Here is a 57,671-nt window from a genome sequence, read left to right as displayed (position 1 = left end):
ATACCGGGCAACGGCTATGATCTCGCGCTGCACTTCATGGCGCTCCATTGGGCCAATGATCCTGTTGGACAGATAATCCAATCCGCCCGCGCATTGCGGCCCGATGGCTTGTTTCAGGCCGTCTGCCTTGGCGGACAGACCCTGCATGAGCTGCGCACAAGCCTTGCACAGGCGGAAAGCGATGTCACAGGTGGCTTGTCCCCACGCATTGCGCCAATGGGTGAAGTCCGCGATCTCGGCGCGCTACTGCAACGTGCCGGTCTTGCCCTACCTGTCGCCGATAGCGTCACAGTGCGCACAAGCTATGCCAGCGCGCAGCATCTGATGCGAGATCTACGCGCATTTGGCGAAACCAATGCACTTGCTGCACGCCTACGGCGCCCCACGCGGCGCGCGGTGTTCGAACGGTGCGCCGAGATTTATGCCAGAACCTTCGCAGAGGATGGAAAGATCATCGCTACATTTGAGTTCCTCTTTCTCTCGGGCTGGGCACCGTCCGCAGATCAACCCAAGCCCTTGCGACCCGGTTCTGCTACAGCACGCCTCGCCGATGCACTCAAAACCACAGAAAAGCCTCTAGGTGATTGACCAAACGCTCAAATCCCCTATCTCGCCATAGAACCGACCACTCGGAGAATCGACATGTTTGACGCCAACGTCCCCGCCACCTGCCCAGCGCATGCACCCAAAGATCACCCGAAGATTCCAGCTGCCAAGGTTGGCATACTGCTGTCAAATCTCGGAACGCCCGATAACACAGATTACTGGTCCATGCGCCGCTATCTGAGCGAATTTCTTTCGGATCGCCGCGTCATCGATTACGCCCCGTGGAAATGGCAGCCATTATTGCAACTGATTATCCTGTCCAAACGCCCCTTCACATCGGGTGCTGCCTATCGTTCCATCTGGAACAACGAGGCGGACGAAAGTCCCCTGATGACCATCACCAAACAGCAAACCGAAAAAATGACCACGGCGATGCAGACCCGTTATGGCGATAACGTCATGGTTGATTTTTGCATGCGCTACGGCAACCCGTCCACCAAAAGCAAAGTAAGGGCGATGATAAAAGCGGGCTGTACCAAGATCCTCTTTGTGCCCCTTTATCCCCACTACGCTGGCGCCACCTCTGCAACGGCCAACGACCAGTTCTTCCGCGTCCTTATGGAAGAAAAATGGCAACCCGCAGCGCGCACGATCGAACCCTACTTCGAACATCCGCTTTATATCGACGCACTCGCCCAATCCGTCGAACGCGCCTATGCCGCTGCAGAAAACAAGCCTGACATTCTGGTCTGTTCCTATCACGGCGTGCCGCAACGTTATTTGATGGAGGGCGACCCGTATCACTGCCAATGCCAGAAAACGACGCGTCTTCTAAAAGAACGCCTTGGCTGGGCCGACACCGAAATCACAACGACATTCCAATCCAAATTCGGTCCGGAAGAATGGCTTCAGCCCTATACCGTCGAAGAAGTCGCAAGACTGGCGAAGGAAGATGGCAAAAAGAACATCGCCGTAATCGCCCCTGCCTTTTCCGCTGATTGCATCGAAACGCTCGAAGAGATCAACGAAGAGATCAAAGAAAGCTTTGAAGAAGGTGGCGGCGAACATTTCACCTATATCCCTTGCCTCAATGATGATGCGGCACATATCACAGCGCTCTCGGCGGTGATCGAGGACAATCTAAAAGGCTGGCTCGAATAAACAGCCTGCCTTCCTCTCTCTCAAAATATCCTGGGGTTTGGGGCAAAGCCCCAAGCTGCATGACCCCAAGGTCATGCTCAACAAGCGCGCGCGTTAGCGCGCTCAATCAGAAAACCTGATCCTGAAATAAGAAAAGGCAGCGCCGAAGCACTGCCCTTCCAAATCAGTTTTCTAAGCGTGAGCTTAGGAAGCTGCGGCCGCGGCTACAACTGCAAGAATGAGCAGTGGAACCAGGATGCCAGAAGAAGAAGAACCGGCAACGGCTTCCTCAACGATGATTGGCGCTTCCATGATAGGAGCGGACATGTTGCCGGCGAATGCTGTAGAAGCAGCGACGGACAGTGCAGCAGCAAGTGCGATTTTTTTCATAGTAGTATCCTCTAGAATTCGCCTAAAGCCCTGTTCATAGGACATTAAGCACCCAAGACTTAAACCTCGTGCCCCGTTCTAACCAGTTATTATCAGGGAATGCAAACCCATCTTTTAACTTAAGGACTCAAGATCGCCATTATGTCGTCAAATTAGCAACACTTGTGTGCCAACCTTTGTCATACTGAACAGCTGAGCGATGTGTTCATTATATAACCCAATACAGCCATTTGATGATCTACGGCCGATTTTCCGCGTATCGTGGGTGCCGTGAATGCGATAATAGGTCCAGCTCAGATACAATGCATGCGTGCCAAGCGGATTATCTGGTCCAGCAGGAACAAAGTCAGGCCATTCCGGGTTGCGCTTTTTCATCGACGGTGTCGGGCGCCATGTTGGACCCTCAACTTTACGAACAACTGTTGTGCGACCTTTTTTCGTCAGGTCCGGCGTCAAAGGCACGGAAGACGGGTACAATTTATATGTAGCGCCATCTGCTGACCAAAAATGCAAAGCGCGACTTGAGATATCAACAAGAACAGCGCCGTTGTTCAGATTATTGAAATAAGGGCGCCAATCTAGCGAACGGAAACTGGAAATGTTTCTGCGAACTGCCTGGCTTATGTCTTTTTCAATTTCGACAGTGCCTGTGCTGGGCTCGTCGGCAACCTGCGCAATTGCCGGGCTTGCCAGTATCGCAGCCCCTGCCGCGCCAATAAAGCTGCGGCGATCCAGTGTTTTCGTCATCTTACCACTCATCCCGTTCTCCGATTCAAACATATCGCGTTTTTCTTACTCTATTATTGCGCGAAAGCCTCACTCGCAATTCAAACGGACGTGAATGTGCAAGATCAGGCCGATTGTGGGTTTGAATCGCAACGCATTGAGGAGTAGTGCTACGCAACTTCAGTTGGGATACGACACTATGATGCGCATTGGTTTTCTTTTGGTTTCGGCCGCACTCGCTCTTTCTGCCTGCGCAGGATCACAACAAAGCACGATCGCTCCCGACGGTAAGCCTCTACCAAAAGTCTATCGAATTGGCTCAGGTGACGCCTCGAAGATCCAGTTCCGCATGCTTGATTCGGTCAACTCCCTGCGACAGGCTTCTGGCGCTGCGCCGTTGCAGCTCGACGCCCAGCTGAACGCGGCGGCGGCAACACACTCGCGCGATATGTCCGTTCAAAACCGCCCTTGGCACTTCGGCTCTGACGGCTCCTCTCCGATCGAACGTGTGCGCCGCGTCGGTTATACGGGTCAGCTAAAAGGCGAAAACATCTCCGAGACCTACGAGACAGAGCTGGAAACACTCGCCGCATGGATGGAAGAGCCAAGCACGCGAATCGTTATTCTTGATAAAACAGCAACCCAAATGGGCTTTTCGTATTTTCAGGAATCAAACGGCAAAATCTGGTGGACATTGGTCACAGGCGCGCAAGCTGGCGGTTCGCTCCAGCTTGCAAGCAACTAATTACGGAAAAATAGAGATCGGCGTGCCGTTTTCGACCATGGCATAAATCCGTTCCATTTCCTTATTGGTCACAGCAATACATCCCGCAGTCCAATCACGACCGCCTTTTGCGTATTTACTGGGGCGACCGTGGATAAAGATATCTCCGCCCGGCTTCACGCCTGCGGCCTTTGCTTTGGCAACGTCCTGTTCATTGGGATAGTTTATCCCGATCGAAAGATGGAATTCTGAATTCGGGTTGCGGCGATCAATGATGTATTCGCCCTCCGGCGTGCGGCCATCGCCCTCTTCGCGCTTGTGTTCGAAAGGTGCGAAACCCAACCCGATATCATATGTACGCAATGCTTCGCCCTTGTGCATCAGATGCATTTTGCGCTGCCCTTTATAGACAATCACACGGGTCACTTCCGGACCATGGTAACGCTTGAACTTGCTCGCACAGGCAGACAGCACAAACGCCGACGCCATAGAAAGTAGAAGAATACGTCTTTTCATCAAACTCGTTGCCTCAAAAAACTGCGCTTTATAATTGTAGTGTGCATAGCCGATCTCATCGCGCACTCAAAAGCTTTTCGCTAGCCTTGGCGCTCTTGCCCGTCACCTTTTTCGCGCAATAGCTCTTCAATGACCCCTAAGCGCTCTAAAACATCATCACGATAGGCATCTGTCCGCTGATGGTCTTCCTCCTGATGCGCATCCTGCATGGAGTTCACAATCAAACCGACCAAAAGGTTCACCACAGCAAAGGTCGTGACCAGAATAAAGGGTACAAAGAAGGCCCACGCATATGGATAGATCTCCATCACTGGGCGCACGATTCCCATGGACCAGCTTTCAAGCGTCATAACCTGAAACAGCGTATATCCGGATTGCCCGAGCGTTCCGAACCATTCGGGGAAGCTACTGCCGAACAGCTTGGTCGCAATGACAGCCCCGATATAGAAAATAATCGACATCAACAGGAAAACACTGCCCATCCCGGGAAGCGCGGTGATGAAACCCTCAACCACGCGGCGCAAGCGCGGTGCCACCGAAACCACGCGAAGAACCCTCAAAATGCGCAATGCACGCAGGACAGAAAATCCGCCTGCCGTTGGCACCAGCGCGATGCCCACGATTACAAAATCAAAAAGGTTCCACCCATCGCGGAAAAACCGCCCGCCACGCGCGATCAGTTTCGCGGCAATCTCGGCAACAAAAACCGCAAGACACGCGGTATCAATCGCTGTGATGGCCACGCCAAACTGCGCCATGATCTGCGGTGATGTCTCCAGCCCCAACACAATCGCGTTGAGAATGATAACCCCGATAATAAAGTTTTGCGTCCATGTCTGCTCTAGCCACGCATTCAGTCTTTTCCGCATCAAAGCCTCTTTGTTTCAGGTCCTAGCGTTGCATATGTGAACGCGAGAACTTGCCCACAAGCTCTACATGCGACGACCAGCGGAATTGATCTACAACTTGCACCCAATCAAGCGAAAAACCCGCCTCGATCAACGCTTTTGCATCGCGCGCAAACGTCACAGGATTGCATGACACATAAGCCACCTGTGCCAATGCGCTTTTGGCTATTTCAGCAATTTGCGCCTGTGCCCCCGCGCGCGGCGGATCAAGAACGGCAAAGTCAAAGTGTTTGAACTCGTCAGGCATAAGCGGGCGACGGAATAAATCTCGCGCCACGGCAGCCACCTTCTTTAGGCCAACCGCCCTGCGCCATCCGGAATCAAGCGCGGCGATCATCGCTTTATCACCCTCGACCCCCAACATTTCCGAACGCGCAGCCAAAGGCAGTGTAAAGGTTCCGCATCCCGCAAAAAGATCAACGCCTCGCGCGCCATCAACCGCCTTCATGACAGCAGAAACCAGCGCATCTTGGCCGTGCCGCGTCGCTTGCAAAAACGCGCCGGGCGGCGGCGCAACTTTGGCTGCACCAAATTGCTGGTGCGGTGGGTTGCGCATGCCAATGACTTCTTCATCCCAGGTCAATCGCGCCAGTTTGTGTTTCTCAACAACGCCCGAAAGGCCAATCGTCAGCGCTTGATCCAGCGGCTTGCCGCCCGTGACAAGCACATCAAGCCCTACCTCCGACAGCGTCACATTCACCGACATTTCCGCCTTTCGCGATCCACCGATACTGGCCAGATCATCCATCAGCGGCGAAATCTGCAACAACTCCGGAACGACCAACTGGCACTCGGGCACTGCGATTACCGTATCAGAGGCGCGCGCATGAAATCCCCAAAGCGCGCCTTTCTTGGTCCGTCGAACCGCAAACGTCGCGCGGCGTCGGCTTTTGGCGGGCGATGTCACAATCGGGAGAAACTCTGTCTCGATCCCGTGCGCGTCTAGCGCGCTTTGCACGATTTGCTGTTTGAACTCCGCAACGAAAGGTTCTGCAGCGTGCTGCAACTGACAGCCACCGCAGTTCTTGTAGTGCTTACAAACAGCCGCGACACGCAAATCGGACGGCTCGATAATCTTTACATCGCTCAGCCGATCGCCATTGCGAATGCCCTGCACGCGCTCCCCCGGCAAAACCCGCGGCACAAACACCGGACCCGCAGCGATCCCGTCGCCCTGATGTCCCAATCGCTCTATTTTATAGTCATCCATGGCTGCTCCTATACCTACTCGGCAGCGGAACGCACGTCGATAAAGCCACCCGACTGTCGATTCCAGTATCGCGCATAGAGCCCATCCCGCGCTAAAAGACTTTCGTGCGTCCCGTCCTCAACAATGCGGCCCGCATCCAGAACGATAATCCGATCCATTTTATCCAACGTAGACAGGCGGTGTGCAATCGCCAGAACGGTCTTGCCTTCCATTGCGCGCTCCAACGCGCTTTGGATTGCCGCCTCGACTTCGCTATCCAGCGCACTTGTTGCCTCATCCAACACAAGGATTGGCGCATCTTTCAAGATTGCACGCGCCAAGGCGATCCTTTGACGTTGCCCTCCAGAAAGCTTGACGCCGCGCTCGCCCAGATGCGCGTCATATCCTGCGCGCCCTTTGCTGTCGCGCAGATCAGCAATGAACTCATGTGCCTCAGCGCGCTTCGCGGCTTCGATCACATCCGCTTCACTTGCAGAATGTCGCCCGTATAAAATGTTGTCGCGCGCCGAGCGGTTGAACATCGCCGTTTCCTGGGTGACCATTCCAATTGATTGACGAAGCGAATTTTGCGTAACGCTTGTCAGGGGCTGCGCGTCGATCAAAATACGCCCTGATTCCGCTTCGTAGAGCCTAAGAAGTAGCGACACCAAAGTTGATTTCCCCGCACCGGACGCCCCGACTATACCAATTTTTTCGCCTGCTTTGATGTGCAGATCCAGATCCTGAACACCGCCAAATGCACCGCCGTACTGGAACTCCACCGTTTCAAAGCGAATTTCGCCTTGTTCGACACTGATATCTGTCGCGTGTTGATCGTCCTCGACGCGCACGGGATTGGCCAGAGTTTTCATCCCATCCTCAATTTCGCCGATGCTGGAGTAAATCGCCATCAAAGTGAACGACACCCATCCTGTCATCTGCGCGATGCGAATAGAAACAGCGCCTGCAGCAACAATATCGCCCGGCGTTGCCTGCCCTTTTTGCCAGAAATAGATGCTCGCCCCCATAAGCAAAACAGGCAGGATGCCCGCGATCACCATCAGGAAAAACCGGAACGTCGCTGCAAGCCACCCGTAATGAAGCGATTGCCTGCGGAACTTACCCATTGCGTCAAGCGCGACCTCATCCTCATGGGCATCATGGGCAAAAAGTTTGACGGTTTTGATGTTGGTAATCGTGTCCACCAACTGCCCCGACACCGCAGCACGCGCATTTGCCCGCGTCGCTGCGCGGGTGCGAATGCGCGGCAGAAACCACCCGATAAGCGCGAAATAGAAAATCAACCAAACCACAAACAGACCAGCGATCCGCCAATCAATCGCACCAAGCAGCGCGAAGCTGCCCAGCAAAGACGCCAGAGCGAACGCGACGACATTGATTGATTCCGAAACAACATCCGTCACGGCGCGCGCAGTTTGCATCTGTTTCTGCGCGATGCGTCCCGCAAAGTCGTCGTCGAAAAAGCTTACCGACTGGCCAAGCGACCAACGATGCAACCGCGATTGCACAAGGGTCGACACGTTCGGCATGACAATGATGTGGTTTGCACCAGAGGACAGTGCAAACATCACGGGCCGTGCAAGAACGAAAAATACGACCGCCAAAAGGACCATCGTTATATTGGCGGGTGTATAAAAATTCTCTGCCCCCGACCCGACGACAGCGTCCACGACCAACCCAAGAATAAGCGCCGTTCCCGCCTCCATCGCGCCCGCACCTGCGGATAACGCAGCTGCGAGAATCAAAACAGGCCAAGCACCAGACAGGCACCAGTTTACAAAAGCACGAAGCGTGTTAGGCGGCGGGCCATCCGCCGGGCGAAAGGCATCAATCCAGGTTTCAATTCGTTTCATACATCCTCGGCATTCAGGAAACCGCCCGACTGGCGCACCCAGAATTCTGAATATAGCCCGCCACTCGCCAAAAGCGCGTCGTGACTGCCGTCTTCGACAATCCTCCCTTCATCGAGCACCAAAATGCGATCCATCTGCGCAATCGTCGACAGGCGGTGCGCAATTGCGATCACACTTTTGCCTGCCATCATCCCATAAAGCGTTTCCTGAATAGCGGCTTCCACCTCGCTATCCAGCGCGCTTGTTGCTTCGTCCAGCAACAGGATCGGCGCATCCTTCAAGATCACCCGCGCAAGCGTGATGCGCTGGCGTTGGCCACCAGACAATTTCACACCGCGCTCACCGACTTGGGCATCATAACCTGTACGCCCCTCGGCGTCGGCCAGCCCCAAGATAAATTCATGCGCTTCAGCTTTCTTCGCCGCCGCGATGACGTCTTCATCACTCGCGCCAGCGCGCCCGTAGCGGATGTTGTCCCGCACAGAGCGATGCAACAGCGAACTATCCTGCTGAACCATCCCGATCTGCGCACGAAGACTGTCTTGTGTCACTTGCGCAATATCCTGACCGTCAATCAAAATACGCCCGCCATCCGCATCATAAAACCGCAAAAGCAGCTTGACCAAGGTACTCTTGCCCGCACCGGAACGACCAATCAGACCAATCTTCTGGCCAGGTTCGATCCGCAACGAAACAGAGTCTAATCCGCCTGTTTGTCTCCCATAGTGATGACTTAGACCCTCAAACTCGATTAGTCCCTCGCGAAACTCCAGCGGCTTTGCATCAACCGCATCTACAAGTTTGATTGGCTGCGCAATTGTCTCCATACCTTCCTTGACGACACCCAACTGCCGGAAGAAACTGGTCAGCGCCCACATGATCCAAGCCGTCATCGCATTCAGCCGAAGCACCAGCGCGGTCGTCGCGGCAACGACGCCAACGGAGGCTTCACCAATGGTCCAAAGCCAGATCGCGCCGCCAACAACACCAAGGATCAGAACGCCATTCAACATAACGAGCGTAACATCCATAATCGTGAAAATCCGCATCTCTGCCTGAAAAGTGACGCGCGACTCTTCAATTGCCTTTTTGGCGTAGTCCATTTCTTGCGGTCCGTGGCTGAACATTTTCACCGAATGAATGTTCGTATAGGCATCCACGACGCGGCCAGTCACCATCGAGCGCGCATTTGACGACGCCTGGGACGCGGGGCTAACGCGCTTGATCGTCCAGTGAACAAGGCACCCGTATAAACCGAGCCAGATAATCAAAGGCACAGCCAAACGAAGATCCGCATTCGCCAAAAGAACGGCAGAGCCGATGACATATGCCAGCGAAAACGTGATCGCATCAAAGACCTGAAACACAGCTTCGCCCGCCGCTGGCGGGGTTTGCATGATGCGGTTTGCGATGCGGCCTGCGAAATCGTTCTCGAACCAGCCGACGGACTGACGCAGTACATGTTTGTGCGCACGCCATCGAATAAGCGTACCGAAGTTCGGCAAGATCGTATTATTCAAAAGCGCCACATCAATCCCTTGCAGGATCGGGCGCGCAAACAGGATCAAAAGGGCGACAATGATAAATTCAGTGCCGTGCGTCTGCCAAACCAATGACGGTTCGCCCTGCAAAATATCCACAACGCGCCCCATGTAGGAGATTAACCAAATCTCAACCACGGCAACAACGACAGACATAATGCCGGTAACCGCAAAAACGTGTTTGAACGGCTGGGAATAGGCCATCATGAACGGCCATAACTTTGTCGGCGGCGTATCCGCTTCTTCGTAGCTTACATAGGGATCAACGAGACGTTCGAAAAAGCGAAACATCGTAAGGCCTGCCTATCAGTTGGTTAGACAAAGACCATGAGCGAAAAAACCACCAAGGCCAAGGCCATGACACGCATGAATAAGCGCCAAGCGAGCTTTGCTTCGAGCAAATAAGCAAGCATCGCCCCCGCCAAGGTCCAAAATAGACAGACGAACAGGTTAATTCCAGAGAACGCCGTGCCGAGCCGCACCGCTTCGCCCAAAGGGCCTATGCCCGCTGGATAGGCAGAGATCGCAGTCAACGCGACGGCCCAGATCTTTGGGTTCACCCATTGAAACAGGATCGCTTGCACAAACGTCATAGGTGCATCGGCACTATCAATATCCCGCGGCTTGGCGTTCCAAAGACCCCAAGCCATCCTGAGAATCCAAAGTGCTGCCAGCACTTTCAACGTCAGCGTTAGATCTGGGTATGCCAATAACAACGCGCCCAAACCGTAGGCCGTCAACGCTGCAATTATCCCAACGCCCAGCGCAACGCCAAGCAAATGCGGCACAGTCCGTTTGAAACCAAAGCGCGCGCCAGAGGCGGTTAGCAAAATGACATTCGGGCCCGGTGAAAACAGACCGAAAAACACGAAAAGGTATAGCGGATCGGCCAGCACGTTCACGCAAGCAACTCTTCACGCGTTAGGGTAAAACTGGACGCAATCCACTTTGCTTCCAGCGCGCGCAGTTTCTCCCCGAGCGCTGGCCCGGAAAAACCAGGAAGGTCTTTTGCCTTGATGGGAAATTCGGCGATATCTCCCTTGTTAGACTCTGCAATTGCGCTGGCAACAACAGGTTGCTCAAACAGCGCCGCGCGTAAAAGAAGCACATCAATGGCAAATGCGGCCCCATGCAGATACCCGAGATGACTGGCGGTTTTCATCGATTCAACCTCGTCCCGCATCATCGCCCATCGTTTGTGATCTGCTCTACTCAATCGCAACGCATCTTTATCAGGCGCGCCGGCGATTACGGCCAGTCTACGGATCGGATCAGGCGAAATACCCAAACTTTGCTCTAGATGAATAAGCGGCGCAAGCGCGCGGTCATCACCGCCTTCCAAGACGACAGCTAACACACCCGAAGATCGCATTGCGGCGACAGCCATCGAAGGATTTTGAGCGCTCATCAGCTTTAGCAGTTCCGCACCGACCCTTTCGCGCGAAAGCCTGGCAAGTCCGTCCAGATTTTCGGCAACAGCCGCCAAACCATCTGCATCTATTCCCAGCGCGGGATTACCATAGTGAGCCGTGAAGCGGAAAAACCGTAAAGAGCGCAAGTAATCTTCATGTATGCGTTGGTTGGCATCGCCAATGAATCGAACGTGCCGATCGTTCAGATCCTGCAAACCACCCAAAGGATCATGGATCGTGCCATCCGCGCCAGCATAAAGCGCGTTCATTGTGAAATCGCGGCGCGCAGCGTCTTCTTCAATGCTTTTTGAGAACGCAACGTCCGCGTGACGACCATCTGTTTCGACGTCACTGCGAAACGTCGTGATCTCATGTGCAATGCCACCGGAAACAACCGTAACTGTTCCGTGCTCGATCCCTGTGGGAATGGCGTTCAACCCCGCCTCTTTGGCGCAGCGCATCGTCTCTTCTGGTAGTGCGTCGGTTGCGATATCTATGTCAGAAACCGCTACGCCGAGCAGTGCATTGCGCACGCAGCCCCCAACAAAAAACACCTGATGACCGTTTTTGCTTAGGGCCGTACAGACGGCTTGTGTCGCTGGTGTCTCGATCCATGCGCCCCGAACAATCATCACCAATCCAACGTATCGGCAAAAGCGCGAAGCATTCGGGCGGTGGCCCCCCAAATGTAATAGGGGCCATATGGAATAGTGTAGTAATGGCGTTGTTTACCGCGCCAGCGGCGTGACTGGACTTTGAAATTTTCGGGCTTGGCAAGAAAATCCAATGGAACATGGAAAACCTCTGCCACTTCGCCCGTTTCGGGACGAATATCAAACGGACCCTTTAGCACACCTACGATAGGGGTAACTGTAAACCCTGTCACCGTCTCATGTGCGCCAAGATCACCAACCACTTCGACGTTGGATTTCGGCAAACCGATCTCTTCTTCCGCTTCTCGAAGGGCGGTCGCAACAAGATCTGCGTCATTGTCATCCTGCTTTCCACCCGGAAAAGCGATTTGTCCCGGGTGGTGCTTTAAGGCGCTGGAACGCATTGTCAAAATAACATGCCAAGCCCCGTCACGTTGAATGAGCGGCAAAAGAACTGCTGCCGCGCGTAGCTTGCGCCCTTCGGGCAATGAAATATCCGGGTTAAGATCATAGTCTGACGAAGGCTCGCGCGCCTTTGTCAGTTGCAAACGAAAGTGATCTATCGTTTCAGGCATTCGCCTCGAAACCCACGCTTGCAGGGTTCAGATCGTAGTGCGCACCGCAGAACTGGCAATCTGCTGTCACACGCCCCGCATCCGTTGTCATCGTTTGGATGTCCTTGGCCGAATATATCGACAGGCTTTGACGAACGCGATCTTCCGAGCACGTACAGCCAAAGCGCACAGGTTGCGCATCAAATACGCGAGGTGCCTCTTCATTGAAAAGACGCAGTAGCAACGCGTCTGGCGTGACGCTTGGGCCAATTAGTTCCAGTTCTTCCACCGTATCCAACAGCACATTTGCGCGCGTCCAGTTCTCTGCATCATCCCCGTCGCCAACAACATCTTTCGGGCTCAACAATCCGCCCTCGCCTGTTGCTTCGATCTTCTTGAGCGGTGACGCTTTGGGCATGTGCTGCAACATTACACCGCCCGCACGCCAATGGGGCGCGCCATCTTCGGTAGACACGCCAAAGCTTAACTCAAACCGCGTCGGGATCTGCTCGGACTGGGCGAAATAGGCCTCTGCGCAAGCCGCCAAGGATCCGCCGGCAATCGGTGAAATTCCCTGGTAGGGCGTCATGCCCTGACCTTGATCGATCATGACAGCAAAATAGCCCTCGCCGATCTGCTCGAACGGGCTCGCGTTGGTTAAGCGTTCCGCATCATAGGTCGCGTACGCGCGCACGCGGGCGGGTTCACCTTCTTTCGTTGGGCCGTAGTAATCCGTCGCAATCATGCGCACCGCGCCCTTCGATTGCACCTGCAAAGACAGCTTCCAGCGCAGCTTGATCGTTTGGCCGATCAAGGCGGTCAACAAGGCCATTTCAGCGACCAACGCCTCGACGAGAGGCGGGTAATTGTGTTGCTCCAAAATACCGTCCAAGACACCGTCAAGCCGCGCAACGCGGCCGCGGATGTCTGATGCATCCAACTGGAAGGGTAGGACTGAGTCGTCCCAAGCGATTTTTTGTCCGAGTGACATGGGCTTTCCTTATGCGCAGGCTCTTGGCATACCGCGCCTATATAGGCGCGGCAAGCGCAGGTCCAAGGGCAAGCTTATGATAAGACGTTTTGACGACCCACCTAAGGCTGGCATCAACTACCGCCTACGGCCTGGTGCCTATGCCATTTTAATGCGGGATCACCGCGTTTTATTAACCTTTCAAGAAGCGCCCAAACCCGAATATCAAATTCCGGGCGGTGGGATTGATCCGGGCGAACATATCATTCCCGCTTTGCGCCGCGAGATCATGGAAGAAACAGGATGGACCATTGGAACGCCGCGACGGCTCGGTGCGTTTCGCCGTTATGTTTACATGCCCGACTATAAGTTTTGGGCGGAAAAGCTCTGCGCGTTGTATGTTGCGCGCCCGGCGATACAGCTTTGCGAACCGACAGAGGCTGGGCATTCCTCTCATTGGGTATCCTATGAAGATGCACTCACACTGACAGAAAATCCCGGAGATCGACATTTTCTAAAGCACGCCCTTCGCACCTTTGGTTAAGGCCTGTACTCATAAAGCGCGGCAGACACATCATCTGGAAAGCCCGCATCGCCCGCATAATCCGACAACATCCAGACGAGCGTTTCCAACAATTGCGGACCACGAGAGTCCTTGAGGTCGTGCATTAAGCGTTCGAACCCTTCCTCGCCCAGCATAACATCGTTGGAGTCAGGGCACTCCGTAATACCATCAGAGGACAGCAAAAGCTGATCGCCCGGCTCAAGCTGGATTTCAAATTCATCAAATTCCACATCGGCGAACAAGCCAACCGGGAGCCCACCGGTTCCGGTCTGCTCAATCGTCCCGTTTCTTCGTCGAACCAGGGGATGCGGATGACCCGCCTGACAAAGCGTTGTTTGCCCCGTTTCCATATCTGCAATCGCCAGAATGACGGTGAAATAGTGATCCGTCTCCATTTCTTCCAGAACAATTCGATTTAGATCACTCACGACATCCGAGGGCGTTCGCGCACATATTTCACCGTCTGTCCCATAATTGAGTGCTATATTCTGTTCGGGCGAGGCGGACGTGAGGTAACCAGCCAATCGCGCAGTCATCAACGCAGAACTGACGCCATGCCCCGAAACATCAATCGCGAAGAAACCGACCTGCGTGTCGGACACGGGAAAGTAGCCGACAAGATCGCCGCCGACATGGCCCGCAGACAGCAATGTGAACGAAAGATTCGCGTTGTCGAAACGCTTGTGTTTCTCCCTGACCAGGGATTGTTGAAGCTTTTTAGCCTCCATCAAGTCCTGATTCAGAGAATCATGAACGGCGCGTAGCTGGTCAAGCGTGTCGGAAACCACCTTAGTTTGACTGATCAATTTTCGTTGCATCTGAATGATCCGCTCGCCAGCTGCCAACCTTGCGCGAAGCTCGACACCGTTCACAGGTTTGGAAAGAAAGTCATCTGCGCCGCTCTCAAGCCCTTGAGCCACGTCATCCTTGGCGCTTTTGGAGGTCAAAAGAATGAAATAGCCATAGCCGTCCCGCGGCATGTCCTTGAAGGCATGGCAAAACTCCAGCCCGTTCATTTCGGGCATCATCCAGTCGCTAAGCACCATATCCGGCGGCCAGCGTTTGCAGATTGCGAGCGCCTCATGGCCCGATTCCGCTTCTCTAACCTCATAACCCATGCGCTTGAGCGAAACAGAGAGTATTTTGCGTTGTAAACGGCTGTCATCGACGATCAGCACCTTGATCTTGTGCGCATCGTGGCAAGCGTCACCCGCCTCTATTTGTTGAATGGCATTCACAGACTTTCCTTTCCAATCTCTCGTTAGACCCAAGGCTTTAAGGAAACGTGAAAGATAAAATTTGAAGTGCATCCCACGCGGAAAACTCGGCTGGAAACCAAATCTTCATTTTTGTTTGCGACCTTCATCCTCACAGGAGGCGTGATGATTGATTGGGCGAGAATATCAGAACTACGCGATGAAATAGGCGCGGAAGACTTTGAAGAGGTGGTCGCGTTATTCCTGAGCGAAGTGGAAGAGCGACTGGAAACGCTATGCGATGAAAAATCACTTCAGGATCTGGAAGAGGAATTGCATTTCTTGAAAGGCAGCGCGCTCAACCTCGGTTTTGAGCAGCTGGCGTCAATTTGCCATAGCGGTGAAAAATGTGCTGGCGCGGGACAATCGGTTGGCAACCTTGAAACGATTCAATCTGTCTATGAAGCTTCGAAAGTCGAGTTTTTTGCAAAACTGGAAGGGAATCAGGCCGCCTAAATCACACGAACTTATACATCTCTCCAAGCTCGCCACTCTCGGATTCGTGCAGGAACTTGCGTCGCAGTGCTTGCATCCCAGATAACCAGTGCGCGTGATCTGTTCCTCGTAGCGCCATGTAGTCGGCGACTTGAGGATGTGGCAGAATGAAGAAATCTTTCGCTGTCATCCCGGCAATGACACAGTCCGCAACCTCGCTCGCGCTGATTAGCGAACCACCAACTTCACTATCATCATCCATGTCCAGAAGGGGCGTTGCAACATACTGCGGACACACAACAGATACATCTATTCCGTCTGCCTTATGGGTAATTGCGAGGGATTCAGCCAGACTTACCGCGGCATGTTTGGTTGCTGAATACGCTGCATCGCCGATCTGATTAAGAAGACCCGCGGCCGATGCAACGTTTACCAAATACCCCTGCCCCCGCTCAATCATCCCCGGCAAAACCGCGCGCGCCGCATAGACATGTGCCATGACATGAACGTCCCAGTTAAGCTGCCAAACCTCTGTCGATGCAGACGCGGCATGACCTGGCTCGCCGCGCGCCAAACCCGCATTGGAAAAGAAGATGTCAATTGGACCAAACGCAGTTTCAACCTTTTTTACCAGATCAACAATCTGCGCTTCGTCGCGAACATCACACGCCATCGCGATCCCGCCGATGGCCGTCGCGACATCTGTTGCGGCGTTCAGGTTTAAATCCGCAACGCAGACCTTCGCACCCTCAACCGCAAAGGCACGCGCGACTGCCGCGCCGATCCCACTGCCACCGCCAGTCACAATGATTGTTTTTCCTGCGAACATTTTGAACCCCTAGATCAGAAACTGCGCCAATACTTCGTCATCGGTGATGTCGGTATAGGCAAAACCGGCGGCCTCGAGATTAGCCAAAAGCACATCAAAATTCCCAGCGGCCTTCGTTTCCAAGCCGATAAGAACGGAACCAAAGTTGCGAGCCGATTTCTTGAGGTATTCAAAGCGGCTGATGTCATCATCCGGCCCCAAAATACCGAGGAATTCCTTAAGCGCGCCCGGGCGCTGTGGCATGCGTAGAACGAAATATTTTTTCAATCCCGCAAACCTCTGCGCGCGCTCTTTGACTTCTGGAAGGCGCTCGAAATCGAAATTGCCGCCCGATGCGACGCACACAATTTGCTTGCCGGCGATCTGATCTCGCAGGTCTTTCAAAGCATCCAAAGCCAATGCCCCCGCGGGCTCAAGAACGATACCTTCAATGTTCAGCATTTCCAGCATGGTGGTGCATACGCGATCCTCGCTGATTTGCAGCGTGTCGGGAAGTGGCACGTCTTTCAGGTGCTCAAACGTACGCACCCCGATTTTCCCGACAGCCGCACCGTCGGCAAAAGTATCTACCTTAGCAAGATCGACGGGCGCTCCGGCTTTCAACGCCGCAAACAAACACGCACCGCCAAGCGGCTCTACAAACGTTAACGCCGCGCGATCACCAATATAGCTACGCACACCGGCAGACAGGCCACCGCCGCCAACAGGCAGAATTATCCGATCGGGCAAACCACCAAGCTGTGCTTCAATTTCAACTGCGACGCTCGCTTGGCCTTCGATCACATCCTCATCATCAAAAGGCGATAGAAAATGACCGCCAACATCGCTGCAATAGGCTTGTGCGGCGCGCAATGTGTCATCAAAATAATCGCCGACCAGCTTAATCTCGATATGCTCCCCACCAAAGATTCGCGTCTTGTCGATCTTTTGCTGTGGCGTCTTCACAGGCATGAAAATCGTGCCCTTCACCGCGAAGTGCTTGCTCATGTAGGCAACGCCCTGCGCATGATTACCCGCACTTGCGCAAACGAAATGGCCCCTGTCCGGATCAGCCGCAAGAACCTTGCGCATTGCGTTGAAGGCCCCGCGCAATTTGTAGGAACGCACCGGCGAAAGGTCTTCGCGTTTCAGCCAAATTTCGGCGCCAAACACCTTTGACAGATGAAGGTTGTGTTGCAATGGCGTCGGCGGCAGCACGCTGCGGATCGCATGTTCGGCGAGGATCGCTCTATCTTGAAAACTTGTCATTTGATGTGTCTGACGCAGCAAAGGCGCGCATTCAAGCCCCTGACACACAGCATCACCTTGCCGAGCCTTGTAAAAAACGATATCGCGCGGTCAAATTCTCCTGAAAGGAACCCGCGATGACTGCGCCTAAAAAAGTCGTTTTGGCCTATTCCGGCGGCCTCGACACCTCGATCATTCTGAAATGGCTAGAGACTGAGTATGGCTGTGAGGTCGTAACGTTCACCGCTGACCTCGGACAGGGCGAAGAGCTGGAACCAGCCCGCGCCAAAGCCGAGTTGATGGGCGTCAAAGACATCTACATCGAAGACGTGCGCGAAGAATTCGTGCGCGATTTCGTTTTCCCGATGTTCCGTGCAAATGCGGTTTATGAAGGGCTGTATCTACTTGGCACATCCATCGCGCGCCCGTTGATTTCCAAGCGTCTTATTGAGATCGCTGAAGAAGTCGGCGCAGATGCCATTGCACACGGCGCAACCGGCAAGGGCAACGATCAGGTTCGTTTCGAACTGGCCGCTTACGCGCTGAACCCGGACATCAAGGTTATCGCACCATGGCGCGAATGGGATTTGACCAGCCGTACCAAGCTGATTGATTTCGCTGAAAAGCATCAGATCCCGATTGCCAAAGACAAGCGCGGCGAGGCACCGTTCTCTGTTGATGCGAACCTGTTGCACACCTCTTCCGAGGGCAAGGTTCTGGAAGATCCAGCCGTGGACGCGCCAGAATATGTCTATCAGCGCACCGTCAGCCCTGAGGATGCACCAAACGAGGCAGAGTTCATCGAGGTTGGTTTCGAAAAGGGCGACGCTGTCTCCATCAATGGCGAGGCAATGAGCCCGGCAACCGTTCTCACCAAGTTGAACGAGCTGGGCGGCAAGCACGGCATCGGGCGTTTGGATTTTGTTGAGAACCGATTCGTCGGCATGAAATCACGCGGCATCTATGAAACGCCCGGCGGCACGGTCCTGCTTGAGGCGCATCGCGGCATCGAACAGATCACCCTTGATAGCGGCGCGGGTCATTTGAAAGACAGCCTGATGCCCCGTTATGCGGAACTGATCTACAATGGTTTCTGGTTCAGCCCAGAGCGTGAAATGCTGCAAGCGGCCATCGACAAGAGCCAGGAGCACGTCACAGGCACGGTGCGTCTGAAGCTCTATAAAGGTTCTGCAACAACTGTTGGTCGTTGGTCCGACCACAGCCTTTATTCCGAAGCGCATGTGACCTTTGAAGATGACGCTGGCGCATACGATCAGAAAGACGCAGCAGGGTTCATTCAATTGAATGCGCTCCGTCTAAAGCTTCTGGCCGCGCGCGATCGTCGCCTGAAAAAGTAGTCGCTACGCAGACAGCTTATGCGCTGCCAGTCTTTCGTAGATTGGCAGCGCTTTTTCGTTCAACCTAGCCAACTCACCGTTGAGCTCTGGCAAAGCACCTTCAGCCCCTGCAAACCCTGTTGAACGATGCACCGCATCATACCAGTGCGACGCCCAGATACCGTCAAATGGTTTGGGACCAACGGGCCAATTTAGCATCGCGGCATCCCACTCCACTTCAATCGCGCGGCACAGCGCGCGCAACATTGCTTCGGGATTGGAACGTATATCGGCGGCGTCGATCACAACAGGGGTTTGGCCCGATGCCACAACGTCCTCAAAAAGCTCTAGCTGTTGAACAAAGCCTATATCGGCAAGCGTCAGTTGTTCGTGTTTATTGCTCCAGCTTGCCAAAACCCGTGCAGGATGACGGATAAGAAAGACGTTCTTGACCTCTTTCAGCCAACCGCGCGGGACGCCTTCGATCATATGTTGCGTCATGTGCTTTTGATAGTGATGCAGCGTTGAAACAGGCTCTAATAAGGATCTTGCGACAGTTTCAGCATCTATGCTTTGCGACGCAATAACCTCCTCACGCATAGGGTGCTCCAGGCCCGTGGCCTGCAAATAGCTTGCGTAAAACGGTTCGTCCACAACGCTGGTATCGGCGCGGCTGGCAAAGCTATACATCATCGCCGTCGAAAGATTTCGTGGCCCCGACCACATCGCTATCTTCATACATTCCCTCACATCAATTTGGTAAACTCACCTCACCATGCCGTGACATTCGATGACAGGCAATTGATTGCGCGCCAATCATGTCGCTAGCTGCAACAAAGGAGACAAACGATGTTCCAGTTCAAGCACATGAAACCCGCCCTGTTGGGTGCGCTTATTGTAATCGGCCTCGCGCTGCATTCAAATCCAGCGAAGGCCGCAGGCACGGAAACGTTGACCGTCGCAGGAGGGTGTTTCTGGTGCGTCGAAAGCGACTTTGAAAGCGTTTCGGGCGTTAAAGAGGTAGTCTCGGGTTACACTGGTGGTAAAACCGCGAACCCGACCTACAAAGATGTCACAAAGGGCAGCACTGGTCATTTCGAAGCGGTTCAGATCAAATTTGATCCCGCAAAAGTTTCCCGCGATCAACTGCTGCATATGTTCTTTCGCTCGATTGACCCGACAGACGCAGGCGGTCAGTTTTGTGATCGGGGTGCCAGCTATCGTTCGGCCGTTTTTGTAGCAAGCAACGCACAAAGCAAATCAGCGACCGCGGCAAAACAGGCCGCGCAAAACGCGCTTGGGAAAAAGATTGTTACCCCGATCCTTCCTGCGGCACAGTTTTACACCGCTGAAGACTATCATCAGGACTACTATAAGGGCTCGAAGCGCGTTCTCACACGCTTTGGCGCGATAAAGCAATCAGATGCATACAAACGCTATCGCCAAGGATGCGGGCGCGATGCGCGCGTTAAACAGCTTTGGGGCGGTGACGCGCCGTTTGTTGGCCACTAAAGTCCCGAAAACGCCTCGACCTCTTTCAGGTCCGGAATAACGTCGGCGGTTCCCATGCGCGTCACCATCAAAGCAGCGGCGCGCATGGCCAAAGAAATCGCTTGGCCCATGGAAAGACCGCGATCAAGCGCGGACAGGACGTAACCCGTGAATGTATCACCTGCACCAGTGGTATCGACGGGGGTCACTTTCAGCGCTTCAAAATGTTGATCCGTACCAGAGGCCGCGTTGATCCATCGCGCGCCCTTACTACCGAGCGTCACGATAATATCCGCAACATCCATATCTTCAATCTGGCGCCCAAGCGCCGCTTCAAGCTGCTGCGCCTCAACTTCGTTCAGGATCAAAAAATCGAGAAACGGCAGAACCGCCTTGACCGCGTCTGCATCGAATGGCGCAGCGGCATAGCAGACACGAAATCCCAATTTAGAGCCTGCTTTCGCGGCAGCTGACTGCGCATTTGTTTCATTCTGCATCACCAGAATGTCACCTGTTTGACCTGCACTTAACGCCTGCCCGATGGCATCCTCAGAAATTTCCTGATTGGCACCTGAAAGCAAAGTTATCGCATTCTCGCCTGCATCATCGACATTGATAATTGCGTGACCCGTCGGCACATCGAGCTGCGCGATATGGCGCGTATCCACGCCATATTCCATCAACCGGTCGCGCGCCCAAAGCCCGTCTTTTCCAACGGCACCAATATGCGCCACATGACTACCCGCACGGGCAGCAGCGACTGACATATTCGCCCCCTTGCCGCCAAGCCCTGTTTGCATCGAGCGCGCGGCCAAGGTTTCCCCCGCCCCCGGCAAGTGCGGGACACGGTAGACGTGATCTGCGTTGATCGAACCGAGATTGAAAATGGTCATGCATAAACTCCCTGGCGGGATCAGCCGACCTTACAGGAAGCCAGCACCGCCATATTCAAAATGTCATTCGCCGTGGCAACAGTCGAGCAAATTTGGATCGACTTGTCGACGCCGCTAAGGATAGGGCCAATCACAGTAGCCCCGGCCATTTCCTGCATCAGCTTGACCGAAATGCTCGCTGAGTGGCGCGCAGGAACAACCAGAATGTTCGCCGGGCCAGTCAGGCGCGAGAACGGATATTGTTCAGCCGATTTAGCGTTCAGCGCAACATCTACGGTCATTTCGCCTTCAAATTCGAAGTCAACGCCGCGCGCTTCCAAGACTGATGGTGCGATGTGCATTTTTTCTGCGCGCTCGGACACGGGATAACCAAACGTCGAGAAGCTGACGAAAGCGACACGTGGCTCTAGGCCAAGGTGGCGGGCCACTGCCGCCGCCCGCTCTGCGATGTTCGCCAGATCTTCCTCGTTCGGCCATTCATGAACCAGTGTATCTGCGATCAAAACGATGCGCCCTTTGTGCAGTAGCGCTGTCACGCCAGCCGCACCATGCGCGGCGTCAGCGTCGAACACATGGTTAATCAACTCAAGCGCATGCGCAGATTTCCGCGTCGCACCCGTCACAAGACCATCGCCGTGCCCGTGCGCCAGCATAAGTGACGCAAACACATGGCGATCACGCGTTGCCAGGCGGTGAACATCTGTGCGGTCCATGCCTTTGCGCTGGAGGCGCTCATAAAGGAAATCTTTATATAGGCTAAGGTGCTGCGTATTCGCAGCATTCACGACCTCAAGCTCGCGGAACGCATCGCCAAGACCAGCTGCTTCCAGTTTTTCCTTCACATCGTTAGAACGACCAACAACCAACGCTTTGCCCAAACCGCCGCGTTGATACATGACCGCCGCACGCAAAACCCGTGGATCGTCACCTTCTGCAAAAATCATACGTGCCTGCGCCGCACGGGCACGCGCATTGATGCCACGCAAAATGCTTGCGGTCGGGTCCATGCGGGTTTTGAGCGAAAGCTCATAAGCATCCATGTCGATGATCGGGCGACGCGCTACACCGGTATCCATCCCCGCCTTTGCAACGGCAGGCGGAATACGGTATATCAAACGCGGATCAAAAGGCGTTGGAATGATGTAGTCGCGGCCGAACGTCAGATTCTTGCCATAGGCCAGCGCCACCTCATCCGGCACATCCTCGCGCGCGAGTTGCGCCAAAGCGTGCGCGCAAGCGATCTTCATTTCATCATTGATTGCACGGGCGTGAATATCCAAAGCCCCGCGGAACAAATACGGGAAGCCAAGTACGTTGTTCACCTGGTTCGGATAATCGCTACGCCCCGTTGCAACAATCGCATCGACACGTACTTCATGCGCGTCTTCAGGTGTAATTTCCGGATCAGGATTCGCCATAGCGAAAATCACAGGGTTATCACCCATGCTTTGCACCATTTCCTGCGTAACAGCGCCCTTAACGGACACGCCAAGGAACACATCTGCGCCCTGCATAGCCTCTTCCAAGGTCCGCAATTCAGTTGTAACAGCATGCGCCGATTTCCACTGGTTCATGCCCTCGGTACGGCCCTGATAGATCACGCCCTTTGTGTCGCAAACGATGCAATTCTCGTGCCGCGCGCCCATGGCTTTCAGCAACTCGATGCAAGCAATCCCAGCTGCGCCTGCGCCGTTCAGAACGATTTTAACATCTTCAATTTTCTTGCCTGAGATATGCAGCGCATTAATCAGGCCTGCCGCGCAGATAACCGCCGTGCCATGCTGGTCATCGTGAAAGACGGGAATATCCATCTCTTCTTTAAGCCGCTGCTCGATGATGAAACACTCAGGTGCCTTGATATCCTCAAGGTTGATGCCGCCAAACGTCGGTCCCATCAAACGTACCGCATTGCAGAACGCGTCGGGGTCTTCGGTGTCCAGCTCGATATCAATCGAATTCACGTCAGCAAAACGTTTGAAAAGAACCGCCTTGCCTTCCATCACCGGCTTGGAGCCAAGCGCGCCAAGATTGCCCAAACCCAAAACAGCGGTACCATTCGAGATAACCGCAACCAGATTGCCTTTATTGGTATAATCATAGGCCAATTCAGGGTTCTCGGCGATTGCCAGACAGGGAACCGCAACGCCCGGTGAATACGCAAGCGACAGATCACGCTGCGTCGTCATCGGGACCGTCGCGGAAATTTCAAACTTGCCGGGCGTCGGCTCAAGGTGGAACGCGAGCGCGTCTTCTTCGGTGATCTTTTGCTTGGACATAGTGCTACGTTCCTTTTGGCGTTTGCGCCTCATATCTTATGCGACCCGCGCGCTCAACTCCCAATGGTTTTCGCCTTTCGTCGCAGTCATTGCGCCGCTAGTCTACGCGCAAGACCAGGGGACACATATGACTGCCACAAAACCCACCGTTACGCCCATGATGGCGCAGTTCTTGAAGATCAAAGAAGACTACCCCGAGGCCCTTCTTTTTTACCGCATGGGGGACTTTTACGAGCTGTTTTTCGACGACGCCGTAGCCGCGTCAGAGGCGCTCGACATCGCGCTTACCAAACGTGGCAAACATGAAGGCACTGAAATTCCGATGTGCGGCGTTCCGTATCACGCCGCCGAAGGGTATTTACTTACGCTCATTCGAAAGGGTTTCCGCGTCGCTGTCTGCGAGCAAATGGAAAGCCCCGCCGAAGCCAAAAAGCGGGGTGGAAAATCCGTGGTCCGCCGCGAGGTGGTGCGCCTTGTCACGCCCGGAACGCTGACTGAAGAAAGCCTGTTAGACGCGCGTCGGCATAACTATCTGGCCGCTTTCGCTGATGTGCGCGGCGACGGCGCGCTTGCCTGGGCGGATATGTCCACGGGGGCCTTTCACGTCATGCCGCTTAGTGCAGTTCGCCTATCCCCCGAACTTGCCCGCCTCGCCCCAAGCGAAGTGATCTTATCTGATGGATCTGATGCCGAAACTCTCAACTTAGTCTCTGAATCTGGCGCTTCGATCTCGCCGCTTTCGCCAGGTGCTTTTGACAGCGCCCAAGGGGAAAAGCGTATTTGCGATGTCTTCCAGATTGCCTCTCTGGATGCCTTCGGCGAATTCACGCGCCCCGAAATTTCCGCCATGAGCGCGCTGATCGAATATCTTGAGATTACACAGAAAGGAAAGCTGCCGCTTCTGCGCCCACCACAGAAGGAAAGCAGCGGTGGCACAATGCAGATCGACGCTGCCACACGTCGAAATCTGGAACTCACCCATAGCCTGAATGGTGGCCGCGCCGGATCATTACTATCTGTGATAGATCGTACCGTTACTGCGGGCGGCGGGCGCCTTTTAGAGCGTCGCCTGTCCAGCCCATCGCGAGATTTGAACACGATCAACGCGCGTTTGGATGCTGTCGGCTGGCTGTTTGAAAACACCCGGGCAACCGAAGACTTGCGTGCTGCACTGCGCAAAGTTCCCGATCTGGATCGCGCCTTGTCCCGCCTTTCCCTTGATCGAGGTGGTCCGCGCGACATTGCTGCCATTCGCAACGGCCTTGAGCAGGCAGAAATGATTGCGACCACAGGTCTGGGAAACGCGCCCGAGCTTTTGAGCATAAGCTTGAACGCCCTCGGCGGTCACAATGAGATTGTAACGCTGCTGGGCGACGCACTTGTCGCCGAACCTCCCCTTCTCGCCCGTGACGGAGGATTCATCGCAAGCGGGTTTGATTCCGAACTCGATGACACACGTGCGCTGCGCGACGAGGGTCGCAGCGTGATCGCTTCTATGCAAAGGAATTACGCAGAAATTTCAGGCGTCAGCTCGTTGAAGATCAAACACAACAATGTGCTTGGCTATTTCATCGAAACGACAGCGACCCATGCGGAGAAAATGCTCGCGCCGCCGCTGAACGAGGTATTCATCCACCGTCAAACCACCGCCAATCAGGTCCGATTTACCACCGTCGATCTATCCGAGATCGAAACCAAAATTCTGAACGCTGGAAATCATGCGCTGGAAATCGAAAAGCGCCACTATCAGGCTCTAACAAAGGCGATATTGGCCAAGGCCGCCGAAATCTCTAACACCGCGCGCGCCCTAGCTGAGATCGATCTGAACGCCGCTCTTGCCGCTCTTGCCCGTTCCGAGGATTGGAGCGCACCCAAAGTAGATGCCAGCCGCACCTTCTTGATTACGGGTGGCCGCCACCCGGTGGTTGAACAGGCGCTTCGCAATCAGGGCGGCGCGCCGTTCATAGCAAACAATTGCGATCTCGCCGATGATGGCGACGGGGCGGCAATCTGGCTTCTCACCGGTCCGAACATGGCGGGTAAATCGACATTTCTGCGCCAGAATGCTCTCATCGCTGTTCTCGCGCAAATGGGTAGTTTTGTCCCCGCCAGCGAAGCGCATATCGGTATCGTCAGCCAATTGTTCAGCCGCGTCGGAGCGTCCGATGATCTCGCGCGGGGGCGCTCTACCTTTATGGTCGAAATGGTCGAAACTGCTGCAATCCTCAATCAGGCCGACGCGCACGCGCTGGTTATTCTCGATGAAATCGGACGCGGCACGGCAACGTATGATGGCCTTTCAATCGCCTGGGCGACGCTTGAACATCTTCACGACGTAAACAAATCCCGCGCTTTGTTCGCCACGCACTATCATGAACTTACCAACCTTACCGCCAAACTTGACGGTGCCGAGAACGCGACAGTCTCAGTGCGCGAATGGGAGGGTGACGTGATTTTTCTACATGAAGTCATCAAGGGTGCGGCAGACCGTAGTTACGGTGTTCAGGTCGCCAAGCTCGCCGGCCTTCCCGCCGCGGTCGTTGAGCGCGCGCGCATTGTCCTTGATGCCCTGGAAAAGGGCGAACGTGAAGGTGGCGGGCAAAAAGCAGTCATCGACGACTTACCTCTGTTTTCGGCCGCCCCACCACCGCCACCAGTTCAGATCAAACCGTCACCTGCAATAGACATGCTCGCGGATATCTATCCTGATGATCTCACCGCGAAAGAGGCGCTCGATCTTCTCTATAAATTGAAAGAGGCTTCGCAAAACTAATCGCAACGCCTCTCTTCATTTTGCCAATAAACTCAAACAAACCGCTTAACCGGGCGTAGAGCTTACCCCAACTTGCGCGGGCCGCAGTAGACGGTCATGCAGCATGAAACCTTCGGCAGCGACCTGAATAATTTCGCCAGCTTTGGTACCCGGAACAGGCGCTTCAAACATTGCCTGATGCACTTGTGGGTCAAACTTGTCGCCGACTTCGGGCGATACAGGAACGATGCCATGCTTGCCAAAGACATTCACCAGTTCGCGCATCGTCAGCTCAACACCTTCGATCAGCGCAGCGGACACTTCGCGCTGCTCGTCTGTCGCCGATTCCAGCGCGCGTTTCATGTTGTCATAAACAGGCAGCAAATCGCGGGCCAATTTGGAGCCGCCATAATTCTCTGCCTCTTTGCGATCACGCTCGGAACGCTTGCGCGAGTTCTCCGCATCGGCAAGTGCGCGCATGAAGCGGTCTTTGAATTCGTCGCGCTCTGCGGTCACTACAGCCAATTGATCTGCGGCCAGCTCTTCCTCTGTGGGTTCAGCCTCTTCCGCTTCATCGAACTCCGCCTCTAGCGCGTCCAGATCATCCAGAAATTCGTTTTCGTTACGCTCAGCCATTTCTCTACCTCTAACTCCGGTCGGAAATCAGCTTCCCAACCAGTTGTGCCGTGTAATCTACAATTGGAACGATCCGTCCATAGTTCAAACGGGTCGGACCTATAACCCCAACAGCACCAATAATTTTTCGATCAGCGTTCATATAAGGAGAAACGACCAAAGAGGAACCCGAAAGTGAGAAAAGTTTGTTCTCAGAGCCAATAAAAATGCGCACACCGTCGCCATCTTGGGTCAACTCAAGAAAGTCGGCGATATCGCGCTTGCGTTCGAGGTCGTCAAACAACGTCCGGATGCGCTCCAGCTCTTCTTCCGGGGCCTCTCCTGCAAGAAGATTCGAACGACCGCGCACGATCAAACGCTCGTGATGTTCGCCTTCATTTTCCCAAACCGCCAGACCGCTATCTATCAGATCGCGGGCCAGAACGTCTATTTCTTGACGCCGCGCCTTAATTTCGCGTCGGATGACGGTTTGCAGCTCGCTTAACGTGCGCCCCTCCATCAGGGCATTCAGAAAATTTGCGGCCTCACGCATGGAACTGGGCGTTTGTCCGGGCGGCGGCGTGAACAATCGGTTTTCAACATGACCGTCCGCAAAAACCAACACGACCAACGCGCGTTCCTTAGAAAGCGATACAAATTCGATGTGCTTGATCGGTGCCTCATGCTTTGGCGTAAGAACCAGCGACGCGCCCCGAGTGACACCCGATAACGCCGAGCCAACGCGATCAAGCAGATCACCCACGTCCGATCCGTTTCCGACGGTAGAGTTGATCTTGTCCCGATCATCATTATTCAAATCGCCCACTTCCAGCAGACCATCGACGAACATCCGCAAACCTTTTTGCGTCGGGACACGTCCCGCGCTGACATGGGGGCTGCCGAGTAAACCAAGAAACTCCAGATCCTGCATCACATTGCGGATCGTCGCAGCGCTGACTTTTTCGGACAGACTGCGCGTCAGTGTCCGTGAACCCACAGGCTCGCCATTCGCGAGATATCCCTCGACAATCTGTCGAAAAACCTCGCGCGAGCGATCATTCATTTCTGCGAGTATTTGCGGTCCGTCCTGCATACCCTAATCCATTCTAGACGCGCTATTAAGACCGTCCAAATCGGCAAAGGTCAATCGGGGTTGCGCATATGTAAGTCACCCCTGTATCCCATTGCCAAACTGAAAGGATATCTTATGCGACCCTCTGGACGTAAATTGGACGAAATGCGCGCTGTTTCGATTGAAACAAATGTGACGAAACATGCTGAAGGCTCTTGCATGATAAAAATGGGTGACACCCATGTGCTTTGCACGGCAACCATCGAAGATCGCGTTCCGCCCTTTATCAAAGGCTCCGGGCTGGGTTGGGTCACTGCTGAATACGGCATGCTACCCCGCTCTACGACGTCGCGCATGCGCCGCGAAGCGACTGCTGGCAAACAGGGCGGTCGAACAGTCGAAATTCAGCGACTAATTGGGCGTTCTTTGCGCGCGGGCGTGGATCGTGTTGCCTTGGGCGAACGTCAGATCACCGTCGATTGCGACGTTATTCAAGCCGATGGCGGGACGCGCTGTGCCTCTATCACAGGCGGATGGGTTGCTTTGAAACTGGCTGTGAACAAGCTTATCAAAGCGGGCGATGTTCTTTCCGACCCGCTTGTTAGCCCCGTCTCTGCGATTTCTTGCGGCATTTATGCGGGTCAGCCCGTGCTTGATCTGGATTATCCAGAGGACGGTGAAGCGGGCGTTGATGGTAACTTCATCATGTTGGCAAACGGCCAGATGATCGAAGTGCAAATGAGCGCCGAAGGCAGCACATATTCACGCGAACAAATGAACAAGCTGATCGATCTAGCCGAAAAGGGCGTTGCAGAACTATCCGCGATGCAGTTGGCCGCGACCGCATGAGCAGAAAGTTCACAGACAGCACGCTTTTGATAGCTACGCACAACGCGGGCAAGCTGGAAGAGATGCGCGAATTGCTTGCCCCTTTCGGGGTGAGCGTCGTTGGCGCAGCGGAGAAGAATCTGCCAGAGCCAATTGAAACCGAAGATAATTTCATTGGTAATGCGCGGATCAAGGCCCACGCCGCCGTGAAAGCGACGGGCTTGCCCGCGCTTTCCGACGACAGCGGTATCGAAGTCGAAGCGTTGAACAATGAACCCGGGGTCTACACCGCTGACTGGGCAGAAACGCCGAACGGGCGCGATTTCGTCATGGCGATGACCAAGACCCACAACAAACTAGAAGCGGTTAACGCCCCGCATCCGCGCAAAGCTCGCTTTTGCTCCACCCTTGTGCTTGCCTGGCCCGATGGACACGACGAGGTCTTTGTTGGAAAGGTGAACGGAACGCTTGTCTGGCCTATGCGCGGGTCTGTTGGGCATGGCTATGATCCAATGTTTATGCCGGACGGCTATGACATCACATTTGGCGAAATGCCGTTCGAACAGAAGAACCAGATAAGCCACCGAGCGGATGCTTTCGCGAAATTGGTGAAGGGTTGCTTTGAGCGCTGATTGGCAAAATGGCGGCTTTGGCATTTATGTGCATTGGCCGTTCTGTCAGGCAAAGTGCCCTTATTGCGATTTCAATTCCCACGTTTCACGTGAAATAGACGAAACCCGCTGGCTGGCTGGTTATCTTGCCGAACTCGATCACGCCGCTGGCCAAATTCCAAACCGTGTCGTCACCTCTGTTTTCTTCGGCGGTGGCACACCTAGCCTAATGCACCCCGATACCGTCGCCGCGATCATCGAGCGCATTCGCAAACATTGGCCGATGTCCAACGATCCGGAGATCACGCTTGAGGCGAACCCCGGCTCTGTAGAAGCAGGGCGGTTTCGCGGATATGCTGACGGTGGCGTCAGCCGCATTTCGATGGGGGTGCAAGCGCTCAACGATCGCGACCTAAAACGGCTGGGGCGCATTCACTCAGTGGAAGAGGCAATTGCCGCCTTCGACATCGCACGCGATGTGTTCGAACGGGTCAGTTTCGATTTGATTTACGCGAGACAGGACCAAACTCTCGAAAGCTGGAAATCAGAGCTGAATGAAGCCCTTTCTTTGGCAATCGATCATCTATCCCTTTATCAGCTAACTATCGAAAAAGGCACGGCTTTTTCGGATAGATACGAAAAAGGCGGCCTCAGAGGGCTTCCTGTCGAGGATCTCGCGGCAGATATGTACGATATCACAAACGAGCTCTGCGAGAGAGCCGGTTTAATCGCCTATGAAGTGTCCAATTATGCGAAGGTCGGAGCAGAATCGCGACATAATCTTATCTACTGGCGCTATGGGGATTACCTTGGCATTGGCCCGGGTGCTCATGGTCGCCTGACAATTGATGGGCAACGCTTTGCAACTGAACACTACAAGATGCCAAACGCATGGCTGGAACGCGCGAAAAATGCTCAGGGCGAAAAATTGCGAAACGGTCTAAGCGATCTCGATCAAGCCAACGAGTATCTGATGATGGGTCTGCGTATCAGCGAAGGCATCTCTGTTTCGCGTGTTGAAGCGTTAGCTGGTCGCCCTCTAGATAGGACAGCACTTGCGACCCTTCTTGAATACGACTTGATTGACCTTCTTAACGATCAATTGCTGACGACCCCAAGGGGTCGCCTGCTTCTTAATTCCGTGATTACTGAGCTCTTGTTCTAGCTAAGGCTCAGGATACGGCAAATTTCATCGAGCTGATCCAAAGATACGTATTTGATTGAAATCTGACCTGCTTCGCCACCTGGCTTATGAGAAATTGTAACCGGCATGCCAATCGCTGCCGAAAGGTCACCCTCAAGTGCCTTGGTGTCCGCATCCTTTTCAGACGCGCCACCCCCAGAATTGGCCTTTTTCGCGTTATCAGTGTCTGGTTTCTTCTTTGTCAGCGCCTCAGTTGCGCGAACGGATAGCCCGCCTGCAACGACCTGTTTCGCCAACGCTGACGGATCGTCGGACGTAATAAGCGCGCGCGCATGGCCAGCAGACAACTTTCCTTCAACCAGAAGATCCTGAACATCGTTTGGCAATTGCAAAAGGCGCATCAAGTTAGCGAGGTAGCTACGGCTTTTGCCCAATTCCTCGGCCAGTTTTTCTTGGGTGTGCCCGAACTTATCCATCAACTGGCGATAGCCCATCGCCTCTTCGACAGGGTTAAGATCAGCGCGCTGGATGTTTTCGATAATCGCGACTTCCAGAACTTCTGTATCTGTGAACTCACGAATAAGGACTGGAATCTCGTGTAGCTGAGCCATCTGCGCGGCGCGCCAGCGGCGTTCGCCGGCAACGATCTCATAATCGCCCTTACCTGAAGATCGTGCGCGCACGATGAGAGGTTGAATAATGCCCTTCGCCTTGATCGATGCAGAGAGTTCTTTCAACTGATCTTCGGTAAAGCTGCGACGCGGCTGATCCGGGTTGGGAAAAACCCGTTCAATAGGAACAATCATATCAGGACGCGAAGGAGTCGATGTCGTGCGCGAAGGCTCTGTTCCAACGTCGGCCATAAGCGCGGACAATCCACGCCCCAAACCACGGTTTTTCTTTACATCGGCCATGTCTTTGTCCTTTTACGCTAAAATCTTTGGGTTCTTTTCGATCACTTCACGCGCCAAATCACGGTAAGCTTGTGCGCCCTTGGACGCCGGATCATAATCAAGCACGGGCATCGCAAACGACGGTGCCTCGCTCACACGCACATTTCGCGGGATCTTTGTCCTGAACACGATTTCCCCAAGGTTCTCGCGCGCGTCGTTCTCAACCTGCTGGGACAGGTTATTACGAGAATCAAACATCGTCAAAACAACACCCTCAATACGCAGGTTGGGGTTAGCCGATTGACGAACCTCTCTTATCGACAGCATCAGCTGCGAAAGACCTTCCAAAGCGAAAAATTCGCTTTGCAAAGGAACCAATACGGAATGCGCGGCAACCATAGCGTTCACAGTAAGCAGGTTCAGCGAGGGCGGGCAATCAATTAGGATAAAGTCGAAATCATAGTCATCCATCAAGGGCTGCCGCAGCGCGTCATGCAAAAGAAAGCTGCGCTTCTCATTAGCCATCAACTCAATATCGGCAGAACTTAGATCAACCGTCGCCGGAACGATCATCAGACCTTCGGTTTGCGTCTTTTGAATAACATCGCCAAGCGCGATTTCCTCGAGCAAAAGTTCGTATGTTGTAAGCTCACGCGCAGCAGCGTCGATACCAAGACCCGTCGATGCATTCCCTTGTGGGTCAAGATCGATAATCAAAACGCGCAAGCCTTCTGCAACCAGTGCAGCCGCCAAGTTAATTGTCGTTGTCGTTTTGCCTACCCCGCCTTTCTGGTTCACGACTGCTACGATTTTGGTGTCGTTTGAACGGGTAGGGTCATGCATGCTCGATCTCGTTTATTCGCAAAATTACGGTATCTTCTTGGGTTTCACTATTAATCGCTTCTGCATCGAACTTCCATAAGCTGCGGGCTGCTTCCACTTCTTTTTCCCAAGTGAGGCCCTTTGGAAACAAGCAGATTCCACTTTCGGATAGATGTCGATCAGCGAACCCCAATAGCGCCGTCAGGTCTGCCAAGGCGCGTGCCGAGAGGACTTCAGCGCTCAACGGGTCAATTTCTTCAATTCGTTTCGCTATTACAGTCGTGTTGCAATTTGTTTCACGTGAAACAGTGCGCAGAAATGCGCATTTCCTTTGATCGCTTTCGACAAGGGTAACATTCAAATCAGGACGAAACTCCTGCGCAAGGATCGCAATGACCAAACCAGGAAAGCCGCCCCCGCTACCAAGATCAACCCATTGCGTCACACCATCAGGTGCAAGAACAAAAAGCTGTGCTGAATCAACGATGTGACGCGTCCACAAATCGCTCAAAGTTGTGCGTGAAACCAAGTTTATCTTGGGATTCCACTTTTCGAGCAATTCAGCGTAGATCGTCAAGCGATCCATTGTTTCACGTGAAACAGTGAGAGAGCCTACATTAAGATCCATCTATGCGCGCTTTCTTTGACGCAGCTTAGCAAGCAGCAACGTTAATGCGGCAGGCGTCATTCCATCAATACGACCAGCCTGAGCGAGATTCTGTGGCCGAATGTGGCTTAGCTTTTGCTTCAACTCGTTAGAAAGGCTGTCGACGTCCGTATAAGAAAAGTCACTGGGGATGATTTGCGCTTCATCACGACGAAGGGCATCAACGTCTTTCTGCTGTCTTTCAATGTAATTCGAATAGAGCGAGTCACGCTCAACTTGTTCGCGTATGCTTTTATCAGTGCTACTCAACTCGGGAAACAAGGGGACGATATCCTCAAACTTTACATCCGGAAACGCCAAGACCTGCACACCATCACGACGATTACCGTCCTGATTGACAGAAACACCACCAGCGTTAATCTCTTTTGGCGTCAACGATTTCGCCTTTAGAACCGAAACGACGTGGTGAATCTTGGCGCTTTTGTCGTTAAAGGCTTCCTGACGCTCAGAACTTACGCAGCCAAGCTCTATTCCCATAGGCGTCAACCGTTGATCCGCGTTGTCCGCACGCAAAGAGAGACGGAACTCCGCCCGCGAGGTGAACATACGATAAGGCTCGGAAACACCACGAGTGGTCAGATCATCAATCATCACCCCGATATAGCTATTTGTACGGCTGAAAATGACCGGCTCTCGTTCTTGAACGCTTAGTGCGGCATTCAACCCGGCAACAAGGCCCTGAGCCGCTGCTTCTTCGTAACCAGTTGTACCATTGATCTGCCCAGCAAGATAAAGACCGGGGACCGACTTTACCATTAGACAGGAATCAAGAGCCCGCGGATCAATATAGTCATACTCGATTGCATATCCAGGCTGAAGAATGACCGCTTCCTCCAAACCCACAATCGAATGAACATAGTCGTGCTGAACGTCTTCGGGCAGACTTGTCGATATTCCGTTTGGATAAACAGTGTGATCCGTCGCGCCCTCCGGCTCCAAAAATATTTGATGGGATGATTTATCCGCAAACCGAACAACCTTGTCTTCGATCGATGGGCAGTAACGCGGACCTATACCGTCAATATGCCCGCCATACATCGCGCTGCGTTTAAGGTTGTCAGCGATAATTCTATGCGTGTTTTCATTGGTATGGGTGATGCCGCAATTCACCTGCTGCGCGGTTATTCCCTTGGAAAGAAAAGAGAATAGCACCGGATCTTCATCACCTGGCTGGCTTTCTAATATGCTCCAGTTGATCGTCCGACCATCAAGGCGTGGGGGCGTACCAGTCTTCAAACGACCAAGAGGCAACTTGAAACTATCAATCCTTTCCGCCAGTTTTATTGACGGTTTGTCACCCATACGCCCACCGGGCTTGGAAACGTCACCGATATGAATCACGCCGCGCAGAAAAGTCCCTGTCGTCAAGATAACCGCACCAGCCGAAAGCTGGGTTCCGTCACCAAGCACAACGCCCGCGACGCGGGTGCCTTCCATCAAGAAATCAGTAGCCTCTCCTACGACGATCTCCAAATTCGGTTGCTTTCTAATCTCATCAAGCATCTCAGCACGATAGATGCCGCGATCAGATTGTGCGCGCGGACCTTGGACAGCGGGGCCTTTTCGTCGATTCAAAAGGCGAAACTGGATACCTGCCTTGTCTGCAACGCGACCCATGACGCCATCTAGTGCGTCAATCTCGCGTACAAGATGACCTTTGCCCAAACCGCCAATCGCGGGATTACATGACATCACGCCGATGCCATCCTCTTTCAAAGTGACCAGCGCAGTCGTCGCGCCCATACGCGCAGCAGCATGAGCCGCATCGCAGCCAGCATGACCACCGCCAATAACGACCACATCAAATCTCGATTGTTTCACGTGAAACATCCTTCACTTACCAAGACAAAAACTGGCAAAGATTTCATCCAACAGATTTTCAACATCTACACGGCCTATCAGGCTGTTCAAAGCACGAATAGCGCTGCGCATATCCTCAGCCACGACGTCATAAAAATCAGGGCCTTGTTCAAGTCCTGACAAAGCAACGCCTAAGTATTGCTCGGAAAGGAGCAACGCCTGACGGTGACGTTCGCGCGTCGCAACTCCGGCGCTCGCCGAGCGGCGCAACAAAGTATCAGAAATCGCTGAGACAAGAGCATCAACCCCCTCACCCGTCTTACCCGACACGCTCAAGCCCGAGGAAATGGGCCTTGCGTCCGCCTTACCCAATACTTCCAAATCGCCCTCGGAAGCGTCAAAAGCCAGCGAATCTTCGGCGTTCTCTTTAAGAAACACACGCATATCCGCATCTTTGGCACGGGCAATCGCCCTATCAATCCCGATACGTTCAACAAAATCCTCTGTTTCGCGCAAGCCAGCCGTATCAAGTAACGTCACCGCAAGGCCATTCAGATCTAGCTTAACCTCGATCACATCACGGGTTGTCCCTGCATATTCTGATGTAATCGCAGCATCCCGACCTGCGATCGCATTCAAAAGCGTAGACTTACCAACATTAGGAGCGCCGATAATCGCCACCTCAAACCCCGAACGAATACGCTCGGCCGTTTTAACGCTTTCAGCTTCTTTGGAAATCTCCATGCGCGTTCTTGTAACAAGATCGCGCACCTCTGGAGTGACATCCATCGGGACATCTTCATCGGCGAAATCAATTGTGGCTTCCAAAAGCGATGCTGCCCGAATGAGGTGACTTCGCCACCCTTCCGCTGTTCGCCCAAGTTCGCCCGCGAGGACACGCAATGCCTGTCGGCGTTGCGCTTCCGTTTCCGCGTCAATCAAATCAGCAAGCCCTTCGACCTGCGCCAAGTCCAGCTTTCCGTTCTCAAGCGCTCGCCGCGTGAATTCGCCCGGCTCCGCAAGGCGCAGACCATTCGACAAGCTCAACAGTTCCATAACACGGGCAACAATAGCGGTGCTTCCATGGAGGTGCAGCTCGACAACGGGTTCACCAGTGAAACTTTTCTCACCTTCAAACGGCAGTACAAGCGCTTGATCGACCAAGACCCCTTCGGAGTCCTTCATATTGCGAACCGCTGCTTTATGACTTTCTGGTAGATCACCGCACAACGCGCGGCCCGCATCCCAAGCAAGCGCGCCAGAAATACGGACAACAGAAACGCCCGCCTTACCATGTGCAGTGGCAAGAGCAAAAATCGTGTCCATGACACATGCCCCGCTAACTAGGTTAGGTATTCATTGAATCGAAGAATTCCGCGTTATTCTTGGTCTGCTTCAGCTTTCCAATCAGGAATTCAACCGCATCCGTCGTGCCCATCGGGTTAAGGATACGGCGCAGAACAAAGGTCTTTTGCAGATCGACCTTATTGATAAGCAGGTCTTCCTTACGCGTCCCGGACTTGAGAATATCAATCGCCGGGAACACGCGTTTGTCAGAGATCTTGCGATCCAGAACGATTTCCGAGTTACCCGTACCTTTGAATTCTTCGAAGATGACCTCGTCCATGCGCGATCCTGTGTCGATCAGCGCGGTTGATATAATTGTAAGCGAACCACCCTCTTCGATATTACGTGCCGCACCAAAGAAACGCTTGGGACGTTGCAAGGCATTCGCGTCGACACCACCTGTTAGAACCTTGCCTGATGAAGGTACCACAGTATTGAAGGCCCTACCAAGTCTAGTGATAGAGTCGAGCAAGATTACAACATCTCGTTTATGTTCGACCAGACGCTTGGCTTTTTCGATTACCATTTCCGCGACAGCGACGTGACGTGTGGCCGGTTCATCAAAGGTAGAGGACACAACCTCGCCCTTAACGGAACGCTGCATGTCTGTGACTTCTTCAGGACGTTCGTCGATCAGTAGAACGATCAGGTAACACTCTGGATGATTAGTTTCGATACTCGCTGCGATGTTCTGCAGCAGAACTGTTTTACCAGTCCGCGGCGGCGCGACGATAAGGCAACGCTGGCCTTTACCAATCGGCGCAACAAGATCAATGATCCGCGCCGAGCGGTCTTTGATGGTCGGATCTGCAATCTCCAGATTGAAACGCTCGTCAGGATACAAAGGCGTCAAGTTATCGAAAGCAATCTTGTGCTTGGCCTTTTCAGGCTCTTCGAAGTTGATCTGCATGGCGTTCACAAGCGCAAAATAGCGCTCCTGCTCGTCAGGTGCCTTAATCACGCCGTCTACTGTATCGCCGGTCCGCAATGAGTACTGACGGATCATATCAGGCGAAACATAGATATCGTCAGGGCCGGGTAGATAGTTTGCCTCTGGCGAGCGCAGAAAACCGAAACCGTCTTGAAGAACCTCAAGAACACCGTCGCCCATGATCTCCCAACCTTCATCTGCGCGTTCGCGCAGGATCTGGAACATCATTTCGCCCTTACGCATGGTAGATGCGTTTTCGATCTCCAGCTCTTCTGCCATCGCCAAAAGGTTCTTTGGGCTTTGTGCTTTCAACTGGGCCAGCGTCAGTGAATTCTGAGACATGGAAAAATCCTTTTGCAGATCGCTTTTTCAGCGCTGCTTATTCTTTGTCATTAGGAAAGGCACGATAGTCCCGAACGGGTGTGCGTTGACAATCAGTTACAGCCCTAGCGCTCTGGAGTCAAATCCGGCCTATCGTTTTCACAAGGAAAGGATCGTTCAGGTACGAACCCATCCTTCCTTATAATAAATATATATATTTATAGGTTGATGATTAAGTAGGCAGCGCCATTTCTGTGGATTACTTTTTTGTCCACATTTTCTAGCCGATTGCTTCGGGTTCGTCCAAACTATCCAAGCCTGTGGACGATCATAAATAATGGTATAAAAACAAATACTTAGTGATATATAGCGTGTGGAAAATCACCGACATATCTTTGAACAATATCAAACGACCCACGCGCTGTTCGCAGAAAACTTATCCTCATCCACAGAGGAAGAAATAGCGTGAAACAATGTGGCGTTTGTCACTCGTCCAATGCTTGCCAACTCTCGCCGAGTTGCTCAGTAATGGTTCTTAACAAATCCTTAACTTGATCCACGGAATTATCCACATGTCTTCCCCTCTTATTTTAGCCTCTGGCTCGCAAACGCGTCGAGAATTGCTCGAAAATGCGGGACTAAGGATCGAGGTTATCGCGCCCCGAGTCGATGAAGACATGATGCGTGATTCGATGCTTGCGGAAAAAGCAACGCCGCGCGATATCGCTGATGCTTTGGCCGAGATGAAGGCGAGACGCGTCAGCGAAAAGCATTTTGGCCGTTTGGTGCTCGGCTGCGATCAGGTGCTTGATCTCAAGGGTACGCTCTTTTCCAAAGCGCGCAGCGTCGAAGAGGCCAAAGAACAGCTCCAAGAACTTCGCGGTAAACGCCATTCGCTCTTGTCGGCTGCGGTTCTATATGAGGATGGCAAACCGATCTGGCGACACGTCGGGCAGGCACGGCTGACGATGCGTGTATTTTCTGATGCCTTTCTTGATGATTACCTGGCGCGCAACTGGGAAGACGTTCGCCATTGCGTTGGCTGTTACAAGTTGGAAGCAGAAGGTGTTCGCCTTTTTGCGCAGGTCGAGGGCAACCATTTTACAGTTCTCGGGCTTCCACTGATCGAACTGGTGAATTATCTCACTCTCAAAGGGGAGTTGCAGCAATGAGCGAAACAAAGGTTCCATTGGCGGCCGTTCTTGGTCACCCGATTGCCCATTCAAAGTCACCGCAACTACACGGTCACTGGTTACGGAAGTACGCAATCAAAGGTCATTATGTTCCGATTGATGTCGCGCCAGAGGATCTGGAGCGCGTTGTTCAGATGTTGCCCACGCTTGGCTTTGTTGGTGTTAACGTCACCATCCCGCATAAAGAGGCGGTTTTGCAGCTTGCTGATCTTGTTACAGAGCGCGCAAAACTTATCGGCGCGGCGAATACATTGGTGTTTCGCAAGGACGGCAAGATTCACGCCGACAACACAGATGGTTATGGTTTTGTGCAAAACCTCGTTCAAAACGCGCCAAAGTGGAACCCGAAAGGCGGACCAGCCCTGGTATTCGGGGCCGGCGGCGCTGCGCGCGCTGTTCTTGCATCTCTTATTGACATTGGCGTTCCCGAAATTCGCCTGACGAACAGAACGCCAGAGCGTGCGGAACAACTGCGCGCCGAGTTTGGAAAAACGATCACTGTGGTTGATTGGGTTCAAGCGGGCAACGCGATGGAGGATGCGACGACTGTGGTGAATACGACATCGCTTGGCATGGTTGGGAAACCGGAAATGCGTGTACCACTTGATGCGCTTAAACCGGGCATGGTTGTAAGCGATCTGGTCTACACCCCATTGCAAACCAAATTACTGCGCGCAGCGACTGACGCGGGCGCAATGCCTGTTGATGGACTTGGCATGCTTTTGCACCAGGCGGTGCCGGCATTTGAACGTTGGTTTGGCTTGCGCCCCGAGGTCGACGAAGAACTGCGCGCGGCGGTTCTGCGATGACTTTCAAGCTAGGCCTGACTGGCTCTATCGGTATGGGCAAATCCACAACGGCGCAGATGTTCGCAGAGGCGGGTTGCGATGTCTGGGACGCGGACGCCGCCGTTCACCGGTTATATGCGATAGGTGGTGCCGCAGTGGCGCCTATGGGCGACGCGTTTCCCGAAGCAATCGTCGAAAATGCCGTTTCCCGTGAAAGGCTACGCGACATCATCGGTCAAGATCCGAACGCTCTGAGGCAGATCGAAACAATCGTACATCCATTGGTTGGCGAAGATCGCTCTCGTTTCATATCAGAGTCTAATAAGGCTATTCTGGTCTTTGATATCCCACTCCTGTTTGAAACCGGTGGAGATAAACGCATGGATGCGGTGGCTTGTGTTTATGTTGATGTAGCAACCCAGCGCCAGCGCGTTCTGGATCGCGGCACCATGAACGAAGCGCAGTTTGAGCAAATACTCGCCAAACAATTGCCCATTGAAGAAAAGCGGCGCAAAGCAGAGTATGAGATCGAAACAGATACGCTAGATCATGCGCGTGCGCAGGTTCTGGCCATCGTTGAAGACATAAAGGCAAAGCTGGCCAATGCGTGAACTTGTACTGGATACCGAAACGACGGGTTTTGACCCCCAGCAAGGTGATCGTATTGTTGAAATCGGTGCGGTTGAGTTAATCAACCAGATGCCGACGGGCCGCACCTACCATCAATACATCAATCCCGAGCGGGCGATGCCGAACGAGGCGTTCGAAGTGCACGGCCTTGGTGATGATTTTCTCCGCGACAAACCCGTGTTCAAGGATATCGCGCAAGAGTTTCTGGACTTTGTGAAGACGGACAAGCTGGTCATCCATAACGCAGCTTTCGATATGAAATTTCTGAACGCGGAACTTGGCTGGCTTAACCTGCCGCAACTGCCATGGGAACAAGCGCTGGATACCCTTGCAATCGCACGAAAGAAGTTTCCCGGCTCGCCAGCGTCATTGGATGCGCTGTGCCGCCGCTTCAACATCGACAACTCGAACCGCACCTTGCACGGCGCTTTGCTCGATTCCGAAATTCTAGCGGAAGTTTATCTGGAACTTTTGGGGGGACGACAGCCCGGGCTTGTTCTGGCGCGTTCTAACAATGCTTCGGGCGGTGGCTCGGAAGAAAACTGGCGCGCGTCGCAGCGCCCTACCCCGCTTGCAGCGCGGATCACCGATGAAGAAGCCAAAGCGCACGCGGCCTTCGTTGAAAAACTTGGCGATGGTGCGCTTTGGCGAAAATTTGATTAATTAGGCTGCGCTTGCGCGGCTGCTTCTGCTTGACGACGACCAATTTCGCTACGGTACAGCGAAACGAAGTCGATGTTCTCAAGGTTCAGCGGCGGGAACCCACCGTCGCGGGTTACGTCAGATACGATGCGACGCACAAACGGGAATGTCATACGCGGGCATTCAATGAGCAAGAACGGATGCAGTTGATCTTCTGGCACGCCTTCGATGTGGAACACGCCTGCATACTCAAGCTCTAGCAAGAACAGCTGCTGGCCTGTGTCTTTCACCTTTGAATTGATCTCGATCTTGGTGATGACATCAAACTGGTGCTCTGCCGCGCGCTTTTTCGCATCAAGGTTCACCTGAACCTGAATGTCTGGGTTCACTTCGCCCTGAATCCCTTTTTGTGCGAGGATATTTTCAAAAGACATATCGCGAATAAACTGCGCGAGGATGTTCATTTTGATTTGCGGTGCTTCTGGCGCTGCCGCTGTTTCGTTCTCAGCCATTGGAAATCTCCGGTTAAAATATTCACTTGGCGCAGTGCTTATCAGCAAGGCGCGCGGGCCTCAATGCTTGGTCCATCCAGAGGGCGGAGCATTTGGATCGCGTGGCACTTCTTCGAATTCGCCGTCAATGATGTCCGGCCCTTGCGATCTTTGATGTGGACTGCCGCCCATTTCAAAGCTTTGTACCTTTACGCGCGCTTTCAGATAGCGAAACACAGCAGAGCGCACTGCGGGGATCAACAAAGCAAACCCGACCGCGTCGGTGAAAAAACCGGGCGTCAGCAAAAGCGCGCCAGACACCAAAATCATTGCGCCATGGGCAAGAGGTTCGGACGGATCAGACAGTGTTCCGAAAGAGCGGCGAAGATTATTCATCGCAAGGGCACCCTGCGTTCGAACCAGATATGTCCCGATTACGGCCGTCAAAATGACAATCCCGAGCGTTGACCACAGCCCAATTGCCCCGCCAACCTGTATGAACAATGCAATTTCTATCAATGGCACAGCCAAAAAGGCTAAAAATAACCACATCTTTCTGGTTCTCCTGTCACTTGGCGGTGTAGTAGACTTGACCGCCGCCCTTGCGTACATAAGTGCCAAGGACACATGTTGCTATGCCCAGAAGGACGACACACACATGAATTCGCCCATTATTCAGCTTTTGGTGCTAGCTGGCATCGCAGTTTTTCTCATTTTACGCCTAAAGAACGTGCTTGGCACACGTGATGGTTTTGAAAAGCCACCGGTTCAGGCGCCAGCCTCTTCGCGCAAGCGTCGTGATTTTGAAGTGATTGAAGGTGGCCCGGACCCGGATATCGCAGATCACACCAAAGGCATGCCCGATGCTGCAGAGGCCTTGGCAAAGATGAAAGCGGCAGAACCGTCATTTGGCGTTTCTGATTTCCTTGGCGGTGCACGCGGCGCTTATGAAATGATCCTCATGGGGTTCGAGCGCGGTGATATGGCAGATATCAAACCATTCCTGGATGACGATGTTTACGCAAGTTTTGCCGAAGTGGTCGAAATGCGTGAAAAGCAGGGCCTGACTGTTGAGGCCCAATTCGTCGGCATTCGCGAGATGGCCCTGGCCGATGCAACGTTTGACGATGCGACAGGTATTGGCGAGGTCACTGTGCGCTTTATCGGTGAAATGACATCTGTCGTGCGCGATAACGCAGGCGAGATCGTTGAAGGCAGCGAAACCAAGGTTAAGCGCCAGAAAGACATCTGGACCTTCGCGCGCAAAATGGGTTCCGATGACCCCAACTGGCAACTTGTTGCCACGGGCGAATGATTCGTGCCTTTTTGGCATTGTTTTTGGCGGGGACTGTCGCAATGACGGCCCCCGCACAGGCGGAAACCGCCTATAGTATTCTAGATTTCAAAGACCTCGATGGCTGGGAAGACGACGATCACGCAGCTGCCCTTGCTGTTTTTCAAAACACATGTCGGGACATGAAAACACCCGATTGGCGCACTCTGTGCAAGGCCGCAAGAGAACAGAAAAACGCACGTGCTTTCTTTGAATTGTTCTTTCGTCCACTCAAGATCGAAGATGGAAAAGACGCACTTTTCACCGGCTATTTTGAACCCGAACTAGACGGCTCACGCCTGCGTACAGAGCGATATCGCTACCCTATTTACGCAATGCCCAAAGATGCGAAAACCGCCTCGCAGTGGTATACGCGACGACAAATTCTTGAAGACGGGGTGATGGACGGGCTTGGCCTTGAAATTTGCTACGTCGATGATCCGGTCGAGTTGTTCTTCCTGCAAATCCAAGGATCGGGCCGCGTCCGTCTGCCGGACGGCAGCTATCTGCGTGTTGGATATGCAGGATCGAACAGGCACAACTACCGCTCGATCGGGCAGGAAATGGTGCGGCGCGACATTTACAAACCGCATCAAGTCTCTGCCGAGGTAATCAAAAACTGGGTACGGCGTAATCCAGAAGAGGGCGCAGAACTACTCTATCACAACCCGTCATATGTGTTCTTTCGCGAAGTCAGTGAGGTCCCCGCCGACAAGGGCCCGCTGGGTGCGATGAACCGATCTATCACAACAATGCGCTCTGTTGCTGTCGATCCAAGATATACACCCCTTGGTGCGCCTGTTTGGCTGGAAAAGGATGGCAAGAACCCATTGCGTCGCCTGATGATCGCGCAAGATACAGGTTCCGCGATCAAAGGCGCGCAGCGCGCCGATGTGTTCTTTGGAACGGGCGATCAGGCAGGGCGCGACGCGGGTCGTTTGCGTGATCCCGGGCGTATGATCGTGCTGATGCCGATCCAGCGTGCCTACGCTTATTTGCCAGAGAACGTGCAATAGAATGTCCCGTCGCCGCGTAAAGCCTGACGAGCTTGATCTATGGAATCAAGTTGCCCGCACAACAGAGCGACTTGCCCCCCCGAAACGCGCTCCAATTCTTGACGTTGCACGACAAAAGAAACCCCAAAAACCTACCCCAAATCCGATTGCGCCATTCACCTTAGGGGCCGTTCCCAGCGACACGCGCGAAATGCGGGATGTTCTGCCTGCGCTTAGCGAACGCTTGCGCAGCGCACCTGTGAAAATGGATGCCAAGTCCTACAAAGGAATGCAGCGCGGCAAGCTCAAGCCGGAAGGGCGGATCGATCTGCACGGCATGACAGTTGCTCAGGCGCATCCCGCGTTGACCAGCTTCATTCTGAAATCCCAAAACGCAGGCAAACGGTTGGTTCTTGTCATCACAGGCAAAGGGGGCAAGCGCGAAGAGCTTGGTGCAATTGCACCACAACGCATGGGCGCGCTCAAACGGCAGGTTCCGCATTGGTTGACCATGCAGCCCTGTGCTTCCTGTGTGCTGCAAGTCAGTGAAGCACATATTCGCCACGGCGGCGCGGGTGCCTATTATGTCTATTTACGCGGCGCGCGTTAGGGCACTGCGATAAAGCGCGATACCAATCCACATCGTGAGCGTCGTGAAGACAAAGTAGCAGGCGACCCCGATATACTGCGTTTCTATGCCAATCCCGACGTCGATTAGCACGCCCGTAATTCCGGGGCCAATTGCCGAACCAAAGACCATGATTGCAGTCGCCATTGCTTTGATAGCACCTAAATGGGCGGTTCCAAAAAACTCGGCCCAAAACGCGGAAATCAGTGTTGCCTGCGCCCCTGCCGTCAGAGCGAGAAAGAAGAACCCGAACCCGAGACCCAGGTAGTGACTGGCGAAGATCGCAAAACCCAACACCATGGGAACCTGATGAAAAGGCAGTAACCTGGCCGTGCCAACCCGATCCAGCAACGCCCCCGAAAAGAGCATCGCACCAATCGCGACGACGGTATAAAATGGAAAGTAGGCGACCAGCTGCATATTGGTGATGCCGATCACTTCGGCGTAGTGAACCTGATGGAAAAAGAACGCGGTATTAAAGGCAGACGGGCCAAGCAGGGCAGGGATCATCAGCCAGAAAAGCGGATGATGCAGCACGTCATGGCGGTTCCAATGCCGCGCGTTCATTCCAAGGCTTTCACTGCTTTTCGCCATAGCGGCAGGCGTGCGCTCTTGTGATAATAACTTTAGCAACGTTGGAATGCCCAGTAGGGCGACACCCGCGCAGATGATCCAGATTACATGCCAGTCCAGAACGGTCATTAGCGCAACAACAGCTATCGGCAGGAATGCCTGACCAATGGAAAACCCGAGTCCAGAAATGGACAATGCGCGACCACGTGTTCCAACAAACCACCGCGCCATGGCAACGGCTGCGATATGGCTCATCATGCCCTGACCGGTTAGACGAAGCGCGAAAATGACGACGGGCAGCAGCCAGAACCATGGATTGTACGCCATTGCCAAGCAGGCAATTGCAAGTGCGCCAAGGGACAGTGCACCCAATGTGCGAACACGGAAAATATCGGCCTGTCGTCCCGCCCAGACCATGACGATTGCAGAGGCTGTTGTGCCGATAGTGTATATAGCGCCCCACGCGCCGTGGGTCAGATCGAAAGCGGCCTGAATATCGGCGGCAAAGATGGCAATGAAATAGGTTTGCCCAAAACTGGATAGGCAGGTCAACAATATGCCCGCAGACAGCCAGCGCGCATTCTCATGAAGATAGGCAATCAGCGACGTCATTGTTGCTGGACCAACCCCGGCGACAGGATCAATTGTGTTGCCGTTCTGACAGTGATTGCCGTGCCGCCAAATAGGCCTGCCCGACCAGAGGCATCACTGCGAAAGGCCGTTTCAAGATCAAGACTGCGTCGCAAGAGCGAGATAAGCGCAGGGGAGGTTCCGGGTACGAAATGCTTATCCACGCCGCGCGCGCTAAACTTCGTGACATCAATCAAGGTGATTGGTAGCTCATTCAGCTCTGTCGCGTCCTTGAGATTGCCAAGCCGCGATTCAACGCCATTCACCCGCGCGGATAGTTTAAGCGCGGCGTCTCTCTGGGACGTGAAAATCGCGAAAGGCTGAGGCAATGATTTGAAGCGTTTGGTCTGCTTCTTGAACACATCCAGCGAGATATCGGGCGCGATCAACACCAGCCCGCTAAGTGCGCGTTTCGTCCAACCCGGCTTTGCGATCTCGATTTGACGCAAACTTTCCATGACCAGGAGGCTGCCCAAGGAATGGGCGACGATCACAATCGGCGCATCTGTGCTGGCGCGGATCAACTCCAAACTGTTTTGGAAATCATCCCGTGCAAAAAGAATAGAGTCCCGATCATGTGAATAGCCGAACGGATTTGCAGCGCTGGGCCAGGAATAGTGGATCATGACACCGGGGATCTTCAGGTCATTCTGCAATTGCGCCGCCCGAAACACCCCGTCGGAGTAGGAGGAATTATAGCCATGCACGAAGATCACGATTTCCCGATCGAACTTGGGTTTGCTCGCTACGGCTTTGCGCAATGCGCTTGCAAACCCCGAAGCCCCGGCGAGCGGCGCTTGGTCTGCGATTACAAAATGCTTTGCGGGGTCTGGGTTAACATAAGCCAGCTCGACCTCGCCTGCCTTGTGACGAGGCGGGATAGAAATCGAATTGTCGAAATAGCGCAAGCCTTCGGCACGCGCAGAGGTGAAGTTCCCCGCTTCATTCACATCCCGAGCGGTAATCGTCAGAACGCTGGTTTTATTGGCCGATGCAGGCAGTTCGCTGACATAGGGCGCAACTGTCCTGTTGGTGCAAGCGACAAGCGCAAGCAGGGCGACTACAAACAAAGACAAGCGCATCATCGGGTCCAATCACCAGAGCCAGATCAATCTAGCTGCTATTGCCTAGCTTGAAAATGACCCGTTTCATTCGCCCTTAAAGAACGTAGCGCGAAATATCGGCAGAGCGTGAAAGTTCACCCAAATGCGTCTCTACAAAGGCGGAATCGACCGAAATCGTTTCGCCACCGCGATCAGGTGCGGTGAAGGATAATTCCTCAAACACACGTTCAAGAACGGTATAAAGGCGACGGGCACCGATATTCTCGACGCTCTGGTTCACTTCGGCTGCAATTTTGGCAAGCGCGGCGATTCCGTCATCTGTGAAAGAAACGATCACCTCTTCAGTCTGCATCAAGGCCGTGTATTGACGGGTCAGTGCGTTATCCGTTTCGGTCAAGATACGCACGAAGTCCCCTTCGGTAAGCGCGCGCAACTCAACGCGGATCGGAAGACGCCCTTGCAGTTCCGGCAACAGATCAGACGGCTTGGCAATGTGGAAGGCACCAGAAGCGATGAACAGGATATGATCGGTTTTCACCGGCCCGTGCTTTGTGCTGACAACTGTGCCCTCGATAAGTGGCAGCAAATCGCGCTGCACGCCTTCGCGCGACACATCACCGCCGCGGGCATCCGCGCGGGCGCAAACCTTGTCGATCTCGTCAAGAAACACGATGCCGTTCTGCTCTACTGCTTCCAGCGCCGCTCGGGTGACGGTTTCATCATCAAGCAGCTTGTCTGCTTCATCGCCAACAAGCACATCGTAGCTTTCCAGAACGGTCATTTTCTTGCGCGTTGTGCGCCCGCCCATGGCTTTGCCAAAAAGATCACCGATATTCATCATGCCCATGTTCTGACCGGGCTGGCCGGGGACCTCGAACATCGACATCGGGTTAGTGCTATCTGCGATTTCCAGTTCGATCACTGTATTATCAAGCTCGCCTGCGCGTAGTTTCTTGCGGAACATCTCGCGCGTTGCTTCGCGCGCATCGGTGCCTGCGATGGCTTCGATAACGCGCTCTTCTGCGGCGGCTTCTGCTTTGGCCTTCACATCCTCACGCATGTAGTCGCGGGTTTCGCCAATTGCGGCATCCACAAGATCGCGAATGATCTGCTCAACGTCGCGGCCCACATAGCCGACCTCGGTGAATTTTGTCGCCTCGACTTTGATAAACGGCGCGCGTGCGAGTTTCGCAAGGCGGCGGGAAATTTCGGTTTTGCCGACGCCCGTTGGCCCGATCATAAGGATGTTCTTCGGGTAAACTTCGTCTCGTAGATCATCCGCCAACTGCTTGCGTCGCCAACGATTGCGCAGCGCGACTGCTACGGCACGTTTGGCATCGTTCTGGCCGATGATAAAACGGTCGAGTTCGGAAACGATTTCGCGCGGGGTAAGGTCGGTCATTGTGAAGTCTCCGTCAGGCCCCAAGGGGGTAGTTTATCTTTTCCGGGAAAGGCGGGCAGCGCCGACATAATGCGCGCACGCAGCTTTTCCCACTGGGCACCCAGCACAACAAGGCCGAGGCCGAGAATAAGGATGACGAAAGCGGCGTTGCCATCAAGCAAAGCAAACGCCAGAGCGACGATGTAGCCAATGCCTGCCACCAGAAAACTGCGTCGATCAATGATGATCGCAAAAACGGCCATTGCTGCAAGGAACAGCAACAGAATGATCTGGGGTGCCAGGCCCTCGGCTTCGAACAAAGTTAGCGCGACAGTGTTCACAATTGCAGGGGCAGCAATCACATGCAGCCAGAAGCCAGCAGAAGAACGGCGTGTAACGCGGTGCGGATCGGACATATCAAAGCGCAACGCAATGAACAGACCGATCAGGCCCAGAACGATGGTGATTATCGCGAAGGGGCCCTTGTTGGTCAGCATGAAAAGGTCATTCATGCCGGGTGCCTCTGCCCCGCCTTGGACGAATATGGCGCCAACCGACACAAACACGCCAATGGCGATAGCAAAAACCGTGATCGGAATACGGAAAACGGCATAAAAAATGGCGAGCAAGACGGTCGTGAACCCAGCCGAAAACGCGGTCATAAGTGCCTTTTCAAAGCCAAACCCGTTCGCGATGCTTAGACCAACTTGCAAACTGCTAAGCGCCATCAAAACGACAAGCATGATCGACGGGGCAACCATACGACGTTTCAAAGTGAAATAGCGGGCAAGCCAGTAAGTTACCGCGACCGAGATCATGCCAAAGATACCGACGCTAAGCGTCGCGTCGTCACCGCTAATCGCGCCAAGCCCGGTCAGCCCGACCCAACCTGAATACAAAATTCCAAGGCCAATCACGATGAACACTTCGTTAAATCCACGGAACAATTCGAACGGCTCGTCCAGCCCATCCATATTCTCACGTGTCCCGCGGCGTTGATCCGCAAGGGACATAAGCGCAGCGGCCTGTGGCTCTGTCAGGATATTGCCTGCGACAGCGGCGCGAATATCGTCTTTATCAAGGCTCATGCTTTGATTGTCTCCACGGTCAGTTTTCCGTTGGTGTAAACGCAGATGTCCGCAGCAATCGCCATGGCTTTGCGCGCGATTTCCTCGGCGCTGCCATCGCCCTCCATCAATCCGCGCGCAGCAGCGAGCGCATAGTTGCCGCCAGAGCCAATCGCGGTGACGTCATGTTCGGGTTCTAGCACGTCGCCCGCACCTGTGATGACGAACAGGTCGGTACCATCGGTGACGATCAACATCGCCTCAAGCTTTTGCAGGTATTTATCCGTGCGCCAGTCTTTCGCCAATTCAACCGATGCGCGGGCTAGTTGGCCGGGCGTTGCCTCTAGTTTGACCTCAAGACGCTCAAGCAACGTAAAGGCGTCAGCGGTCGAGCCTGCGAAACCAGCAACAACATCATATCCACCCGGGGACAAGCGCCGCACCTTTTTTGCGGTGCCTTTAATAACCGTTTGTCCAAGCGATACCTGACCATCGCCTGCAATCACCACTTCGCCGCCTTTGCGCACACCGATAATTGTCGTGCCGTGCCAGCCGGGGAATTCATTGCTGCTCATGCGTCTCTCCTTGAACCTGTTGTCTCTATATGGCGAGGCGGGCAGGGCGGTGCAAGAAAGCAGCTGAAAAAAGCAAAAGGGCGCGCCATTGGCACGCCCCATGCGAAAATTTGTTATGCGTGCCTAGATCGCGTCGTTGATCCAGCTTTGAAGCGCTGCTTTTGGCGCTGCGCCTGCGCGGTTGGAAACCACTTCGCCGTCTTTGAAAATGAACAACGCAGGAATGCCGCGAACGCCCATGGCGGCTGCGGAGTTCGGGTTGCTGTCTACATCGACTTTAACGATTTTGACGTTGTCGCCGTATTCAGCGGACAATTCTTCCAGTGCTGGGCCGATTTGTTTGCAGGGGCCACACCATTCAGCCCAGAAGTCTACAACGACTGGAACGGATGAGTTTTTGACTTCTGCGTCAAATGTGGCGTCGGTAACGGCTACTGTGGCCATGGGGCGTCTCCTAAGGAATATCGCGGAAAATCTTGCTGGCTGAACCTAGGTATTGGGGGTAGCGGCGTCAAGATGCATAGATGCACCCGCCCTGTGCAATGCTGCGTCAATCAGATCGATTGGCAGCTCCATCAAAGATGCATCACGCGTCCAGACAATTGCGGGGCGAATAGCACGATCAGGATAAATCTGTTTTAACGCCGCATGATAGGCACCCATCTGCCGCAAGAGAGCTTCGGGGCAGGCGCTGCTATTTGGCGGAACAGCCACGTTGGATTTGAAATCGACGACCCAAATTTCTTTTTCGCCCAAGACGAGCCGATCAATGATGCCGTGCAATATTTGCCCTTGAATGGGCTCGATCCGCGCGGTGATTGGAACTTCTGCAAGTGTGCCTTCGGCAAACAGGAACTGAAGCGCAGGGTTATTCACGACGCTTTTCGCCTCTTCGATCATGCCGGAAAGATCGTTTGCGTCCGCGAGCAGCGCCTGCGCGATGCTTTGCCAATTCTCGGCGGGCGTTTCGGCAAAATGCTCAAGCAAAAGGTGGATATGTGTGCCGCGCAGTTTGGCGGCGTCCTCATCCAAGGCCTCCTCACTCGGGAGCGCCTTTGCCCCGCCAAGACCGGACGGACCAAAGGTTTCTTTCTGCTCTGGCGGCTTTGCGGCGGGCGAAAGGAAAAAGGGTTCCAGCGCGGTCGCTTCATTAACGCGGTCCTCGGGTGGGGGGGCATCACTTGCATCCCAAGGCACCGGTTCAATCCTAATCCCGATGCCAAAACCGAAATCATGTTCGACATGTGGGCGATTGCGCGCGGCGGCACTGACCATGCCATACCAGCTTTCCTCATCCGATTTTCCCAAATCGCCAGCAGCACCTAGGATCAGCCATTTTTCGGCACGTGTCATTGCGACGTAAAGCAGACGCATGCGTTCTTCAGATTGCTTTTCGTCGCGCCGGGCTTTTGCATTGAGGATAATCTCTGGCGCATCTTCATTGCGCACACTCCACAGCGCAAGATCATCAATTTCGATAATCGACCCGCCTGCGGGGTTCTTGCGCTTTTGCGTCTCGGGCATGATGATAATTGGCGCTTCAAGCCCCTTTGAGCCATGCACGGTCATGACCCGTATTTCATCGCGGTCCTGACTTAGCTGGCGCTTGATTGTAAGGTCGTCGCTTTCCATCCACGTTAGAAAACCCGTCAACGACGGAATGCGGCTTTGCTCGAATGAAAGCGCTTGGGCCAGAAGTGCGTCGATCCCGTCCTCGGCTTCGCGGCCAAGGCGACCGATCAAACGCTTGCGCCCGTTGTGACGCGTCAAAATCCGCTCGATCAGATCATAGGGGCGCAGGAAATCGGCTTGCCCGCGCAGATCTTCCAATAGGGTCAGCACGTCGGGATAGCGTTCTTTCGCGTTTCGAAGTTCCTGCCACAAAAACCGCGCTTCCCGATCGCTGGCAAGTTGGAAGAGCTCTTTCTCGCTCCACCCGATCAGTGGCGATTTCAGGACGACAGCCAGGGAATAATCATCTTCTGGCGTGGCAAGGAAGCTGAGCAATGCCTGCAAGTCACGCACGGCCATTTCTGCGCCAACTTTCAAGCGATCCGCGCCCGCGATAGGCAAGTTCGCGGCTTTGCAGGCACGAATGATCTCTTCAAACAGATCAGAGCGCCGCTGCACAAGGATCAGAACATCGCCCGCACGGACGGAACGAAAACGTTTCTCATCGGAATCGAAGATGCTTTCCTTTGCGATCATACGCCCGATTTCATCCGCGATGCGCCGCGCCATGAGAACGGTTTCATCGTTTTCCCCCAGCTTGTCGAGCGTATCGGACCAATCACCGCCCTCGGCTTTTTCCGCTTTGGGAATGGCGGGCCATATATCTACACGCCCGGGCGGGCCGCCCTCAAATGCAAGGTGGGACGAACCTGCAAATCCGGCAGGTTCATGGCCTTCAAACGTCTGATCTACAAGTTCCAGAATGCACTGCGCAGAACGGAAAGAATAATGCAGCTCTGCTTCTTCAAGGGGAAAGTTTGTGGGCCGCAGGCGCGTGTCAAACTCGCCGCGCATGCGATCAAATTCACGGGGGTCCGCGCCCTGGAACGAATAGATCGACTGCTTCTTGTCGCCGACAACGAAAATCGTGCGCGGTACATCACCGCGCGCACCCTCGCCGGCGGTGATTTCAGAGGTGAGGCGTTCAATCACATCCCATTGCGCAGGGCTTGTGTCTTGGGCCTCGTCCACAAGAATGTGGTCAATGCCGCCATCCAGCTTGTAAAGCACCCATTGCGCCATTTCCGACTTGGCCAAAAGATCACGGGTTTTGAGGATGAGATCGTCAAAATCAAGCCACCCACGCGCTTGCTTGCGAGCGTCGTAAAGTTCAAGAAACGCAGCGGCAAAACGATTAAGCGACAACGTCTTTTGAGCCGCACTCAGTTTGAGCCGCGCCGCGCGCGCCGCTTCGACCCGCTCGATCCAGGTATCAAGCGCATCCTGATGCGTGACAAAACCCTTCTGAGCGGCTTTGGCCGGAATTTTACCCGCTTTGGAGCGCCCGTCATTGGTGAGAAACGCGTCCTCGAGCGCTGGCAAGGCGGCGGCGTTCAACTCTGTAACAAGCGACAGTTTTTTCGCCAGCTTTACATCGTTCGGGCCAGAGGCATTCAGTGTCGGGATCAAAGCGGCAAGCACGACGTTCTCGCCGCCAATGAATACTTTCGCGGCTATCGCGTTTTCGTCCATCGCAGGATCAAGCCCGAACGCTTTGTAAACAGCATCATCCGTTGGCGGCGCGACAAGTGCGCTGCGGTGCCGAACGATTTCGCCGCTAAGATCTGTCAGGTCATAGGCGCCCGTCACAGTCGCGAGGTCCATTATCACCGCTGCATGTTTGCCAGATGCCATTTCTTCGATGATTTCTTCACGCAGTAGATCGGCGGCGCGCTCTTCCATTTCTGCGAACTGTGGGCTGACATTTGCCTCAAGCGGGAAACGGCGCAGAACGGTAGAGCAGAACGAATGGATCGTCTGAATTTTCAAGCCGCCCGGTGCCTCGATTGCCGCGGCGAAAAGCGTGCGCGCGTTGCGCAGTGCCTCGCCGTCAATCGCGCCTTCCTCGCCAAGTTCGCGCAGGGCCGCGCGCAGGGTATCGTTCTCAAGCATGGCCCATTCGCCAAGTCGCTTGAACAAGCGGTTTTGCATCTCTGCCGCCGCCGCTTTGGTGTAAGTCAGGCACAATATGCGTTCGGGCGGGACCTGCGCCAACAAAAGCCGCGCAACGCGGTCTGTTAAAACGCGCGTTTTGCCGGAACCTGCGTTGGCCGACAGCCAAGTTGATACATGCGGGCGTGCTGCGTTGACTTGTGCTTGGGTCGCTTCGTTTCGCTCGATCATGATGTGACGCCCCCGTCGTCTGGCAGGCTGGTTTCATCCCACTCCCCAAAGCGGGAAAGCTGGTCGTAGCGCCCAAAGCTTTTGGATTTTTCCATCGCCCGCCGGGCCGTAAACCCCTTATTAGGGTCTTGGTAGTCAGAGATCAGCTTATACAGTTCTTTCCAAACCTGCGCGGTCGATTTTTCATCCAAAGGCGCTTGTACAGCCTTCAAACCAGAGCCTACGCCCAGATACGTTGCCCCCTCAACATGGCGCGGATGCAGGCCGTCAAAGTCACCGCGCTCGACCATCGCGGCCTCAAGCAAAAGCTGCATATCGAAAGCCAATTGCTGGGGTTTGGTTGGAAGTTGACCGGTCTTGTAGTCATACAAATGCGCGCCGCTGCGCGCGTCCAGATCAATGCGGTCGGCTTTCACGGTAAGCGTAAAGTCGAGCTCGGGTAGTGTGCTTTTTCCCTTCACCTCCAAATGTGATGACACGCTATTTCGCTGCCTTTCGCGTTCTTCGGCGACAAAATCATCGGCAAGCCGCGCAATGCGCGCGGCCCACATGAGACGGGCGGAAGGCCAGTCAACATCAGCCTCGAAAATGCGGGTGGCCACGGCCATGAGATCAGCGGCAGAATTCGCCGTTTCCCAGCCTTTGACGAAATCCTCAAAGACCTGATGCACCGCGATCCCGCGCAAGCGCGCGTCGGCGGTTTTGACCAGACCATCAAGCGGAGCAAGGCCAAGAACATGTTTGGCATAGATCGCATAAGGGTCACGCACGAGGGTTTTGATTTCCGTAACCGAAAGCTGTTTCGGGCGCGCGCCTAGCGCGGGTTTCGGCGATGGGCGTTTGGCGTGATCGCTTTCGATCGGTTCTTCTAACTGGTGAACGCGATCAAGCCACGCTTTGCCACGCGCCTGCATTTCCTTAATTGCATCAGGCCCTTTTCGGGTGGGCAGGCCGCCCATCAAGTTGGTCAACCGGTTGAGCCATCGCGAAGGCACCGTCTGGGCATCATCAGAACGCTGTGAACGGGTCAGCCATACCTCTGGTGCAGCAATTGCTTGTTGAAAGTCATGTGCTGACAGCCCAATGCGCCGCTCTGGCAACAAAAGACCTGCGTCAGCGCGCATGCGGCGGTTAAGCCAAGGATCGGGGCTTGGCGCCTCGGGCCAGCTTCCTTCATTGAGGCCTGCAAGGATCAAAAGATCGGCCCCTTGAACGCGTGCTTCCAAAGTGCCCCAGATTAGAACATTTGGGTGTCCGGAATCGGGGTTTCTAACCTCACCACCAGCAAGCACAGCGCCAAACAGGTCGGCGTAGTCGCGTGCAGTCAAATCGGGCAAGGCGTCCAAACAGATGTGCAGCTTGTGCCAGTGCGAAAGCGCTGTGCGGCCGGCCCCTTCGTGCCAAAGCTCACCGCTTCCAGTACCAAGCGTGCCTTGTGAAATCTGTTCGGCAAGGGCGATATGCGCTTCACCCATTTCCACCGCGTCTTGTACGCCCGTGCGAAGGTGTCCGCAAAACGTAGCGCCAACCCAAGCGGCCCAATCAACGGCACCCTCAAGTTTGTTCTGCGTAGCCCAATTTTCGAGGCTCTGTGCGTCGGGAAATGCCGGGCCGTTTTTGCGAATAGACAGCTCCAACTCGCGCGTTAGCAGCAAGTGCTGGCCCCGTCCTTCACCTGAATGGGTTAGCGGATGCTTTAGCAAAGTTAGGAGCGCTTCTGCATCAAGCGGCTGGGTAAAAAGTTCTAACACATGGCGCAAGAAACGCCCTGGCGGCGAAAGCTGCAACGGCAGACCGGCACTATCGTCGGGTTTGATATCCCAGCGATCCAAGGCCGCGGTGACCTGCCGTGTGAGCATGCGATCTGGCGTAATCAGCGCTGCGGTTTTGCCTTCTTCAGCAGCAAGCCGTAGGCGCATCGCAATTGCCAGCGCTTCCTCTCGGGCGGTTTGCGGCTCGAGCAGGGTAACGTCCTTCATCGCGCTGGGCAGATCGCCCAAATCCGGGCCTTCTTGGAGCCAACTGTCTGTCACAGGAACGGGCCGCAATGCGAGCGAGACAACTTTGTGCCGCGCGGCGCAAACCGGGGCCATCGTGTTCCATTCGGGCAGGTCTTTGGGCGATAGCCCCAGCTCGCTCAAAAGTTTGGCAAAGCGGAACTGTGGATGATCTTCGGGCACCATGCGCATGCCATGATCTTTGCTAAGCTCGCTCCAAACCGCATCTGGCATATCGGTGTCAAATCCGGGCAAGATCACGGCCCCCTGCGGTAAACGCGAAACGGCGTGCATCAAAAGAGATGTCGTTCCGCGTGACCCGGTTGAACCCGCAAGGATAACCGGGTGTTTTGGCGGATTTTCTTGCCAGTCCGCGATCTGCGCAAGAACGACAGCACGGGCGCGTGCTTGTGTGTCAGGTGGTTCTTTCGAGAGATCAAGGAAGCGACCGACAATGCCGATAAAGTCCTTTGCGCGGTTCCAGTGGCCAGAAACATCGGTGACTTCAAGCGCATCAATGTCCGCAAGTGAAACCCCCTCGCCTTGCATTTCATCCATAAGAACCGCAAGCGAATCCGCCAGATCAAAGAGCGAACTGCGCGCGGCAAGTGATGGATTTTGTCGCAGCAAGGCATCAATCAATGAGATGAGTTCGATGCGACGTCCAAGCGGGGAAACAGCCTGTGGGATCGCGTTGAATTTCGGGTGCGATCCAAGATCACCCAATAGCGTGATCTGCGGCAAAAGCTGCGCGCTTCCGTCCATAAACAAGGAGGTCACACGCCGACCCATGCGTGCGGTGTTCACAATAAGCTGGATGCGCGCCATATCTTCGGGCGGCGCTACTGCCATTTTTTCCCTTAGTCCGGCGACCAGCGCCTTTGGAAAGTCGACGCCTAACCCAAGTTTGAAAACACGCGGCTTGTCGGTTGGATCAAACATCAGCACCCCCAAGCATGCCTTCGGCAAGTGTAACGCCTTCGGGCGTTCCAACATCGCACCATCTTCCAGTGTAGCGCAGACCAAACATGCGCCTGTCTTCAAGCAATTTGGCCCAAAGCAATTTGAGCGAGAACGATGCGTCCGGGATCTCTGCCAGACGATCTGTGCGAATGATTTGAACGCCTGTGTAAATGTCGCCTGCGCCGTAAGTTATTCGATTATCAGCACCGAAAAGAAAGTCGCCATTTCCTTTGTGCCCAACAGCATTTTCTTTGGGAACACAGAGCAACAGGGCATCCATTTTTTCCGGGTTCCACGCGTCCAAAAGCGCGATCAGCGGGTTCGGCCCGTTCCAAACCGCATCTGTATTCGTCGTGAAAACGGGCCCATCCCCAAGCGCTGGTAGCGCATTCTTCAATCCGCCGCCGGTTTCCAGAATTTCGCCAGATTCATGGATAAGTGTAATGTCGCTGCGCTGTTCTAAATGCGTGCTGATCTGCTCAGGAAAGTAGTGGCAGTTCACGACTTTGCGATTCAGGTTCATTCCGTCACTCAACGCGAGTGCGTAATCAAGCAACGCGCGACCAGCGACCTGCACCAATGGCTTGGGGCGATCCTTGGTCAAAGGGCCCATGCGCGTGCCGAAGCCGGCAGCAAAATGCATTATAGCGTCGGGATAGTCGCGCATTTGTCTTTCAACCTTTGGAGGATTTCGGGGCTCGGCGCTGGCAGGGCGCGGTGCAGGATGTTTGCAACGGGGGCGTTCACAGGGTGGGCCAGATCGCGAAGAACATGATCCCAAACGCGCGGGATAAGATCGATATAGGAAGGTTTGCCAAAGTGCATGGAAAGGCGGGCAAAAACACCAAGGATGCGCAGGTTTCGCTGCAAACCCAGAACATGATAGGCGCTGCGAAAGGCCGCGTCATCCATGCCTGAGTTGGCGACGTAATGAGCGATCATCGCCTCTTCGACATCGCCTGGAACATCGCGCCGTGCATCTTTTAGAAGTGACACAAGATCATAGGCAGGATGACCCAAAAGCGCGTCTTGATAATCAAGCAAACCGACGCGCGATGTGCCTTCGCGCTGGGGCAACCAAAGCAGGTTTTCAGCGTGATAATCACGTTGGATCAGAACGCAGGGCGCACCGATATGAGTGTCTAATAAGGTGGAAAATGCAGATTCGAAGGCGGCTTTTGCCCGCGCATCAACCGCTGCATGAGCGCCGAGTTGATACCAGTCAAATGCAAGCGCCGCCATCTTTGTCATAAGCGCGGTATCATAGGGCTCTAACGTAGGTGGTTTTGCTTTATGCAGCGCCAAAAGAACCTCCGTCGCCGCCTCATAGAGCGGCAATTCAAGCGCCGGGTCATCCAAGACCGCCCGTGCGTAAAGGGCGTCGCCTAAGTCTTCGAGCAGCAGCAAACCGTTGGCATCGTCGGCTTTGTAAATCTCTGGCGCGCTTAAACCGATTCCACGCAGGTATTCTGTTATGCGTGTAAATGGCTTGGTGTCGTTTCCAAGCGCTGGATCAGCGTCCATCAGAACCGCGCCGCGCCCGTCGGCCCCAGCGCCGATACGTAGGTATTTGCGCAGGGAGGCATCACCAGCCAGCGGCTTGCGTTCGGC

Annotated in this window: 55 protein-coding genes (1 of these 55 running past the window's edge); 18 read left to right on the top strand and 37 right to left on the bottom strand. The window is 54.2% G+C overall.

The features are described from left to right. Window positions 1-588, top strand: the 3' portion of a protein-coding gene (locus WBC85_RS16165; RefSeq protein ID WP_424439659.1) for an SAM-dependent methyltransferase. Its footprint begins 210 nt before the window's first position; only the last 588 of its 798 coding nucleotides appear in the window; its start codon lies beyond the left edge, outside the window; its stop codon occupies window positions 586-588. 54 nt (window positions 589-642) lie between these two features. After that, on the top strand, window positions 643-1,707 hold the full coding sequence (gene hemH / locus WBC85_RS16160) for a ferrochelatase (RefSeq protein ID WP_424439656.1): 1,065 nt from the start codon (window positions 643-645) through the stop codon (window positions 1,705-1,707). A gap of 183 nt (window positions 1,708-1,890) precedes the next feature. On the opposite strand, the gene WBC85_RS16155 is transcribed toward hemH, so the two are convergent. Next, window positions 1,891-2,076, bottom strand: coding sequence for a hypothetical protein (locus tag WBC85_RS16155; protein WP_424439653.1), 186 nt, complete (start codon window positions 2,074-2,076; stop codon window positions 1,891-1,893). A gap of 147 nt (window positions 2,077-2,223) precedes the next feature. Then, window positions 2,224-2,823, bottom strand: coding sequence for a L,D-transpeptidase (locus tag WBC85_RS16150; RefSeq protein WP_424439650.1), 600 nt, complete (start codon window positions 2,821-2,823; stop codon window positions 2,224-2,226). Window positions 2,824-3,001: 178 nt separating this feature from the next. Between WBC85_RS16150 and WBC85_RS16145 the strand changes: the two genes are divergently transcribed. Further along, window positions 3,002-3,547: a CAP domain-containing protein gene (locus WBC85_RS16145; RefSeq protein ID WP_424439647.1), complete on the top strand. Its 546-nt coding sequence runs from the start codon at window positions 3,002-3,004 to the stop codon at window positions 3,545-3,547. On the opposite strand, the gene WBC85_RS16140 is transcribed toward WBC85_RS16145, so the two are convergent. From WBC85_RS16140 to WBC85_RS16100, 9 genes are all read right to left on the bottom strand, one after another. Next, complete coding sequence (locus WBC85_RS16140) at window positions 3,548-4,042, bottom strand: L,D-transpeptidase family protein (protein ID WP_424439644.1); 495 nt, start codon at window positions 4,040-4,042, stop codon at window positions 3,548-3,550. It abuts the gene before it with no gap. Between the two features lie 80 nt (window positions 4,043-4,122). Further along, window positions 4,123-4,911 (bottom strand): ion transporter, encoded by a 789-nt coding sequence (locus tag WBC85_RS16135; RefSeq protein WP_424439641.1) that lies wholly within the window; start codon window positions 4,909-4,911, stop codon window positions 4,123-4,125. 22 nt (window positions 4,912-4,933) lie between these two features. Next, the gene (locus tag WBC85_RS16130; RefSeq protein WP_424439638.1) at window positions 4,934-6,160 is read right to left on the bottom strand and encodes a class I SAM-dependent RNA methyltransferase; all 1,227 of its coding nucleotides are present in this window, start codon (window positions 6,158-6,160) and stop codon (window positions 4,934-4,936) included. Between the two features lie 14 nt (window positions 6,161-6,174). After that, window positions 6,175-8,013 carry an ABC transporter ATP-binding protein gene (locus WBC85_RS16125; RefSeq protein WP_424439635.1) on the bottom strand — a complete coding sequence of 613 codons (1,839 nt, stop codon included), beginning with the start codon at window positions 8,011-8,013 and terminating at the stop codon, window positions 6,175-6,177. Then, complete coding sequence (locus WBC85_RS16120; RefSeq protein ID WP_424439632.1) at window positions 8,010-9,845, bottom strand: ABC transporter ATP-binding protein; 1,836 nt, start codon at window positions 9,843-9,845, stop codon at window positions 8,010-8,012. Before WBC85_RS16120 ends, WBC85_RS16125 begins: the two co-directional genes overlap by 4 nt. 23 nt (window positions 9,846-9,868) lie before the next feature. After that, complete coding sequence (locus WBC85_RS16115) at window positions 9,869-10,450, bottom strand: LysE family translocator (RefSeq protein ID WP_424439713.1); 582 nt, start codon at window positions 10,448-10,450, stop codon at window positions 9,869-9,871. A 2-nt stretch (window positions 10,451-10,452) separates the two neighbouring features. Next, complete coding sequence (locus WBC85_RS16110; RefSeq protein ID WP_424439629.1) at window positions 10,453-11,598, bottom strand: CCA tRNA nucleotidyltransferase; 1,146 nt, start codon at window positions 11,596-11,598, stop codon at window positions 10,453-10,455. After that, entirely contained in the window at window positions 11,598-12,194 is a 597-nt protein-coding gene (locus WBC85_RS16105; protein ID WP_424439626.1) for a CoA pyrophosphatase, read from the bottom strand. The genes WBC85_RS16110 and WBC85_RS16105 overlap by 1 nt, the downstream gene beginning before the upstream one ends. Further along, complete coding sequence (locus WBC85_RS16100) at window positions 12,187-13,164, bottom strand: Hsp33 family molecular chaperone HslO (RefSeq protein WP_424439623.1); 978 nt, start codon at window positions 13,162-13,164, stop codon at window positions 12,187-12,189. Before WBC85_RS16100 ends, WBC85_RS16105 begins: the two co-directional genes overlap by 8 nt. 76 nt (window positions 13,165-13,240) lie before the next feature. On the opposite strand from WBC85_RS16100, the gene WBC85_RS16095 reads away from it, so the two are divergent. Then, the gene (locus WBC85_RS16095) at window positions 13,241-13,687 is read left to right on the top strand and encodes an NUDIX domain-containing protein (RefSeq protein ID WP_424439620.1); all 447 of its coding nucleotides are present in this window, start codon (window positions 13,241-13,243) and stop codon (window positions 13,685-13,687) included. On the opposite strand, the gene WBC85_RS16090 is transcribed toward WBC85_RS16095, so the two are convergent. Then, a complete protein-coding gene (locus WBC85_RS16090; protein WP_424439617.1) occupies window positions 13,684-14,946 on the bottom strand; it encodes a SpoIIE family protein phosphatase in 1,263 nt (420 codons plus the stop codon). The genes WBC85_RS16095 and WBC85_RS16090 overlap by 4 nt on opposite strands. 144 nt (window positions 14,947-15,090) lie before the next feature. On the opposite strand from WBC85_RS16090, the gene WBC85_RS16085 reads away from it, so the two are divergent. Continuing rightward, window positions 15,091-15,420, top strand: a complete 330-nt coding sequence (locus WBC85_RS16085) for an Hpt domain-containing protein (protein ID WP_424439614.1) — start codon at window positions 15,091-15,093, stop codon at window positions 15,418-15,420. 1 nt (window position 15,421) lies between these two features. Here the strand turns inward: WBC85_RS16085 and WBC85_RS16080 are convergent, their stop codons facing one another. Both WBC85_RS16080 and ilvA read right to left on the bottom strand, forming a co-directional pair. Then, window positions 15,422-16,228 (bottom strand): SDR family oxidoreductase, encoded by an 807-nt coding sequence (locus WBC85_RS16080; RefSeq protein ID WP_424439611.1) that lies wholly within the window; start codon window positions 16,226-16,228, stop codon window positions 15,422-15,424. A gap of 9 nt (window positions 16,229-16,237) precedes the next feature. After that, window positions 16,238-17,476 carry a threonine ammonia-lyase IlvA gene (gene ilvA, locus WBC85_RS16075; RefSeq protein ID WP_424439608.1) on the bottom strand — a complete coding sequence of 413 codons (1,239 nt, stop codon included), beginning with the start codon at window positions 17,474-17,476 and terminating at the stop codon, window positions 16,238-16,240. 116 nt (window positions 17,477-17,592) lie between these two features. Between ilvA and WBC85_RS16070 the strand changes: the two genes are divergently transcribed. Next, window positions 17,593-18,813 (top strand): argininosuccinate synthase, encoded by a 1,221-nt coding sequence (locus WBC85_RS16070; protein ID WP_424439605.1) that lies wholly within the window; start codon window positions 17,593-17,595, stop codon window positions 18,811-18,813. 3 nt (window positions 18,814-18,816) lie between these two features. Here the strand turns inward: WBC85_RS16070 and WBC85_RS16065 are convergent, their stop codons facing one another. Continuing rightward, window positions 18,817-19,530, bottom strand: coding sequence for an HAD family hydrolase (locus WBC85_RS16065; RefSeq protein WP_424439602.1), 714 nt, complete (start codon window positions 19,528-19,530; stop codon window positions 18,817-18,819). 111 nt (window positions 19,531-19,641) lie between these two features. Here WBC85_RS16065 and msrA point away from each other — a divergent pair, with 111 nt between their 5' ends. Continuing rightward, the gene (gene msrA / locus WBC85_RS16060) at window positions 19,642-20,304 is read left to right on the top strand and encodes a peptide-methionine (S)-S-oxide reductase MsrA (RefSeq protein ID WP_424439599.1); all 663 of its coding nucleotides are present in this window, start codon (window positions 19,642-19,644) and stop codon (window positions 20,302-20,304) included. Here the strand turns inward: msrA and WBC85_RS16055 are convergent. Together WBC85_RS16055 and WBC85_RS16050 are read right to left on the bottom strand one after the other, a co-directional pair. Next, entirely contained in the window at window positions 20,301-21,176 is an 876-nt protein-coding gene (locus WBC85_RS16055) for a ribokinase (protein ID WP_424439596.1), read from the bottom strand. The two genes, msrA and WBC85_RS16055, sit on opposite strands and share 4 nt — an antisense overlap. Before the next feature lie 20 nt (window positions 21,177-21,196). Continuing rightward, on the bottom strand, window positions 21,197-23,452 hold the full coding sequence (locus tag WBC85_RS16050) for an NADP-dependent malic enzyme (protein WP_424439593.1): 2,256 nt from the start codon (window positions 23,450-23,452) through the stop codon (window positions 21,197-21,199). Between the two features lie 157 nt (window positions 23,453-23,609). Here WBC85_RS16050 and mutS point away from each other — a divergent pair, with 157 nt between their 5' ends. After that, window positions 23,610-26,225, top strand: a complete 2,616-nt coding sequence (mutS, locus tag WBC85_RS16045; protein WP_424439710.1) for a DNA mismatch repair protein MutS — start codon at window positions 23,610-23,612, stop codon at window positions 26,223-26,225. 45 nt (window positions 26,226-26,270) lie between these two features. Here mutS and WBC85_RS16040 read toward each other — a convergent pair whose 3' ends face one another. After that, window positions 26,271-26,840, bottom strand: a complete 570-nt coding sequence (locus WBC85_RS16040) for a nucleotide exchange factor GrpE (protein WP_424439590.1) — start codon at window positions 26,838-26,840, stop codon at window positions 26,271-26,273. Window positions 26,841-26,850: 10 nt separating this feature from the next. Continuing rightward, complete coding sequence (gene hrcA / locus WBC85_RS16035; protein ID WP_424439587.1) at window positions 26,851-27,912, bottom strand: heat-inducible transcriptional repressor HrcA; 1,062 nt, start codon at window positions 27,910-27,912, stop codon at window positions 26,851-26,853. A 114-nt stretch (window positions 27,913-28,026) separates the two neighbouring features. Between hrcA and rph the strand changes: the two genes are divergently transcribed. Genes rph through hemW form a run of 3 tightly spaced genes read left to right on the top strand, consistent with a single transcriptional unit; the run spans window position 28,027 to window position 30,495 of the window. Continuing rightward, window positions 28,027-28,740, top strand: a complete 714-nt coding sequence (gene rph / locus WBC85_RS16030; protein ID WP_424439584.1) for a ribonuclease PH — start codon at window positions 28,027-28,029, stop codon at window positions 28,738-28,740. Then, window positions 28,737-29,351 carry an RdgB/HAM1 family non-canonical purine NTP pyrophosphatase gene (rdgB, locus tag WBC85_RS16025; protein ID WP_424439581.1) on the top strand — a complete coding sequence of 205 codons (615 nt, stop codon included), beginning with the start codon at window positions 28,737-28,739 and terminating at the stop codon, window positions 29,349-29,351. Before rph ends, rdgB begins: the two co-directional genes overlap by 4 nt. Beyond that, on the top strand, window positions 29,341-30,495 hold the full coding sequence (gene hemW / locus WBC85_RS16020; protein WP_424439578.1) for a radical SAM family heme chaperone HemW: 1,155 nt from the start codon (window positions 29,341-29,343) through the stop codon (window positions 30,493-30,495). The genes rdgB and hemW overlap by 11 nt, the downstream gene beginning before the upstream one ends. Here the strand turns inward: hemW and WBC85_RS16015 are convergent. Genes WBC85_RS16015 through rho form a run of 6 tightly spaced genes read right to left on the bottom strand, consistent with a single transcriptional unit; the run spans window position 30,492 to window position 37,276 of the window. Next, the gene (locus WBC85_RS16015) at window positions 30,492-31,388 is read right to left on the bottom strand and encodes a ParB/RepB/Spo0J family partition protein (protein ID WP_424439575.1); all 897 of its coding nucleotides are present in this window, start codon (window positions 31,386-31,388) and stop codon (window positions 30,492-30,494) included. The genes hemW and WBC85_RS16015 overlap by 4 nt on opposite strands. A gap of 12 nt (window positions 31,389-31,400) precedes the next feature. Continuing rightward, entirely contained in the window at window positions 31,401-32,210 is an 810-nt protein-coding gene (locus tag WBC85_RS16010; RefSeq protein WP_424439572.1) for a ParA family protein, read from the bottom strand. After that, a complete protein-coding gene (gene rsmG / locus WBC85_RS16005; RefSeq protein WP_424439569.1) occupies window positions 32,203-32,817 on the bottom strand; it encodes a 16S rRNA (guanine(527)-N(7))-methyltransferase RsmG in 615 nt (204 codons plus the stop codon). The genes WBC85_RS16010 and rsmG overlap by 8 nt, the downstream gene beginning before the upstream one ends. Next, window positions 32,818-34,686 (bottom strand): tRNA uridine-5-carboxymethylaminomethyl(34) synthesis enzyme MnmG, encoded by a 1,869-nt coding sequence (mnmG, locus tag WBC85_RS16000; RefSeq protein ID WP_424439566.1) that lies wholly within the window; start codon window positions 34,684-34,686, stop codon window positions 32,818-32,820. It abuts the gene before it with no gap. 3 nt (window positions 34,687-34,689) lie between these two features. Further along, the gene (gene mnmE, locus WBC85_RS15995; RefSeq protein ID WP_424439564.1) at window positions 34,690-35,982 is read right to left on the bottom strand and encodes a tRNA uridine-5-carboxymethylaminomethyl(34) synthesis GTPase MnmE; all 1,293 of its coding nucleotides are present in this window, start codon (window positions 35,980-35,982) and stop codon (window positions 34,690-34,692) included. Between the two features lie 22 nt (window positions 35,983-36,004). Further along, a complete protein-coding gene (gene rho / locus WBC85_RS15990) occupies window positions 36,005-37,276 on the bottom strand; it encodes a transcription termination factor Rho (protein ID WP_424439561.1) in 1,272 nt (423 codons plus the stop codon). Between the two features lie 551 nt (window positions 37,277-37,827). On the opposite strand from rho, the gene WBC85_RS15985 reads away from it, so the two are divergent. Genes WBC85_RS15985 through dnaQ form a run of 4 tightly spaced genes read left to right on the top strand, consistent with a single transcriptional unit; the run spans window position 37,828 to window position 40,529 of the window. Then, window positions 37,828-38,427, top strand: coding sequence for a Maf family protein (locus WBC85_RS15985; RefSeq protein ID WP_424439558.1), 600 nt, complete (start codon window positions 37,828-37,830; stop codon window positions 38,425-38,427). Next, complete coding sequence (locus WBC85_RS15980; protein WP_424439555.1) at window positions 38,424-39,257, top strand: shikimate dehydrogenase; 834 nt, start codon at window positions 38,424-38,426, stop codon at window positions 39,255-39,257. The genes WBC85_RS15985 and WBC85_RS15980 overlap by 4 nt, the downstream gene beginning before the upstream one ends. Beyond that, window positions 39,254-39,847, top strand: a complete 594-nt coding sequence (gene coaE, locus WBC85_RS15975; protein WP_424439552.1) for a dephospho-CoA kinase — start codon at window positions 39,254-39,256, stop codon at window positions 39,845-39,847. The genes WBC85_RS15980 and coaE overlap by 4 nt, the downstream gene beginning before the upstream one ends. Further along, window positions 39,840-40,529 carry a DNA polymerase III subunit epsilon gene (gene dnaQ, locus WBC85_RS15970; RefSeq protein ID WP_424439549.1) on the top strand — a complete coding sequence of 230 codons (690 nt, stop codon included), beginning with the start codon at window positions 39,840-39,842 and terminating at the stop codon, window positions 40,527-40,529. The genes coaE and dnaQ overlap by 8 nt, the downstream gene beginning before the upstream one ends. Here the strand turns inward: dnaQ and secB are convergent. Next, window positions 40,526-41,020, bottom strand: coding sequence for a protein-export chaperone SecB (secB, locus tag WBC85_RS15965; RefSeq protein ID WP_424439546.1), 495 nt, complete (start codon window positions 41,018-41,020; stop codon window positions 40,526-40,528). The two genes, dnaQ and secB, sit on opposite strands and share 4 nt — an antisense overlap. Before the next feature lie 60 nt (window positions 41,021-41,080). Continuing rightward, window positions 41,081-41,551 (bottom strand): FxsA family protein, encoded by a 471-nt coding sequence (locus WBC85_RS15960; RefSeq protein WP_424439543.1) that lies wholly within the window; start codon window positions 41,549-41,551, stop codon window positions 41,081-41,083. Between the two features lie 106 nt (window positions 41,552-41,657). On the opposite strand from WBC85_RS15960, the gene WBC85_RS15955 reads away from it, so the two are divergent. Genes WBC85_RS15955 through WBC85_RS15945 form a run of 3 tightly spaced genes read left to right on the top strand, consistent with a single transcriptional unit; the run spans window position 41,658 to window position 43,937 of the window. Next, window positions 41,658-42,314: a Tim44/TimA family putative adaptor protein gene (locus WBC85_RS15955; protein WP_424439540.1), complete on the top strand. Its 657-nt coding sequence runs from the start codon at window positions 41,658-41,660 to the stop codon at window positions 42,312-42,314. A 41-nt stretch (window positions 42,315-42,355) separates the two neighbouring features. Beyond that, entirely contained in the window at window positions 42,356-43,348 is a 993-nt protein-coding gene (locus tag WBC85_RS15950) for a murein transglycosylase A (RefSeq protein ID WP_424439537.1), read from the top strand. A 1-nt stretch (window position 43,349) separates the two neighbouring features. Then, a complete protein-coding gene (locus WBC85_RS15945) occupies window positions 43,350-43,937 on the top strand; it encodes a Smr/MutS family protein (protein ID WP_424439534.1) in 588 nt (195 codons plus the stop codon). On the opposite strand, the gene WBC85_RS15940 is transcribed toward WBC85_RS15945, so the two are convergent. The 10 genes from WBC85_RS15940 to WBC85_RS15895 all read right to left on the bottom strand — a co-directional run. Beyond that, window positions 43,920-45,140: an MFS transporter gene (locus WBC85_RS15940; RefSeq protein ID WP_424439531.1), complete on the bottom strand. Its 1,221-nt coding sequence runs from the start codon at window positions 45,138-45,140 to the stop codon at window positions 43,920-43,922. The genes WBC85_RS15945 and WBC85_RS15940 overlap by 18 nt on opposite strands. After that, complete coding sequence (locus WBC85_RS15935; protein ID WP_424439528.1) at window positions 45,137-46,240, bottom strand: alpha/beta hydrolase; 1,104 nt, start codon at window positions 46,238-46,240, stop codon at window positions 45,137-45,139. Before WBC85_RS15935 ends, WBC85_RS15940 begins: the two co-directional genes overlap by 4 nt. Window positions 46,241-46,316: 76 nt before the next feature. Beyond that, complete coding sequence (hslU, locus tag WBC85_RS15930) at window positions 46,317-47,624, bottom strand: ATP-dependent protease ATPase subunit HslU (protein WP_424439525.1); 1,308 nt, start codon at window positions 47,622-47,624, stop codon at window positions 46,317-46,319. After that, window positions 47,621-48,691 (bottom strand): hypothetical protein, encoded by a 1,071-nt coding sequence (locus WBC85_RS15925; protein ID WP_424439522.1) that lies wholly within the window; start codon window positions 48,689-48,691, stop codon window positions 47,621-47,623. The genes hslU and WBC85_RS15925 overlap by 4 nt, the downstream gene beginning before the upstream one ends. Next, a complete protein-coding gene (gene hslV, locus WBC85_RS15920) occupies window positions 48,688-49,245 on the bottom strand; it encodes an ATP-dependent protease subunit HslV (protein ID WP_424439519.1) in 558 nt (185 codons plus the stop codon). Before hslV ends, WBC85_RS15925 begins: the two co-directional genes overlap by 4 nt. Before the next feature lie 123 nt (window positions 49,246-49,368). Beyond that, entirely contained in the window at window positions 49,369-49,689 is a 321-nt protein-coding gene (trxA, locus tag WBC85_RS15915; RefSeq protein WP_424439516.1) for a thioredoxin, read from the bottom strand. A gap of 45 nt (window positions 49,690-49,734) precedes the next feature. Then, the gene (gene addA, locus WBC85_RS15910; protein ID WP_424439513.1) at window positions 49,735-53,100 is read right to left on the bottom strand and encodes a double-strand break repair helicase AddA; all 3,366 of its coding nucleotides are present in this window, start codon (window positions 53,098-53,100) and stop codon (window positions 49,735-49,737) included. Beyond that, window positions 53,097-56,039 carry a double-strand break repair protein AddB gene (gene addB, locus WBC85_RS15905; RefSeq protein ID WP_424439510.1) on the bottom strand — a complete coding sequence of 981 codons (2,943 nt, stop codon included), beginning with the start codon at window positions 56,037-56,039 and terminating at the stop codon, window positions 53,097-53,099. The genes addA and addB overlap by 4 nt, the downstream gene beginning before the upstream one ends. Continuing rightward, window positions 56,032-56,727, bottom strand: a complete 696-nt coding sequence (locus tag WBC85_RS15900; protein WP_424439507.1) for a nucleotidyltransferase family protein — start codon at window positions 56,725-56,727, stop codon at window positions 56,032-56,034. Before WBC85_RS15900 ends, addB begins: the two co-directional genes overlap by 8 nt. Further along, window positions 56,703-57,671, bottom strand: a 969-nt coding sequence (locus WBC85_RS15895) for an aminoglycoside phosphotransferase family protein (RefSeq protein ID WP_424439504.1), incomplete at its 5' end; no start/stop codon positions are given. The genes WBC85_RS15895 and WBC85_RS15900, both read right to left, overlap by 25 nt.

This window comes from Planktotalea sp. (assembly GCF_049680325.1).
Classification (GTDB): domain Bacteria; phylum Pseudomonadota; class Alphaproteobacteria; order Rhodobacterales; family Rhodobacteraceae; genus Planktotalea.
This window is presented reverse-complemented; position numbering and strand designations above follow the sequence as displayed.

Coding starts and splice junctions, on each gene's coding strand:
- hemH (WP_424439656.1), top strand. CDS start 643: ATGTTTGACGCCAACGTCCCCGCCACCTGCCCAGCGCATGCACCCAAA.
- WBC85_RS16155 (WP_424439653.1), bottom strand. CDS start 2,076: ATGAAAAAAATCGCACTTGCTGCTGCACTGTCCGTCGCTGCTTCTACA.
- WBC85_RS16150 (WP_424439650.1), bottom strand. CDS start 2,823: ATGACGAAAACACTGGATCGCCGCAGCTTTATTGGCGCGGCAGGGGCT.
- WBC85_RS16145 (WP_424439647.1), top strand. CDS start 3,002: ATGATGCGCATTGGTTTTCTTTTGGTTTCGGCCGCACTCGCTCTTTCT.
- WBC85_RS16140 (WP_424439644.1), bottom strand. CDS start 4,042: ATGAAAAGACGTATTCTTCTACTTTCTATGGCGTCGGCGTTTGTGCTG.
- WBC85_RS16135 (WP_424439641.1), bottom strand. CDS start 4,911: ATGCGGAAAAGACTGAATGCGTGGCTAGAGCAGACATGGACGCAAAAC.
- WBC85_RS16130 (WP_424439638.1), bottom strand. CDS start 6,160: ATGGATGACTATAAAATAGAGCGATTGGGACATCAGGGCGACGGGATC.
- WBC85_RS16125 (WP_424439635.1), bottom strand. CDS start 8,013: ATGAAACGAATTGAAACCTGGATTGATGCCTTTCGCCCGGCGGATGGC.
- WBC85_RS16120 (WP_424439632.1), bottom strand. CDS start 9,845: ATGTTTCGCTTTTTCGAACGTCTCGTTGATCCCTATGTAAGCTACGAA.
- WBC85_RS16110 (WP_424439629.1), bottom strand. CDS start 11,598: ATGATTGTTCGGGGCGCATGGATCGAGACACCAGCGACACAAGCCGTC.
- WBC85_RS16105 (WP_424439626.1), bottom strand. CDS start 12,194: ATGCCTGAAACGATAGATCACTTTCGTTTGCAACTGACAAAGGCGCGC.
- WBC85_RS16100 (WP_424439623.1), bottom strand. CDS start 13,164: ATGTCACTCGGACAAAAAATCGCTTGGGACGACTCAGTCCTACCCTTC.
- WBC85_RS16095 (WP_424439620.1), top strand. CDS start 13,241: ATGATAAGACGTTTTGACGACCCACCTAAGGCTGGCATCAACTACCGC.
- WBC85_RS16085 (WP_424439614.1), top strand. CDS start 15,091: ATGATTGATTGGGCGAGAATATCAGAACTACGCGATGAAATAGGCGCG.
- WBC85_RS16080 (WP_424439611.1), bottom strand. CDS start 16,228: ATGTTCGCAGGAAAAACAATCATTGTGACTGGCGGTGGCAGTGGGATC.
- ilvA (WP_424439608.1), bottom strand. CDS start 17,476: ATGACAAGTTTTCAAGATAGAGCGATCCTCGCCGAACATGCGATCCGC.
- WBC85_RS16070 (WP_424439605.1), top strand. CDS start 17,593: ATGACTGCGCCTAAAAAAGTCGTTTTGGCCTATTCCGGCGGCCTCGAC.
- WBC85_RS16065 (WP_424439602.1), bottom strand. CDS start 19,530: ATGAAGATAGCGATGTGGTCGGGGCCACGAAATCTTTCGACGGCGATG.
- msrA (WP_424439599.1), top strand. CDS start 19,642: ATGTTCCAGTTCAAGCACATGAAACCCGCCCTGTTGGGTGCGCTTATT.
- WBC85_RS16055 (WP_424439596.1), bottom strand. CDS start 21,176: ATGACCATTTTCAATCTCGGTTCGATCAACGCAGATCACGTCTACCGT.
- WBC85_RS16050 (WP_424439593.1), bottom strand. CDS start 23,452: ATGTCCAAGCAAAAGATCACCGAAGAAGACGCGCTCGCGTTCCACCTT.
- mutS (WP_424439710.1), top strand. CDS start 23,610: ATGATGGCGCAGTTCTTGAAGATCAAAGAAGACTACCCCGAGGCCCTT.
- WBC85_RS16040 (WP_424439590.1), bottom strand. CDS start 26,840: ATGGCTGAGCGTAACGAAAACGAATTTCTGGATGATCTGGACGCGCTA.
- hrcA (WP_424439587.1), bottom strand. CDS start 27,912: ATGCAGGACGGACCGCAAATACTCGCAGAAATGAATGATCGCTCGCGC.
- rph (WP_424439584.1), top strand. CDS start 28,027: ATGCGACCCTCTGGACGTAAATTGGACGAAATGCGCGCTGTTTCGATT.
- rdgB (WP_424439581.1), top strand. CDS start 28,737: ATGAGCAGAAAGTTCACAGACAGCACGCTTTTGATAGCTACGCACAAC.
- WBC85_RS16015 (WP_424439575.1), bottom strand. CDS start 31,388: ATGGCCGATGTAAAGAAAAACCGTGGTTTGGGGCGTGGATTGTCCGCG.
- WBC85_RS16010 (WP_424439572.1), bottom strand. CDS start 32,210: ATGCATGACCCTACCCGTTCAAACGACACCAAAATCGTAGCAGTCGTG.
- rsmG (WP_424439569.1), bottom strand. CDS start 32,817: ATGGATCTTAATGTAGGCTCTCTCACTGTTTCACGTGAAACAATGGAT.
- mnmG (WP_424439566.1), bottom strand. CDS start 34,686: ATGTTTCACGTGAAACAATCGAGATTTGATGTGGTCGTTATTGGCGGT.
- mnmE (WP_424439564.1), bottom strand. CDS start 35,982: ATGGACACGATTTTTGCTCTTGCCACTGCACATGGTAAGGCGGGCGTT.
- rho (WP_424439561.1), bottom strand. CDS start 37,276: ATGTCTCAGAATTCACTGACGCTGGCCCAGTTGAAAGCACAAAGCCCA.
- WBC85_RS15985 (WP_424439558.1), top strand. CDS start 37,828: ATGTCTTCCCCTCTTATTTTAGCCTCTGGCTCGCAAACGCGTCGAGAA.
- WBC85_RS15980 (WP_424439555.1), top strand. CDS start 38,424: ATGAGCGAAACAAAGGTTCCATTGGCGGCCGTTCTTGGTCACCCGATT.
- coaE (WP_424439552.1), top strand. CDS start 39,254: ATGACTTTCAAGCTAGGCCTGACTGGCTCTATCGGTATGGGCAAATCC.
- dnaQ (WP_424439549.1), top strand. CDS start 39,840: ATGCGTGAACTTGTACTGGATACCGAAACGACGGGTTTTGACCCCCAG.
- secB (WP_424439546.1), bottom strand. CDS start 41,020: ATGGCTGAGAACGAAACAGCGGCAGCGCCAGAAGCACCGCAAATCAAA.
- WBC85_RS15960 (WP_424439543.1), bottom strand. CDS start 41,551: ATGTGGTTATTTTTAGCCTTTTTGGCTGTGCCATTGATAGAAATTGCA.
- WBC85_RS15955 (WP_424439540.1), top strand. CDS start 41,658: ATGAATTCGCCCATTATTCAGCTTTTGGTGCTAGCTGGCATCGCAGTT.
- WBC85_RS15950 (WP_424439537.1), top strand. CDS start 42,356: ATGACGGCCCCCGCACAGGCGGAAACCGCCTATAGTATTCTAGATTTC.
- WBC85_RS15945 (WP_424439534.1), top strand. CDS start 43,350: ATGTCCCGTCGCCGCGTAAAGCCTGACGAGCTTGATCTATGGAATCAA.
- WBC85_RS15940 (WP_424439531.1), bottom strand. CDS start 45,140: ATGACGTCGCTGATTGCCTATCTTCATGAGAATGCGCGCTGGCTGTCT.
- WBC85_RS15935 (WP_424439528.1), bottom strand. CDS start 46,240: ATGCGCTTGTCTTTGTTTGTAGTCGCCCTGCTTGCGCTTGTCGCTTGC.
- hslU (WP_424439525.1), bottom strand. CDS start 47,624: ATGACCGACCTTACCCCGCGCGAAATCGTTTCCGAACTCGACCGTTTT.
- WBC85_RS15925 (WP_424439522.1), bottom strand. CDS start 48,691: ATGAGCCTTGATAAAGACGATATTCGCGCCGCTGTCGCAGGCAATATC.
- hslV (WP_424439519.1), bottom strand. CDS start 49,245: ATGAGCAGCAATGAATTCCCCGGCTGGCACGGCACGACAATTATCGGT.
- trxA (WP_424439516.1), bottom strand. CDS start 49,689: ATGGCCACAGTAGCCGTTACCGACGCCACATTTGACGCAGAAGTCAAA.
- addA (WP_424439513.1), bottom strand. CDS start 53,100: ATGATCGAGCGAAACGAAGCGACCCAAGCACAAGTCAACGCAGCACGC.
- addB (WP_424439510.1), bottom strand. CDS start 56,039: ATGTTTGATCCAACCGACAAGCCGCGTGTTTTCAAACTTGGGTTAGGC.
- WBC85_RS15900 (WP_424439507.1), bottom strand. CDS start 56,727: ATGCGCGACTATCCCGACGCTATAATGCATTTTGCTGCCGGCTTCGGC.